The sequence below is a fragment of the Variovorax sp. CF079 genome (assembly GCF_900101545.1).
In the GTDB taxonomy this organism is placed as follows: domain Bacteria; phylum Pseudomonadota; class Gammaproteobacteria; order Burkholderiales; family Burkholderiaceae_C; genus Variovorax.
In genome coordinates this window covers 1-53,617 of record NZ_FMZU01000033.1, presented here as the reverse complement: position 1 = coordinate 53,617, position 53,617 = coordinate 1, and the positions used below count along the sequence as shown (strand labels likewise).

At 68.0% G+C, this 53,617-nt stretch carries 56 protein-coding genes and 2 pseudogenes (1 of these 58 cut by a window edge); 27 read left to right on the top strand and 31 right to left on the bottom strand.

Translation table 11 applies throughout. The annotated features are described in order from the left end of the window. The 7 genes from BLS74_RS31510 to BLS74_RS31480 form a co-directional block, all read left to right on the top strand. On the top strand, window positions 1-355 hold the end of the coding sequence (locus BLS74_RS31510; protein WP_093111614.1) for an ABC transporter ATP-binding protein. 431 nt of this gene lie to the left of the window's left edge; the window shows 355 of its 786 coding nt (coding positions 432-786); the start codon falls outside the window, past its left edge; the stop codon is at window positions 353-355. A 12-nt stretch (window positions 356-367) separates the two neighbouring features. Further along, entirely contained in the window at window positions 368-1,216 is an 849-nt protein-coding gene (locus tag BLS74_RS31505; protein WP_093111612.1) for an ABC transporter permease, read from the top strand. A 216-nt stretch (window positions 1,217-1,432) separates the two neighbouring features. After that, window positions 1,433-2,812 (top strand): FAD-dependent oxidoreductase, encoded by a 1,380-nt coding sequence (locus tag BLS74_RS31500; protein WP_093111610.1) that lies wholly within the window; start codon window positions 1,433-1,435, stop codon window positions 2,810-2,812. Continuing rightward, entirely contained in the window at window positions 2,812-3,975 is a 1,164-nt protein-coding gene (locus BLS74_RS31495) for a CaiB/BaiF CoA transferase family protein (protein WP_093111608.1), read from the top strand. The genes BLS74_RS31500 and BLS74_RS31495 overlap by 1 nt, the downstream gene beginning before the upstream one ends. After that, on the top strand, window positions 3,972-4,748 hold the full coding sequence (locus BLS74_RS31490) for an enoyl-CoA hydratase-related protein (RefSeq protein WP_093111606.1): 777 nt from the start codon (window positions 3,972-3,974) through the stop codon (window positions 4,746-4,748). Before BLS74_RS31495 ends, BLS74_RS31490 begins: the two co-directional genes overlap by 4 nt. A gap of 12 nt (window positions 4,749-4,760) precedes the next feature. Further along, the gene (gene fdxA, locus BLS74_RS31485) at window positions 4,761-5,087 is read left to right on the top strand and encodes a ferredoxin (protein WP_093111604.1); all 327 of its coding nucleotides are present in this window, start codon (window positions 4,761-4,763) and stop codon (window positions 5,085-5,087) included. Window positions 5,088-5,114: 27 nt separating this feature from the next. After that, on the top strand, window positions 5,115-6,029 hold the full coding sequence (locus BLS74_RS31480) for a LysR family transcriptional regulator (protein ID WP_093111602.1): 915 nt from the start codon (window positions 5,115-5,117) through the stop codon (window positions 6,027-6,029). 7 nt (window positions 6,030-6,036) lie between these two features. On the opposite strand, the gene BLS74_RS31475 is transcribed toward BLS74_RS31480, so the two are convergent. The 3 genes from BLS74_RS31475 to BLS74_RS31465 all read right to left on the bottom strand — a co-directional run bounded on the left by BLS74_RS31475 (window position 6,037) and on the right by BLS74_RS31465 (window position 8,125). Further along, on the bottom strand, window positions 6,037-7,224 hold the full coding sequence (locus BLS74_RS31475; protein WP_093111600.1) for a YncE family protein: 1,188 nt from the start codon (window positions 7,222-7,224) through the stop codon (window positions 6,037-6,039). A gap of 101 nt (window positions 7,225-7,325) precedes the next feature. Further along, window positions 7,326-7,625 (bottom strand): alpha/beta fold hydrolase, encoded by a 300-nt coding sequence (locus tag BLS74_RS31470; RefSeq protein ID WP_348272452.1) that lies wholly within the window; start codon window positions 7,623-7,625, stop codon window positions 7,326-7,328. Between the two features lie 80 nt (window positions 7,626-7,705). Then, on the bottom strand, window positions 7,706-8,125 hold the full coding sequence (locus BLS74_RS31465) for a nuclear transport factor 2 family protein (protein ID WP_093111598.1): 420 nt from the start codon (window positions 8,123-8,125) through the stop codon (window positions 7,706-7,708). A 32-nt stretch (window positions 8,126-8,157) separates the two neighbouring features. Between BLS74_RS31465 and BLS74_RS34155 the strand changes: the two genes are divergently transcribed. The 3 genes from BLS74_RS34155 (at window position 8,158) to BLS74_RS31455 (ending at window position 9,010) form a co-directional block, all read left to right on the top strand. Continuing rightward, window positions 8,158-8,382 carry a hypothetical protein gene (locus BLS74_RS34155; RefSeq protein WP_139191795.1) on the top strand — a complete coding sequence of 75 codons (225 nt, stop codon included), beginning with the start codon at window positions 8,158-8,160 and terminating at the stop codon, window positions 8,380-8,382. A 70-nt stretch (window positions 8,383-8,452) separates the two neighbouring features. After that, the gene (locus tag BLS74_RS31460) at window positions 8,453-8,725 is read left to right on the top strand and encodes a hypothetical protein (protein ID WP_139191794.1); all 273 of its coding nucleotides are present in this window, start codon (window positions 8,453-8,455) and stop codon (window positions 8,723-8,725) included. A gap of 12 nt (window positions 8,726-8,737) precedes the next feature. Then, window positions 8,738-9,010, top strand: a complete 273-nt coding sequence (locus tag BLS74_RS31455) for a hypothetical protein (protein ID WP_093111594.1) — start codon at window positions 8,738-8,740, stop codon at window positions 9,008-9,010. Here BLS74_RS31455 and BLS74_RS31450 read toward each other — a convergent pair. Genes BLS74_RS31450 through BLS74_RS31415 form a run of 8 tightly spaced genes read right to left on the bottom strand, consistent with a single transcriptional unit; the run spans window position 8,973 to window position 18,047 of the window. Further along, window positions 8,973-9,791: a M55 family metallopeptidase gene (locus tag BLS74_RS31450; protein WP_093111592.1), complete on the bottom strand. Its 819-nt coding sequence runs from the start codon at window positions 9,789-9,791 to the stop codon at window positions 8,973-8,975. The two genes, BLS74_RS31455 and BLS74_RS31450, sit on opposite strands and share 38 nt — an antisense overlap. Then, on the bottom strand, window positions 9,788-10,807 hold the full coding sequence (locus BLS74_RS31445) for a DmpA family aminopeptidase (protein WP_093111590.1): 1,020 nt from the start codon (window positions 10,805-10,807) through the stop codon (window positions 9,788-9,790). The genes BLS74_RS31450 and BLS74_RS31445 overlap by 4 nt, the downstream gene beginning before the upstream one ends. A 3-nt stretch (window positions 10,808-10,810) precedes the next feature. Further along, entirely contained in the window at window positions 10,811-11,680 is an 870-nt protein-coding gene (gene gsiD / locus BLS74_RS31440) for a glutathione ABC transporter permease GsiD (RefSeq protein ID WP_244504109.1), read from the bottom strand. A gap of 13 nt (window positions 11,681-11,693) precedes the next feature. After that, the gene (gene gsiC / locus BLS74_RS31435) at window positions 11,694-12,614 is read right to left on the bottom strand and encodes a glutathione ABC transporter permease GsiC (protein WP_093111586.1); all 921 of its coding nucleotides are present in this window, start codon (window positions 12,612-12,614) and stop codon (window positions 11,694-11,696) included. Between the two features lie 19 nt (window positions 12,615-12,633). After that, complete coding sequence (gsiB, locus tag BLS74_RS31430) at window positions 12,634-14,181, bottom strand: glutathione ABC transporter substrate-binding protein GsiB (protein ID WP_093111584.1); 1,548 nt, start codon at window positions 14,179-14,181, stop codon at window positions 12,634-12,636. Window positions 14,182-14,218: 37 nt separating this feature from the next. Beyond that, entirely contained in the window at window positions 14,219-16,114 is a 1,896-nt protein-coding gene (locus tag BLS74_RS31425) for a dipeptide ABC transporter ATP-binding protein (RefSeq protein ID WP_093111582.1), read from the bottom strand. 11 nt (window positions 16,115-16,125) lie between these two features. Further along, on the bottom strand, window positions 16,126-17,094 hold the full coding sequence (locus tag BLS74_RS31420) for an isoaspartyl peptidase/L-asparaginase family protein (RefSeq protein ID WP_093111580.1): 969 nt from the start codon (window positions 17,092-17,094) through the stop codon (window positions 16,126-16,128). Next, complete coding sequence (locus BLS74_RS31415; RefSeq protein WP_093111578.1) at window positions 17,091-18,047, bottom strand: MurR/RpiR family transcriptional regulator; 957 nt, start codon at window positions 18,045-18,047, stop codon at window positions 17,091-17,093. The genes BLS74_RS31420 and BLS74_RS31415 overlap by 4 nt, the downstream gene beginning before the upstream one ends. A gap of 88 nt (window positions 18,048-18,135) precedes the next feature. Between BLS74_RS31415 and BLS74_RS31410 the strand changes: the two genes are divergently transcribed. Continuing rightward, window positions 18,136-18,429 carry a helix-turn-helix domain-containing protein gene (locus BLS74_RS31410; protein WP_093111576.1) on the top strand — a complete coding sequence of 98 codons (294 nt, stop codon included), beginning with the start codon at window positions 18,136-18,138 and terminating at the stop codon, window positions 18,427-18,429. Between the two features lie 32 nt (window positions 18,430-18,461). On the opposite strand, the gene pyk is transcribed toward BLS74_RS31410, so the two are convergent. The 6 genes from pyk to BLS74_RS31380 are packed head-to-tail and all read right to left on the bottom strand — an operon-like array spanning window position 18,462 to window position 24,884. Beyond that, window positions 18,462-19,877 carry a pyruvate kinase gene (pyk, locus tag BLS74_RS31405; protein WP_093111574.1) on the bottom strand — a complete coding sequence of 472 codons (1,416 nt, stop codon included), beginning with the start codon at window positions 19,875-19,877 and terminating at the stop codon, window positions 18,462-18,464. 47 nt (window positions 19,878-19,924) lie between these two features. After that, complete coding sequence (gene otnI, locus BLS74_RS31400) at window positions 19,925-20,707, bottom strand: 2-oxo-tetronate isomerase (RefSeq protein WP_093111571.1); 783 nt, start codon at window positions 20,705-20,707, stop codon at window positions 19,925-19,927. Between the two features lie 20 nt (window positions 20,708-20,727). Then, complete coding sequence (locus tag BLS74_RS31395; protein ID WP_093111569.1) at window positions 20,728-21,375, bottom strand: class II aldolase/adducin family protein; 648 nt, start codon at window positions 21,373-21,375, stop codon at window positions 20,728-20,730. Beyond that, complete coding sequence (gene otnK, locus BLS74_RS31390; RefSeq protein ID WP_244504108.1) at window positions 21,372-22,685, bottom strand: 3-oxo-tetronate kinase; 1,314 nt, start codon at window positions 22,683-22,685, stop codon at window positions 21,372-21,374. Before otnK ends, BLS74_RS31395 begins: the two co-directional genes overlap by 4 nt. Continuing rightward, a complete protein-coding gene (gene ltnD, locus BLS74_RS31385) occupies window positions 22,682-23,572 on the bottom strand; it encodes an L-threonate dehydrogenase (RefSeq protein WP_093111567.1) in 891 nt (296 codons plus the stop codon). The genes otnK and ltnD overlap by 4 nt, the downstream gene beginning before the upstream one ends. Before the next feature lie 10 nt (window positions 23,573-23,582). Next, the gene (locus BLS74_RS31380) at window positions 23,583-24,884 is read right to left on the bottom strand and encodes an MFS transporter (RefSeq protein WP_244504111.1); all 1,302 of its coding nucleotides are present in this window, start codon (window positions 24,882-24,884) and stop codon (window positions 23,583-23,585) included. A 307-nt stretch (window positions 24,885-25,191) separates the two neighbouring features. On the opposite strand from BLS74_RS31380, the gene BLS74_RS31375 reads away from it, so the two are divergent. Continuing rightward, a complete protein-coding gene (locus BLS74_RS31375) occupies window positions 25,192-26,208 on the top strand; it encodes a LacI family DNA-binding transcriptional regulator (protein WP_093111565.1) in 1,017 nt (338 codons plus the stop codon). 22 nt (window positions 26,209-26,230) lie between these two features. Here BLS74_RS31375 and BLS74_RS31370 read toward each other — a convergent pair whose 3' ends face one another. Next, the gene (locus BLS74_RS31370; protein ID WP_093111563.1) at window positions 26,231-27,514 is read right to left on the bottom strand and encodes a c-type cytochrome; all 1,284 of its coding nucleotides are present in this window, start codon (window positions 27,512-27,514) and stop codon (window positions 26,231-26,233) included. 34 nt (window positions 27,515-27,548) lie between these two features. Next, window positions 27,549-28,253 (bottom strand): RNA polymerase sigma factor, encoded by a 705-nt coding sequence (locus tag BLS74_RS31365; RefSeq protein WP_093111561.1) that lies wholly within the window; start codon window positions 28,251-28,253, stop codon window positions 27,549-27,551. On the opposite strand from BLS74_RS31365, the gene BLS74_RS31360 reads away from it, so the two are divergent. Next, window positions 28,140-29,177 carry a class I SAM-dependent methyltransferase gene (locus BLS74_RS31360; protein ID WP_244504107.1) on the top strand — a complete coding sequence of 346 codons (1,038 nt, stop codon included), beginning with the start codon at window positions 28,140-28,142 and terminating at the stop codon, window positions 29,175-29,177. The genes BLS74_RS31365 and BLS74_RS31360 overlap by 114 nt on opposite strands. A gap of 20 nt (window positions 29,178-29,197) precedes the next feature. Here the strand turns inward: BLS74_RS31360 and BLS74_RS31355 are convergent, their stop codons facing one another. Then, window positions 29,198-30,247, bottom strand: a complete 1,050-nt coding sequence (locus BLS74_RS31355; RefSeq protein ID WP_170855785.1) for a glycosyltransferase family 2 protein — start codon at window positions 30,245-30,247, stop codon at window positions 29,198-29,200. A 176-nt stretch (window positions 30,248-30,423) separates the two neighbouring features. Next, entirely contained in the window at window positions 30,424-31,209 is a 786-nt protein-coding gene (locus BLS74_RS31350) for an IclR family transcriptional regulator domain-containing protein (protein WP_093111557.1), read from the bottom strand. Window positions 31,210-31,314: 105 nt separating this feature from the next. Here BLS74_RS31350 and BLS74_RS31345 point away from each other — a divergent pair, with 105 nt between their 5' ends. The 4 genes from BLS74_RS31345 (at window position 31,315) to BLS74_RS31330 (ending at window position 34,993) form a co-directional block, all read left to right on the top strand. After that, window positions 31,315-32,016 carry a 3-oxoacid CoA-transferase subunit A gene (locus tag BLS74_RS31345; protein WP_093111555.1) on the top strand — a complete coding sequence of 234 codons (702 nt, stop codon included), beginning with the start codon at window positions 31,315-31,317 and terminating at the stop codon, window positions 32,014-32,016. A gap of 2 nt (window positions 32,017-32,018) precedes the next feature. After that, a complete protein-coding gene (locus BLS74_RS31340) occupies window positions 32,019-32,663 on the top strand; it encodes a 3-oxoacid CoA-transferase subunit B (RefSeq protein WP_093111553.1) in 645 nt (214 codons plus the stop codon). A gap of 25 nt (window positions 32,664-32,688) precedes the next feature. After that, entirely contained in the window at window positions 32,689-33,894 is a 1,206-nt protein-coding gene (gene pcaF / locus BLS74_RS31335; RefSeq protein WP_093111551.1) for a 3-oxoadipyl-CoA thiolase, read from the top strand. A 139-nt stretch (window positions 33,895-34,033) separates the two neighbouring features. After that, a complete protein-coding gene (locus BLS74_RS31330; protein WP_093111633.1) occupies window positions 34,034-34,993 on the top strand; it encodes a Bug family tripartite tricarboxylate transporter substrate binding protein in 960 nt (319 codons plus the stop codon). Here BLS74_RS31330 and BLS74_RS31325 read toward each other — a convergent pair. Both BLS74_RS31325 and rtcR read right to left on the bottom strand, forming a co-directional pair. After that, window positions 34,990-35,931 carry a bifunctional Delta(1)-pyrroline-2-carboxylate/Delta(1)-piperideine-2-carboxylate reductase gene (locus BLS74_RS31325; protein WP_093111549.1) on the bottom strand — a complete coding sequence of 314 codons (942 nt, stop codon included), beginning with the start codon at window positions 35,929-35,931 and terminating at the stop codon, window positions 34,990-34,992. The genes BLS74_RS31330 and BLS74_RS31325 overlap by 4 nt on opposite strands. Window positions 35,932-35,944: 13 nt before the next feature. After that, a complete protein-coding gene (rtcR, locus tag BLS74_RS31320; RefSeq protein ID WP_093111547.1) occupies window positions 35,945-37,546 on the bottom strand; it encodes an RNA repair transcriptional activator RtcR in 1,602 nt (533 codons plus the stop codon). Window positions 37,547-37,763: 217 nt separating this feature from the next. Between rtcR and BLS74_RS31315 the strand changes: the two genes are divergently transcribed. The 3 genes from BLS74_RS31315 to rtcA are packed head-to-tail and all read left to right on the top strand — an operon-like array spanning window position 37,764 to window position 40,728. After that, complete coding sequence (locus BLS74_RS31315) at window positions 37,764-38,987, top strand: RtcB family protein (RefSeq protein ID WP_093111545.1); 1,224 nt, start codon at window positions 37,764-37,766, stop codon at window positions 38,985-38,987. Between the two features lie 18 nt (window positions 38,988-39,005). Further along, window positions 39,006-39,653: a zinc-ribbon domain containing protein gene (locus BLS74_RS31310; protein ID WP_093111543.1), complete on the top strand. Its 648-nt coding sequence runs from the start codon at window positions 39,006-39,008 to the stop codon at window positions 39,651-39,653. Window positions 39,654-39,690: 37 nt separating this feature from the next. Then, entirely contained in the window at window positions 39,691-40,728 is a 1,038-nt protein-coding gene (rtcA, locus tag BLS74_RS31305; protein ID WP_093111632.1) for an RNA 3'-terminal phosphate cyclase, read from the top strand. A 10-nt stretch (window positions 40,729-40,738) separates the two neighbouring features. On the opposite strand, the gene BLS74_RS31300 is transcribed toward rtcA, so the two are convergent. Next, complete coding sequence (locus BLS74_RS31300) at window positions 40,739-41,188, bottom strand: MarR family winged helix-turn-helix transcriptional regulator (protein ID WP_093111542.1); 450 nt, start codon at window positions 41,186-41,188, stop codon at window positions 40,739-40,741. A gap of 73 nt (window positions 41,189-41,261) precedes the next feature. On the opposite strand from BLS74_RS31300, the gene BLS74_RS31295 reads away from it, so the two are divergent. From BLS74_RS31295 to BLS74_RS31285, 3 genes and pseudogenes are all read left to right on the top strand, one after another. Next, the gene (locus BLS74_RS31295) at window positions 41,262-42,251 is read left to right on the top strand and encodes a Bug family tripartite tricarboxylate transporter substrate binding protein (RefSeq protein ID WP_093111540.1); all 990 of its coding nucleotides are present in this window, start codon (window positions 41,262-41,264) and stop codon (window positions 42,249-42,251) included. A gap of 7 nt (window positions 42,252-42,258) precedes the next feature. Next, window positions 42,259-43,230 (top strand): amidohydrolase family protein, encoded by a 972-nt coding sequence (locus BLS74_RS31290; RefSeq protein WP_093111538.1) that lies wholly within the window; start codon window positions 42,259-42,261, stop codon window positions 43,228-43,230. Next, window positions 43,227-44,433, top strand: a pseudogene (locus BLS74_RS31285) (3-hydroxybenzoate 6-monooxygenase). Before BLS74_RS31290 ends, BLS74_RS31285 begins: the two are co-directional and overlap by 4 nt. A gap of 7 nt (window positions 44,434-44,440) precedes the next feature. Here BLS74_RS31285 and BLS74_RS31280 read toward each other — a convergent pair. Both BLS74_RS31280 and BLS74_RS31275 read right to left on the bottom strand, forming a co-directional pair. After that, window positions 44,441-44,902 carry a hypothetical protein gene (locus BLS74_RS31280; RefSeq protein ID WP_093111536.1) on the bottom strand — a complete coding sequence of 154 codons (462 nt, stop codon included), beginning with the start codon at window positions 44,900-44,902 and terminating at the stop codon, window positions 44,441-44,443. A gap of 109 nt (window positions 44,903-45,011) precedes the next feature. Continuing rightward, entirely contained in the window at window positions 45,012-46,652 is a 1,641-nt protein-coding gene (locus tag BLS74_RS31275; RefSeq protein ID WP_093111534.1) for an adenylate/guanylate cyclase domain-containing protein, read from the bottom strand. A gap of 52 nt (window positions 46,653-46,704) precedes the next feature. Between BLS74_RS31275 and BLS74_RS31270 the strand changes: the two genes are divergently transcribed. Beyond that, window positions 46,705-47,418: a Crp/Fnr family transcriptional regulator gene (locus tag BLS74_RS31270; RefSeq protein ID WP_093111532.1), complete on the top strand. Its 714-nt coding sequence runs from the start codon at window positions 46,705-46,707 to the stop codon at window positions 47,416-47,418. A gap of 9 nt (window positions 47,419-47,427) precedes the next feature. On the opposite strand, the gene BLS74_RS31265 is transcribed toward BLS74_RS31270, so the two are convergent. Beyond that, window positions 47,428-47,874: a DoxX family protein gene (locus BLS74_RS31265; protein ID WP_093111530.1), complete on the bottom strand. Its 447-nt coding sequence runs from the start codon at window positions 47,872-47,874 to the stop codon at window positions 47,428-47,430. A gap of 164 nt (window positions 47,875-48,038) precedes the next feature. Between BLS74_RS31265 and BLS74_RS31260 the strand changes: the two genes are divergently transcribed. The 3 genes from BLS74_RS31260 (at window position 48,039) to BLS74_RS31250 (ending at window position 49,497) form a co-directional block, all read left to right on the top strand. Next, window positions 48,039-48,797, top strand: a complete 759-nt coding sequence (locus BLS74_RS31260; RefSeq protein ID WP_093111528.1) for a sulfite exporter TauE/SafE family protein — start codon at window positions 48,039-48,041, stop codon at window positions 48,795-48,797. A gap of 84 nt (window positions 48,798-48,881) precedes the next feature. Next, a complete protein-coding gene (locus tag BLS74_RS31255) occupies window positions 48,882-49,100 on the top strand; it encodes a hypothetical protein (protein WP_093111630.1) in 219 nt (72 codons plus the stop codon). Between the two features lie 28 nt (window positions 49,101-49,128). After that, window positions 49,129-49,497: a hypothetical protein gene (locus BLS74_RS31250; protein WP_093111526.1), complete on the top strand. Its 369-nt coding sequence runs from the start codon at window positions 49,129-49,131 to the stop codon at window positions 49,495-49,497. Here the strand turns inward: BLS74_RS31250 and BLS74_RS31245 are convergent. The 4 genes and pseudogenes from BLS74_RS31245 to BLS74_RS35405 form a co-directional block, all read right to left on the bottom strand. Further along, window positions 49,494-49,976 (bottom strand): MarR family winged helix-turn-helix transcriptional regulator, encoded by a 483-nt coding sequence (locus BLS74_RS31245; RefSeq protein ID WP_093111524.1) that lies wholly within the window; start codon window positions 49,974-49,976, stop codon window positions 49,494-49,496. The two genes, BLS74_RS31250 and BLS74_RS31245, sit on opposite strands and share 4 nt — an antisense overlap. Before the next feature lie 49 nt (window positions 49,977-50,025). Continuing rightward, window positions 50,026-51,747, bottom strand: a complete 1,722-nt coding sequence (locus tag BLS74_RS31240) for an acyl-CoA dehydrogenase family protein (RefSeq protein WP_093111628.1) — start codon at window positions 51,745-51,747, stop codon at window positions 50,026-50,028. Then, window positions 51,747-53,447 (bottom strand): tannase/feruloyl esterase family alpha/beta hydrolase, encoded by a 1,701-nt coding sequence (locus BLS74_RS31235; RefSeq protein WP_093111522.1) that lies wholly within the window; start codon window positions 53,445-53,447, stop codon window positions 51,747-51,749. The genes BLS74_RS31240 and BLS74_RS31235 overlap by 1 nt, the downstream gene beginning before the upstream one ends. A gap of 2 nt (window positions 53,448-53,449) precedes the next feature. After that, window positions 53,450-53,617, bottom strand: a pseudogene (locus tag BLS74_RS35405) (twin-arginine translocation pathway signal protein); the annotation flags it as partial.

The window sequence follows — 53,617 nt, the reverse complement described above, 5'->3', positions numbered from 1 at the left end:
GCTGTCGGGCGGCCAGCGCCAGCGCGTGTCGATTGCGCGCGCACTGGCCAGCGACCCGAAGATCCTGCTGATGGACGAGCCCTTCGGCGCGCTCGACGAGATCACGCGCGACCGGCTCAACGAGGAGATCCGGCGCGTCTGGAAGGAAACCGGCGTGACGATCCTGTTCGTCACCCACAGCATCCATGAGGCCGCCTATCTGGGCCAGCGCGTGCTGATGCTGGCCGCCAATCCGGGCCGCGTGCGCGAGATCGTGCCGGTCGAGCTGCCCGAAGACCGGACGCTGGACATCCGCGAGACCCCCGAGTTCGTGCGCCTCACCGCGCACTTGCGGCGCGTGCTGGAAACCTGCTGACGGGAGGCCCCCATGACCACCAGTTCCATCGATACGCCGGTGACCGGCCTGGCTCAAGTTCCCGCCGACCCCGAGTACCTCGCCTGGGCCGCAGCGCGCCAGCGGCGCGTCTGGCGCCGCCGCATCCTGCCGGCGCTCGGCATCGTCGGCCTCGTCGTGCTGTGGTGGGCCGTCATCGCGATCTTCGACGTCAAGCCCTTCATCGCGCCCACGCCATGGGCAGTGCTCGAAACGCTCTACGCCAAGCGCGCCGTGCTGCTCGACAACCTGATCCCCACCGCGATGGAGGCGGCCGGCGGCTTCCTGCTGGGCAACCTCGCCGCGATCGCGATCGCGACGGTCTTCGTGCACAACAAGACGCTGCAGGACATCTTCTTCCCGGTGGTGCTGATGTTTAACGCCGTGCCGCTGGTGGCCAAGGCCCCGGTGCTGGTGCTGATCATGGGCAACGGCATGGAGCCGAAGATCACCATCGCGGCGCTGGTGTGTTTCTTCCCGACGCTGGTGAACATGGTGCGCGGCCTCGAATCGGTGAACCCGCAGGCCATGGAGCTGATGCGCGTGCTGTCGGCCAGCAAGACGGAGATCTTCTTCCGCCTGCGGCTCCTGAACGCGCTGCCCTATCTGTTCTCGGCCCTGCGCATCGCGGCATCGATGTGCGTGATCGGCGCGGTGGTCGGCGAATGGGTGGGCGCCACGGTCGGCATCGGCGCCATGATTCTTCAGGCCACTTTCAACTTCGACTCTCCGCTGCTGTACGCCGCGATCGTCATGAGCGCGAGCCTCTCGGGCCTGTTCTTCCTGCTCGTGACCCTGGCCGAGCGCTGGATCATTCGCTGGCATCCGGAGAGCACGCACTAGGGCCTGTTAACACATGAATCACCCCCGCGTGGGGCCCCAGAGAGGGCCCAATCTGGGCGCCAAGCGGAACTGGGTTGCACACCCAGTGAGCATGGCAACGACGAGTGGGCCCTCTCTGGGGCTCCACCCGAAGGGCCGGGGGTGATTCATGTGTTAACAGGCCCTAACGCAGTGCGTCGCCTCGACATTTCAAACAGGACAAACAGGAGATTAGCTATGAGCCGTATCGGCGACTGGATGCAGGAGTCTGCGCACGACGTTCGTGTGGCAGCCGAATCGGATGTGGTGGTGGTGGGCGGCGGGCCGGCCGGCCAGGCCGCGGCCCTTGCCGCTGCGCGCAACGGTGCGAGCGTGACGCTGCTGGAGCGCTACAACCACCTCGGCGGCCTGGCCTCGGGCGGCATGGTGCTGGTGCTCGACGACATGTGGGACAACCACCAGAAGGAAATTTCGGTGCGCGGCATCTGCCTCGAGATGATCGATCGCATGGCCGCGCTCGGCCTGGCCGAATATCCGAAGCAGCAGGACTGGGGCAGCCTGCCCGACTCGGTGCGGCGCTGGAAGCGCTGGGGCACCTACGACTTCCACAGCAAGGAGAAGCCGCACCCGATCTGCTTCGCGGCGGCCTTCGACCCCGACGCGTGGAAACGCACCTCGCTCGAGATGGTGCAGCGGGCCGGCATCGAACTGCGCCTGCACTCGTGGTTCTCCCGTACCCTGGTGGAGGACGGCAAGGTCAAGGGCGTGGTCTGCGAGACCAAGGGCGGGCGCGAAGCGATCCTGGGCAAGGTGGTGATCGACACCACCGGCGACCTCGATGTCGCGGCATCGGCCGGCGCGCCCCACATCAGCGGCGCCTACATCGTGACCACGGTGTTCCGGCTCGGCGGCGTCGATACCGACGAGGCCGAGCGCTTCGAGAGCGAGGAGCCGCAGGCCTTCCAGGCGCTGGACCGCGAGGTCAAGCACATGCTGGGCGGCGCCTGGGAGAACTGGTGGCTCAAGACGCCGCTGCCGGGCATCGTCTGGTGCAACTGCCCGCACATGCCCGGACTCGACGGCCTGAAGGTGGCCGACCTGACGCGCGCCGAGGTCCAAGGCCGCAACACCATCCACAAGGTGATCGACTTCGTTCGCGCCCGGCTGCCCGGCTTCAAGAACTGCTACCTGGTCGATATGGCGCCGCAAACCGGCATCCGCCAGACCCGGCTGCTCGAAGGCGAGTACGTGATGACCAAGGAAGACCTGGCCCAGCGCACCCGCTTCGAAGACAGCGTGGCCCGCGGCCGCGACTACTACTACCCCTTGCGCACCCTCCTGCCGCGCAGCGTGGAGAACCTGCTGGTGGCCGGCCGCCACTACTCCGCGACCTCGGCGGCGCAGAAGATCTCGCGCGAGATCCCGCCCTGCATGGCGATGGGCGAGGCCACCGGCGTGGCCGCGGCACTGGCGCTCGACGCCGGCGTGTCCGTGCGCCACGTGGACGTCGCCAAGCTGCAGCGCACGCTGCGCGCCCAGGGCGCCGACCCCGGCGACCAGAAGGGCCCGAACACCGATGTGCCGGCGATCGCCCGCTCGTTTGCGGAGGCCGCGTGATGACGACCGCTAACCTGCCGCTGGCCGGCATCCGCGTGATCGACTTCACGCAGGTGATGATGGGCCCGGTCTGTACCCAGATGCTGGCCGACCACGGGGCCGACGTGATCAAGATCGAGCGCAAGGGCGCGGGCGACCTGAGCCGCTCGACCTTCGCGCCGGTCGCGGGGCACGACAACCCGATCTTCTGCAGCCTCAACCGCAACAAGCGCAGCGTCGAAATCGATCTGCGCGATGCGGCGCAGATGGACCTGGTCAAGGCATTGATCGCCGATGCCGACGTGGTCACCAACAACTTCCGCGCCGGCGTGATGGAGCGCCTCGGCCTCGGCTACGAGGACTGCAAGCGCCTCAACCCGCGCATCGTGTATGCGGTCGGCACCGGCTTCGGCGAATCCGGACCCTATGCGCACAAGGGAGGGCAGGACGTGCTCGCGCAAGCCTTGACCGGCGTGATGGCGCGCCGCGCCGATGCCTCGGTGCCGATCTCGATCTACCCGACCGCGTTGGCCGACTACACGGCCGGCATGCACATGGTGCAAGGCATCCTGTTCGCACTGCTGCAGCGCGAACGCACGGGCGAGGGCCAGAAGATTGCCGTCTCCCTCTACAACTCGATGTTGTCGATGCAGATGCAGGAGGCTGCGATGGTCATGATGGAGGACTCGGAGGTCAACTGGGCCGCGATGCCGCTGTCGGGCGTCTTCGACACGCAGACCGGTCCGCTGGTGCTGGTCGGCGCGTTCAAGGCGAATCCGTTGCGCGACATCTGCGCCGCGCTGGAGATCGACGATCTCTCCCAGGACGCGCGCTTCGCCAACCTGGCAGCGCAGTTCGCGCACAAGGCCGAGCTGCACGCGATCTTCCACGAACGCTTCGCGAGCAACACGCGCGAACACTGGCTGGGCCGCCTCGAGGCAGAGGACCTGCTCTCGGCGCCGGTGCGCGACATGCGCGAGGCGCTGGTCGACCCGCAGACCCTGCACAACAGAATGATCCTGGAGGGCGAGGATTCGTCGAAGCGCGAACTGAAGTTCATCGCCAGCCCGATCCAGATGTCCGGCGCGCAGACCGGCCTGCTGCGCGAGCCGCCGCGGCTTGGCCAGCACACCGAGGAAGTGCTCGCCGAAGCTCGCGCGCTGATCGAAGAGGCCGGCGCATGAGCGTCCTGTTCGAAGTCGCGCACCATGTCGCGACGGTCACCATCGACCGGCCCGAGGTGATGAACGCGGTGGACCTGCCCACCGAAGCCGAGCTGATCCGCATCTGGACCGAGATCGAGCGCCGCGACGACATCCGTGTCGTGGTGCTGACCGGCGCCGGCGAGCGCGCCTTCTGCGCCGGCGCGGACCTGAAGAACACTTCGAACCTCAAAGGCGTCGACTACTGGGCCGCGGCCCGGCCCGGCGGCTTCGGCGGCATCGCGCTGCGCGAGACGCTCGACGTGCCGGTGATCGCGCGCGTCAACGGTTTCGCCCTGGGCGGCGGCCTCGAGATGGTGCTGGGCTGCGACCTCGTGGTGGCCTGCGAGGAAGCCAGCTTCGGCCTGCCCGAGCCCCTGGTCGGGCGCCTTCCGCTGGACGGCGGCATGCTGCTGCTGCAGCGGCAGATCCCGTTTCGCCAGGCCATGGCCATGATGCTGACCGGGCAACGGATCCAGGCGCAGCGCGCGCTCGAGATCGGGCTCATCAACGAAGTCGTGCCGCGCGCCGGGCTCGACGCGGCGGTCGATCGCTGGGTGCAGCAGCTGCTCGCCTGTGCGCCGCTGTCGCTGCGGGCCGTCAAGCAGGTGGTGCGGCACACCGGCACGATGTCGCCGGCCCAGGCCCACGGCATGCGCTTGCCGGCGCTGGTGAAGGCGCTGCAGTCCGAAGATTCGAACGAAGGCGTGCTGGCCTTCCAGCAGAAGCGCAAGCCCCAATGGCAGGGCCGCTAGGCGAGTCGTCCCATGGCCCACGTCATCACCACCGCCTGCATCGACGTCAAGGACGGCGCCTGCGTGAAGTGCTGCCCCGTCGATTGCATCTACGAAGGCGAGCGCACTCTGTACATTCACCCGGATGAATGCATCGACTGCGGCGTTTGCGTGTCCGCCTGCCCGACGGAGGCGATCTACGAAGAGTTTCGGCTGCCGCCCGAACTGGGGCATTTCATTGCGATCAACCGCGAGTTCTTCGATGCCGAGGTCAGCGGCCTCGGCTCGCCCGGCGGCGCCGAGGCGCGGCGCGTGGCTTGCGACCATCCGCGCATCGCACAGGAAGCGCCGCGCGCCTGAGCAGCCAGGCTGCAGGAGAGCAGGCTGATGCATGCCATCGTCCTGAAGTACTTCATCGAGGTGGCGAGCTGCGGCTCGGTGCGCAAGGCCTCGGAGCGGCTGTACGTGGCGGCCAGCGCCGTCAACCGGCAGATCCACAAGCTCGAAGACGAGCTCGGCGTCGAGCTGTTCGACCGCCTGCCCAACGGGCTGCGCCTGAATCCGGCGGGCGAACGGCTGCTCAAGCATGCGCAGGAAACGCTGCACCAGTTCCAGGTGATGCGCACCGAGCTCGATGCGCTCAAGGGCGAGCGCACCGGCCATGTGAAGCTCGCCGCGATGGACTCGTTCTTCGAGGAGCTGCTGCCGGCTGCGGTCGAGGAGTTCCTGCAGATCTTCCCCGCGGTCACCTACACCATCACCGCGACGCAGCCGATGGAGGTGCCTCAGCTGGTGATGTCGGGCCAGGTCGACGTGGGTCTCACTTTCGTGAATCGCCTGCCCGGCGGCGTCGCGGCGGTGGCCCTGGCGAATCTTCCGATCGGGCTCGTGATGCCGCCGGGGCATCCGCTGGCGAAGCACGACAGCGTGTCGCTGAAGGATTGCGCGAACTTTCCGTTCTTGCGCTCGAGCTCGCACCCCGTGGTCAGCGCTTCGCTCTCGCCCGAGTTCACCGCCTTCTGGGACGACATGGAGCCGGCCGCAACCTGCAATTCGACGCCCCTGCTCAAGCGGCTGATCATGGGCGGCAAAGGCATATCCTGCTTCTCGAAGATTGCCTTCATCGAGGAGCTCAAGCGCGGGGATCTGCTCTGGCGGCCTTTCGCGCTGCCGGCGCTGAACCAGATGCAGGTGGGCATCGTGGTGCCGTCGCAGCGCATCCTGCCCCACGTCACGCAGAACTTCGTCGGCCGCATGGCGCGGCGCCTGGCGCAGCTGGAGAGCATCGCCGCCGCGCTCTAGGGCTGCTTCAGTGCGTGACGCGGCCCCGCATGGCTGCCGGATGCCCCGCCAGCCCGAAGGATTTGCCCGTAGGCACCAGCGTGTCGCCGTCGACGCGCAGGATCGTGATGTCCTGGTCGATGAAGTTGCCGACATAGAGGTACTTGCCGTCGGCGCTGAACACCGCGCCTTCGGGCAGGCCGCGCACCTCGACCTCGTTGGTGCGCGTGACCTTCCGGCCGTCGATCCGCAAGCCCACCACCGAGCCGTTGCGGTTGTAGAAGTAGGCGTTCTTCGCCGAGTTGCTGCCGCGCAGCAGCACCGCCACGGCGAACTTGCCGGTCGGGCTCACGGCCAGGCCTTCGGGGCCGTCGCCGACCACCACCTTGTCGATCACGCGCGGCGGTTTGGCTTCGAGGTCGATCACGCTCACCGTGTCGATCTGGCCGTCGGAAGCGCCGGAATTGCCGTTGTCGGCCGTGAGCGCGAGCTTGCCGTCGGGCGTCACGTCCAGGTTGTAGGGCCAGAGGCCGGCCGCGAAATCGAGCTTGTTGTACGTGACCTTCTCGCCCTCGACCTCGAGCATCGCGACCTTGTGGTTAGGGAACTTGCTGGCGAGTGCGCGCCGGCCGTCGGGCGTGAAGCGCACGTGCGAGACCGACTCGCCCATGGCCACGGTGTCGATCAGCGTCACCTTCTGGCCTGCGATGCGCAGCACGCTGACCGAGTTGTCGGCGCGGTTGGCCACCAGCGCCAGCGTGCCCGCGCGGTTGATCGACAGGCCCGAGGGCTGCCTGCCGATGGCGAGCGTGTCGATCAGCTTCGGCGGCGTGGCGGCGAGGTCGATCACGAAAAGCCGGTTGTCCGGCACCTGGCGGCGCACGCCGTTCTCCTCGACCACGTTGAGCGAGTTGGCGACCAGCGCGAGCTTCTCGTCGGCCGTGATCGCGAGGTTGGTCGGCGGGCCTGCGATGGTGTTGTCCATCGGCAGCGTGACCACGTTGCGCGGCGCGAGCGGGTCGGTGCCGATGTCGATCACCTGCACGCTGTCGCGGCCATGGGCGGCAAGCACCACGGCGCCGGCGTCGCTCCACGACTGCTTCTCGTCGTTGGCGACCAGGAGGAGCTGGCGTTGTCCTGCTGTGGGTGTCATGCCGGCGCAGCCTGAGAGGGCGGCCAGGGCGAGCGTGCCGAGAGCGAGGAAGCGAAGGCGCATGGTGTTGTCTCCGTTGTTGTTTTCGACGGGGCCCGTCGGGCGGCCATCGTAGCCGGCGAAGCGCCGCGCAGGCTCAGGGAATACCAGCCGCCGCCGCGCCTTCAGGCCGCGACCGTTTCGTCGAGGAAACGCCGGATGGCTTCGGCGATCTCGTACCCATGGGTTTCAAGCGCGAAGTGGCCGGTATCCAGGAGCTGCACCCGCGCGTTCGGGTTGTCGCGCGGAAAGGCCTCGGCGCCCGCCGGCAGGAAGAAGGGATCGTTTCGCCCCCACACCGCGAGCAGGGGCGGCCGATGCGCGCGGAAGTACTGGTGGAACTCGTGGATCGAAACCTCTGCGGCGCTCGCCGGCGAGATGAGGGCGGGAGCTGCCGCGTGAACGATTCGGTGGCGGCCTACCATGCGGCGCGGCGTTGCGCGTTTGGTTCTTGCCGCGGCTAGCGTTCGCTGTCTATCGCACGCCGCATGACGGGTGCGTCCGTTTACGTCGTCGCCGCGAGCGCGGCGGCGGTGTCGTAGAACTCCATGAAATCCACGATCTTGCCGTCGCGCATCCGGATCACGTCCGCCTTGGGCGTCTTCACCGTCTTGCCGGTTCCGCGATGTTTCCACTCGCAGCTGCCCAGCATCACGACGCGGTCGCCCTGGGCAAGGAATTCATCAGCCGTGTAGTCGAGCATCTCCCAGCTCCTGCTCAATTCCAGGAAATAGCGCTGCACTTCAGATTTCGAACAGCAGCCCTGGGTGTAGCTCGCGCCTGCGGCGGTGGCGCCGAGCGAGCACCAGTGGACATCCTCGGCCATCAGGTCCATCCAGTGCTGGGCGCTGTCGCCCCTTGAGTCGTTCCAGCGAAGGTATCCGTCGCGGAGGACCGCCACGTTTTTCTCTTCCAAAACGGTCATGAAAGCCTCCTGGTCCACAGCGGACGCTCATCTTGCACAAGTTCGATGACGACGGCAATCTGCCATTGGACAAGCTTGCCTGCGCCGGCCAGATCATGCTGCTGGTGCGCTGTGTTCTGCCTCTCGGCCTTCCTCATCCGGGTGGCGCGCAAGCCGACGCGCAAAGAAGTGGATCTTCCCCAAGCCGGCCATTGGGGCCTTTCCGTGGCTTATTGCACGCTTCGGCCGATCGCTTGCGCGAATCGGCTGAAGCGTGAAATCCATCGCTTCCGCCTATGCCTTTGCGCGCATCCAATGGGCTCCCTGGTCTTCAACAAAAGGGCCGCCATGTTCTCCAAGCTGTTGAGCTCATCCCGACGCGTCTGGCACCGGACTTCGCCCGTGCGCCGACGACAGGCGGTCGTGGCGCAGGCGCACGGCCAGACCATGCTGCTCGACTGCCAGTGGCAAGAAGGCTGGTGGTCGGGCGTGGTCAAGATTCGCGAAGCTTCGGAAGAACGCGTCGTGCATGTCTGCATCGAGCTGCGGGCCACCGCCGACGATGCGCTGAACGACGCCGAGCACGACGCGCAGCGCCTGGCGCTGATGTTCGCGCAGTAGGAGGAGACCGCCATGCACCCCGACGCCATCGAACTGATCGTGGACGAGCCCGTCGCCGGCCACTTCTACTGGATCCTGCAGAAGCACGCCGAACTCGACGGCAAGCCGATCGCCATCGAATCCGCGCAAGGCCCGATGCCGAGCTACAGCGCCGCCATGATGGCCGGCATCGAAGCGCTGCAGCGGCGGGCCGACAGCCGCGGCGAGGGCGCTGCCTGCCCCGTCGTCACCGTGTACGTCGATCCGTTCAGCGCAGCATCGCCGACATCGCCGAGCAGCAGTTGAGCATGCGCACCGCGGCCTCGATCGAGGGCGCGGAAAAGCGCAGCTCGGTCGCGGCGACGCGCTCGAACTCGGGCCACTGGCAGAACAGGTCGGCCAGCGCGGGCGCTTGGGTGTGCAGCGTGACCGAGAGCGGTTTCTGCATGACGAATGTCCGTGCGCCGTCACGGGCCGCAAGAGCCGCTTCCACGCCAATGCGGATCGCCGCACACGCCTGCGCCGGCGACAGTGACACCCCGCTGGTCTGGCCTGTCGCACGCTTGGTCTGCACGAAGGTGGCGTGCGGGAACAGCGGCCGGTTCTCCGCGATGAAGACGTCGTCGCCGCTGGCCATCAGCACCGGCGCGCCGTACTCGCCCGCCAGCGCACCGTAGAGCGCGGCCTCGCCCACGGCCTGGCCGTTGATCTCGACGCCGGCGAAGGCGAAGCTGTTGATGGTGTGCGCAAGGATGCCCAGGCCCTGGGCGCGCGAGTGGTAGCCGACCATGCACACGCCGTCCATGCCGAGTTCGACGCCGCTCACCATGCTCAGGTAGCGCGGCTTGCCCTGGATCACCTGGGCGCGCGCGTCGAGCAGCTCGGGCAGCATGTTGCGGAAGTCGCCATGCGAGTCGTTGACCCAGACCTCGCTCGCACCGCCGTCGAAGGCGCCGGCGATGGCCGCGTTCGCCTCCTCGGTCATGAGCCGGCGGGCGCGCTCGTATTCGGGATTGCCGGCACGCACCTGCTGGGAATGGAAGACGCCGGCCACGCCTTCGATGTCGACGGAGATCAGGATTTTCATGTTGGAGCAAGTTCGCGCAGCAGCGCGCTGAGCGCCGGCCGCACATGGCCGTCGCGTCCGGTGACGGGATCCGCATGCCACAGCGCATTCAGGATGGCCTGCTCCGTGCTGTCGGCCGCGGCCTGGAACAGGTCGTCGAGCAGGCCGTCGTGCAGGAGCGCGACGGCCGGCATCGGCGCTTCGCGCCGCTGCGGCAGCGTGTAGGCGGTCGAGAAGGCGAGCGCGATGTCGCCGCTGCCGTGGCCGAAGACCGAGCCGGTGCGCGCGAGGCCGGCGCCGGCGCGCAGCGCCAGCCGGCGCAGCTGGCGTGCGTCGAGCGGTGCGTCGGTGGCGATCAGCATGATGATCGAGCCCTTCTCCATATCGGCCTGCTGCGCCGTTGCGAGCCGTCTGCCGACCGGCTGGCCGGCGATGAGGAGGTTGGGCAGCAGGCCGAAGTTGGCGAGCACCAGCGCGCCCACCGTGTGCGTTCCGGCGCGCCGCGATGCGCTGCCGATGCCGCCCTTGAGCGAGAAAGAGGACATGCCGCGCCCGGCGCCGACCGAGCCCTGCGCCACGTCCTCGCCGGCCGAGGCGCAGGCCTGCAGGTAATGGCCCTCGTTGACTGCCATGCGCTGGATGTCGTTGAGGAAGCCGTCGTTGCACTCGAACACCAGCGGGTTCACCGTCGGCAGGCTGCGCCCGCATTCGGGATTTGCGGCGACGCACTGGCGGATCTGCGCCGCCGCCACGGCCGGCACCGAGAAAGTGTTGGTCAGCGCGATCGGCGTCTCCAGCACGCCGAGCTCCTCGACCTGCAGCAGGCCGACGCTCTTGCCGAAGCCGTTGAGCACCGCAAAACCCGCGGGCACGCGCTGCAGGTAGGGATCGCCGGCATGGGGTCGAACCACGGTCACGCCGGTCTGCACCTCGCCCTCGGCCAGCGTGGCATGGCCGACCGTGACGCCGGCGACGTCCGTGATGGCGTCGCGCGGGCCCGAAGGCAGCGTGCCGATGCGCGGGACCGCGGGGCTCATCTTCTAGAGCCGGTCGATTTTCGGATCGAGGGCATCGCGCAGACCATCGCCCAGCAGGTTGAAAGCCAGCACCGTGAAGAAGATCGCCAGCGACGGGAACAGCGCGACGTGCGGCGCGTTGACCATGTCGGCGCGCGCCTCGTTGAGCATCGCGCCCCACTCGGGCATCGGCGGCTGCGCGCCCATGCCGAGGAAGCTGAGGCTCGCGGCCGTGATGATCGAGGTGCCCAGGCGCATCGTGAAGTAGACGACGATGGACGAGATCGTGCCCGGAAGGATGTGGCGCAGCAGGATGGTGCGGTCGTTGGCGCCGATGCTGCGCGTGGCCTCGATGTAGGTCAGGTTCTTCAGCACCAGCGTGTTGCCGCGCACCAGCCGCGCGAAGGCCGGCACGCTGAACACCGACACCGCGACCACCACGTTGGTCATGCTGCTGCCCAGGATGGCGACCACGCCCAGCGCCAGCAGGATGCCGGGAAAGGCGAAGAGCACGTCGGAGATGCGCATCACGATGCGGTCCCACCAGCCGCCGTAGTAGCCGGCGAGCAGGCCCAGCACGGTCCCCACGATGGCGCCCAGCACCACCGAGAGGAAGCCGGCGGCCAGCGAGATGCGCGCACCCATCAGGATGCGGCTGAAGATGTCGCGCCCGAGCGGGTCGACGCCGAACCAGTGCGCCGCCGAAGGGCCCGCATTGATCTTGTCGTAGTCGAAGAAGTTCTCGGCGTCGTAGGGCACGATCCACGGCGCGAGGATCGCGACCGCCACCAGCAGCAGCACGAAGACCAGCGCGGCCAGCGCCACGTGCTGCATGCGGAACTTGCGCCAGAACTCGGTCCACGGCGTGCGCACCTTGCCTTCGGTGGCGAGCATCCGGACCGGCGCGTCACTTGTAGCGGATGGTGGGGTTGATATAGCCATAGAGCACGTCGACCACGAGATTGATCAGGATGAATTCGAGCGAGAAGAGCAGCACCAGCGTCTGGATGATGGGGTAGTCGCGCATGTCGACCGCGTCGACCAGCAGGCGCCCGAGGCCGGGCCAGTTGAACACCGCCTCGACCACGATCGAGCCGCCGAGCAGGAAGCCGAACTGCAGCCCCATCATCGTGACCACCGGGATCAGCGCGTTGCGCAGGCAGTGTTTCAGGATGACCCACTTCTCCGACACGCCCTTGGCGCGCGCGGTGCGAATGAAGTCTTCCTGGATCACCTCGATGAAGGAGGCCCGCGTGAAGCGCGCCATCACCGCGGCCACGGCGGCGCCCAGCGTCAGCGAGGGCAGGATGTAGTGCCGCCACGACTCGGCGCCCACCGTGGGCAGCCAGCCGAGCTGGACCGAGAAGATCTGCATCAGGAGCATGCCGAGCGCGAAGGCCGGGAACGAGATGCCTGAGACCGCCAGCGTCATGCCGAGCCGGTCGGGCCACTGGTTGCGGAACACCGCCGACGTGATGCCGATGGCCATGCCGAAGACCACGGCCCAGGCCATGCTGCTGATCGTGAGCAGCAGCGTCGGCATGAAGCGCTCGGCGATCTCGGTCGACACCGGCCGCTTGGAACGCAGCGAATGGCCGAAGTCGCCCTGCAGCATGTTGCCGAAGAAGTTCAGGAACTGCTGCGGCAGCGGCTTGTCGAGGCCGAGGTCCGCGCGCACCAGCGCCACGGTCTCGGGGCTGGCGTCCGGCCCGGCCGCCAGCCGCGCCGGATCGCCGGGCAGCATGTGCACGAACAGGAACACCAGCACCGCGACGATCAGCAGCGTCGGCAGCAGACCCAGCAGGCGCTTGAGGACGTACTGGGTCATGGGCGATTCCGCGCCGCGATCACTTCAGCTCGACTTCGTCGAAGTTGAAGCTGCCGTCCGGGATCACGTAGAAGCCGGCCAGGTTGCGCGCGCGCACCGACAGCAGCTGCTCGGTCACCAGGAAGGCCCAGGGCGCGTCCTTCCAGATGCGCTGCTGCGCGTCGGCGTAGATCTTGGCCTTGGCGGCAGGGTCGGTGGTCACCAGCGCCTTCTTGATGTCGGCATCGACCTCGGGGTTCTTGTAGTAGGCGGTGTTGAAGAGCTTGGGCGGGAAGGACTCGGAGGCCAGCAGCGGACGCATCGCCCAGTCGGCCTCGCCGGTCGACGAGGACCAGCCCACGTAGTACATGCGCACCGGCGCGGTGGCCGGGTCCTGCGCGCTCTCGACGCGTTCGACGCGCTGGCCGGCCTCGAGCGCCAGCACCTGCACCTTGATGCCGACCTGCGCCAGCTGCTGCTGTACGAACTGGATGACCTTCTGTGCCGTCGTGTAGTTGTAGGCCGACCAGAGCGTGCTCTCGAAGCCGTTCGGGTAGCCGGCTTCCTTCAGCAGCTCGCGCGCCTTGGCCGGGTTGTAGGGCCAGGGGCCGAGCTTGGCCGCGCCCTCGATGCCCTTGGGCAGCACGCCTTCGGCCGGAATCGCATAGCCCGAGAACGCCACCTTGACCAGCGCTTCCTTGTTGATCGCGTAGTTGACGGCCTCGCGCACCTTCGGGTTGTCGAAGGGTTTCTGCTGCGTGTTCATCGAGATGTAGCGATGGATGATCGAGGGCGAGCTGCTCACCTCGAGGCTGGGCTTTTCCTTCAGCGTCGCGGCCGCTTCGGGCGGCATCGGGAAAGCGAAGTGCGCTTCGTTGGTCTGCATCATCGCGGCGCGCGTGTTGTTGTCGACCACCGGGCGGAAGGTGATGCTGTCGACCTTCGGGTAGCCCTTCTTCCAGTAGCCGTCGAACTTGGCGACCTTCAGGTAGTCGGTGGCCTTCCATTCGACGAACTTGAAGGGGCCGGTGCCGACCGGGTTCTGCGCGATGCCCTTGTTGCCGTACTTGGCCAGCGCGGCCGGCGAGATGATCACGCCCGAGGGGTGCGCGAGCGTGTTGATGAAGGGCGAGAAGGGCTCGCTGAGCGTGAAGCGCACCGTGGTCGCGTCGACCGCCTCGGTCTTGGCGATGTTCTTGTAGAGGTTGTAGCGCTTGAGCTTGTTGTCCGGGTTGGTCACGCGGTCGAAGGTGGCCTTCACGGCCTCGGCATTGAAGGGCGTGCCGTCGTGGAACTGCACGCCCGTGCGCAGCTTGACGGTGTAGACCAGGCCGTCCTTGCTGACGGTGTGGCCCGTGGCCAGCACCGGCCCCATCTTCATGTCCTTGTCGAAGCCGTAGAGGCCCTGGTAGAAGGACTTCGCGACGGCTTGCGACAGCGTGTCGTTGGCGTCGTAGGGGTCGGTGGTCGTGAAGCCGGACTGCACCGCGACGACGATGTCCTTGGCGGCGTGCGCCGACAGCGCGAAGCCGGCCAGGCCGGCGATGGTCAGCGCGGCGGCGATGCGGGAGAGGCGTTGCTTGTTCATGGTGGAACTCCTTCTTTGAAGTCGGTGACGTTGAAAATCAGTTGATCGGGTGCTGCGCGACGAAATGGCCGGGGCCTACCTCGACGAGCGGCTTGACGCCGGGCTCGTAGCCCACGGGGTGCATGGGGCTGGGAATCTCGCCCTGCAGCAGCGGCCGGTCGCGGTTGCGGCGCGCGGGATCGGCGACCGGCACGGCCGCCATCAGCTTGCGCGTGTAGGCGTGCTGCGGATTCTCGAAGATCGCGCGCCTGGGGCCGATCTCGACGATCTGGCCCAGGTACATCACGGCCACGCGGTGGCTGATGCGCTCGACCACGGCCATGTCGTGCGAGATGAACAGGAAGGCGATGCCCAGCTCGCGCTGCAGATCCAGCATCAGGTTGACGATCTGCGCCTGGATCGACACGTCCAGCGCCGACACCGACTCGTCGGCCACCACCACCTTGGGGTTGAGCGCGAGCGCGCGCGCAATGGCGATGCGCTGGCGCTGGCCGCCGGAGAATTCGTGTGGGTAGCGCTGCGCGTAGTCGGCCGGCAGGCCGACCTTCTCGAGCAGCCAGCGCACGCGCTGCTGCGCCTTGGCGCCGCACGCGATCTTGTGCACCAGGAGCGGCTCCATGATCGAGAAGCCCACCGTCAGGCGTGGGTCGAGCGAGGCGAAGGGGTCCTGGAAGATGAACTGGATGTTGCGCCTGAGCGCCTGCAGCTCGCCGGTGGGCAGCGTGAGGACGTTGCGGCCGTCGAACTCGATCGCTCCGCCCTGGCTCTCGACCAGGCGCAGCAGCGAACGGCCGGTGGTGGACTTGCCGCAGCCCGATTCGCCGACCAGCGCCAGGGTCTCGCCGGCACGCAGATCGAAGCTGATCTGTTCCACGGCATGCACCACGCGCGTCACGCGGCTGAAGAGGCCGCTTTTCAACTCGAAGCGGGTCACCAGGTCTTTCACGCGCAGGATCGGTGGCTGGTCGCTCTGCACGGTGTCCTGCGGGCTCGCATCGCTCACGCTCACGCGGGCGCCCACGGCGTCGACCTGCAGCAGCTCGAAGCGCCGGGGCAGGGCGGTGCCGCGCATCGCGCCCAGGTGCGGCACGGCCGAGAGCAGCGCACGCGTGTAGGCATGCTGCGGCGCCGCGAACAACTGCTCGGAGGGCCCGGCCTCGACCTTGTCGCCCTGGTACATCACCAGCACGCGATCGGCCACCTCGGCGACCACGCCCATGTCGTGCGTGATGAACACCACGCCCATCTGCATCTCGGTCTGCAGCTCGCGGATGAGCTGGAGGATCTGCGCCTGGATCGTCACGTCGAGCGCGGTGGTCGGCTCGTCGGCGATCAGGAGCGAGGGCCGGCACGACAGCGCCATCGCGATCATCACGCGCTGTCGCATGCCGCCCGAGAGCTGGTGCGGGTAGCGCGCGAGCACGCTGCGTGCTTCGGGAATGCGCACCAGCTCCAGCATGCGCAGCGCCTCGGCGGCTGCTGCGGCGCGGTCCTTGCCCTGGTGGATGGCGATGGCCTCGGCGATCTGGTCGCCGGCGGTGAACACCGGGTTCAGCGAGGTCATCGGCTCCTGGAAGATCATCGCGATGTCGGCGCCGCGGATGCCGCGCATCGTCGCGTCGGAGGCCCGCGCCAGGTCGAGCACCCGGCCGTCGCGGCGCCGGAAGGCCATGCGGCCTTGTGCAATGCGGCCGCCGCCGTATTCCACCAGACGCATCAGCGACAGCGAGGTGACGGACTTGCCCGAGCCCGACTCGCCGACGATGGCCAGCGTCTCGCCGCGGTCGACGTGGAAGGACAGCTCGCGCACCGCGTCCACGGTGCGCTCGGAACTCGCGAAGCGCACGGTGAGCGCGTCGACGGCGAGCACGCGCTGGCCGGGCAGCTCCAGTGCGACGGATGTCGCGGTTGGCGCGGAGAGGACAGTGGACATGGTGGCAGCGTTTATCGATGGATGGCAGTGTGCGGCGCCTCGGCGCCGCGCGCATGGCCCCGGTACATGCCCTCGGTGTTGAAGGGCAGGCAGACGTTGCCGGCGCGGTCGATGGCGATCAGGCCGCCGCTGCCGCCGATGGCAGGTACGGCCTGCATGATCACGGCGTGCGCGGCCTGCGCCAGCGACTGGCCGGCGTAGCGCATGCGCGCGCAGACGTCGTAGGCCGCGGCCGTGCGGATGAACATCTCGCCGCTGCCGGTGCAGGACACGGCGGCGCGCTTGTCGTCGGCATAGGTGCCGGCGCCGATCAGCGGCGAGTCGCCGATGCGGCCGACGCGCTTGTTGGTCATGCCGCCGGTGGAGGTGGCGGCCGCCAGATGGCTGCGCCGGTCGAGCGCGACGGCGCCGACGGTGCCGAACTTGTTGGTCTCGTCCAGCGGCGCGGTGGACAGCGCCGCTGCGCGTGCCGCGCCGTCGTGGTCGAGCGCGACGCGGCCTTCGGCGCGCGCGCGCCGCAGCTGCTCGCGGCGCGCCTCGGTGGAGAAGTACTCCGGTTCGACCATTTCCAGCCCGCGCCCGCGCGCGAAGGCCTCGGCGCCGGCACCGGCCAGCAGCACGTGGGCGCCGTCGTCCATCACCGCGCGCGCGGCGTGCACCGGGTGGCGGACGCGGCTGACGCCGGCGACGGCGCCGGCGCGCAGCTCGGCGCCGTCCATCACGGCCGCGTCGAGCTCGTGCGTCTCGGCGCTGGTGAAGACCGCACCGTGGCCGGCGTTGAACAGCGGGCAGTCCTCCAGCATCTCGACCGCCAGGCACACCGCGTCCAGCGCGCTGGCGCCGCGCAGCAGCAGCGCCTGGCCGGCGAGCACGATGGTGCGCAGCGCGTCGTGGTAGGCCGCGGCCGCGCTCGCGTCCAGCGCCGCCGCGCTGATGGTGCCCGCGCCGCCGTGGATGGCAATGACCGGTGTGGTTCTCATCGTGCCTTCTTCTTTCTGTTCGGCGCGCGCGGCGCCGGCGCCTGTTGGTTCTTTTCGGCGTTGGCGGCCCGCAAGTCCTGCGCGCCATGCAGCCAGGGCATGACCGAGTGGACGATCTTGCCGGCGGCCTGGAAAGCGCCCGGCGCGCGCAAGGCCACCGCGCTGGTCAGCGCCTCGATCAGCGCCAGCACGCTGGTCTCGCAGTTGGGGCGGTAGCGGGTCTCGGTCTGCGCATAGAGCACCACGTCGGCCAGCGGCGCCAGCGGCGAGCTGGGTCGGTCGGTCAGGGCCAGGACGCCCGCGCCCTGGGCGCGGGCGATGCCGGTCAGCGCCATGGTGTCGGTCAGGTAGCGCGGGAAGCTCAGCGCCACCAGCAGGTCGCGCGGCCCGCCGCGCGACAGGGCGCGCGCGCCGTGCGTGACGCCGCTCACCGAGGGCAGCAGGCGCACGTCGGCGCAGTAGGTGTCCAGGCCATGCTGCAGCAGCCCGGACAGCCAGGCGCTGGCGCCGAAGCCGACGACGTAGATGGTGCGCGCGTCGAGGATGCGCGCCACCGCCGCCTCGCAGGAGGCCGGGTCCAGCGCCTGGCGAGTGGCCTCGATGTTGCCCCGGCTCTCTTCCAGCGCGGCGGCAAAGACCTCGGCCACCGTCGAGGGCTGCGCCAGGCTGCCGCGCAGCCGTTCCACCGGCGCCAGCAGGGGCTCGAAGCCGCGGACCAGTTCGGCGCGGAAGTTCGCATAGCCGTCGAAGCCCAGGGCGCGCGCGAAGCGGTTGGCGGTGGCCACCGACACGCCGGCGGCCGTCGCCAGTTCGTCGATCGGCAGCGTCGCGACCTGCAAGGGGCGCTCCAGCACGTAGTCGGCCACCTGCCGGTGCGAGCGCGTCAGCTGCGGCAGGGCCTGCGCGATGCGCTGCGCCACGGTGGTTGCAGAAGTCGCGGAAGAGGTAAGCATTCGGTTCGGGCTCGCCCCTTCAAGGTGCGAAATATGAAAAGAAAATTACAAAGTGGTGCGAGAAAAGAAAATTTTCGATCATCGGCCGATGTTTAGCAAGTCATGGGCCAGTGGGTTTTCACCAAGGGACCTGTCACGCCTGTCATTCGAGGCGGGCGTGGCAATCCGAGTCGTGCGCGAAAGCAGCGAGTGCTCCGGCGACACCGTCAAGGCGGTGGCCCGGCGCGCGGGCTTCGGTAGCGCTGCTGCGTTCTCACGCGCGTACTCTCGTACGTATGGCTCCGCGCCCGCGGCGGCGAGATCAAGCGCAGTGCCAGTTGACGTGATGCGTGGCGGGCATCACGCAGCACGGCAAGCGCGTGGGCTTCTACTCGACGGTTGAGGCCTTGATGTCCTTGATTCTGGCCATGGATTTCAAGCCTTCGCGATGTGCAGGAAGTTGGTGGTTCCGACGACGCCGAATGGCATGCCGGCTGCGATCGCGACGTAGTCGCCCGAGACGGCATAGCCTTCCCGGCGCGCCAGCCCACAGGCGCTGTCGATCATGTCGGGCACGTCCTGGATGACTGCATCGGAATGCACCGAGTGCACCCCCCAGGTCAACGCGAGCCGCCGAGCGATGCCCAGGTCAGGTGTGATGCTCAGCACGGGCGCGACGGGCCGCTCGCGTGCTGCGCGCAGGCTTGTCGCTCCGGATCGCGTGTAAGTCACGATGGTGGACAACGGGAGCAAACTTGCAGTAACGCGCAGCGACAGGCACACGGCGTCTGCCACTGACGCAAGTGGCTCTTTCCGCGACGCATCCATGCCCGAGCGGTAGTAGGGATCGGATTCGACCTCGGCAATGATCCGGTCCATCATCGCAACCGCCTCCCGTGGATAGGCACCGGAAGCGGACTCCGCGGAGAGCATCACGGCGTCCGCGCCGTCGTACACCGCGGTCGCAACGTCGGAGGCCTCGGCCCTGGTGGGAACCGGTGCGGTGATCATCGATTCGAGCATCTGGGTGGCGACGATCACCGGCTTGCCCGCGTCGCGGCAGGCACGCACGATCCGCTTCTGGATCCGCGGTACCTGCTCGGCCGGCAGTTCGACGCCCATGTCGCCGCGGGCGACCATCACCGCGTCAGTCAGGGCGATGATCGCGTCGAGGCATTCGATGGCGGCGGGCTTTTCCAGTTTCGAAAGGACACCGGTTCGACCTTTGACGATCGCATGCACTTCCTCGAGATCCTCCGGTCGCTGGACGAACGACAACGCGACCCAGTCCACTCCCAGCGTCAGGCCGAAGGTCAGGTCGGTACGGTCCTTGGCCGTGAGGGCTGAGATCGGCAGCAGGACCGATGGAACGTTGACGCCTTTGCGTTCCGACAAGCGTCCACCGTTGACCACACGGGTCTGTGCGAAATCGTGACCGCAAGCTTCGACGATCAGACATATCTTCCCGTCGTCGAGCAGCAGGTCCGTGCCCGGCTTGAGGGCGGCAAAAATCTCTGGGTGCGGCATGGGTGCCCGTGAGGCGTTGCCTGGAGTCGGATCGAGGTCGAGGCGGAAAGCCTCTCCTGTCTTCAGCTCGATCGGGCCGTCTGCGAACGTCCCGATGCGCAGCTTTGGTCCCTGCAGATCGAGCAGGATCGAGATCGGGCGCCCGGCGTCGTGCTCGACCTCGCGGATCATCTTGACGCGCTCGGCATGCTGCGCGTGGGTTCCGTGACTGAAGTTGAGCCGAAAAACATCGGCACCGGCGTCGAACAGCGCTCGGATGGTGACAATGTCGGCACTTGCAGGCCCAAGGGTGGCGACGATCTTGGCGTGGCGTGAACGCTTCATGACAGGTTCCGGATCAAAGAATGAAATCAGTGCTGATGAACGTCGACTCACGTCAGCCGTCTGAACCACTCCAGGCCGGAGGATGTCGCTCCTTTCGGGCGGTACTCGCAGCCTATCCAGCCATCAAAGCCCAATTCATCGATCAAGTTGAATAGGTAGTCGTGATTGAGTTCACCGACGTCGGGTTCATTCCGAAGCGGTACTCCAGCGATCTGCAGGTGGCCCACATGGCCGGAAGGCAGATACTTGCGCAGCTTCATCGACACATCGCCCTCGACGATCTGGCAGTGGTAGAGGTCCATCTGGACTTTCAGATTCCGTGCGCCGACCTCGGCCACGACCGCGTGCGCCTCATCCTGCCGATTGAGGAAGAATCCGGGAATGTCGCGCGTGTTGATCGGCTCGATCAGTATGTCGACGCCGCGAGCGGCCGCCTGTTCTGCGGCCCAGGCCAGGTTGGCGGTGTAGGTGCGGCGCAGCGTGGTGCGATCCGCGTCCGCCGCCGCAAGCCCTGCCATCGCATGCACGCGCGGGCATTTCAATGTCTCGGCGTAGTCCAGCGCTGTCAGGACACCGCGACGGAATTCCTGTTCGCGCCCGGGCAGACACGCAATGCCGCGTTCGCCCGCATCCCAATCGCCGGGTGGAGCGTTGAACAGTACTTGTTGCAGGCCATGGTCGCTCAGACGCTGCGCGAGAACGGCGCTGTCGTAGGCGAATGGAAACAGGTATTCGACGGCCTTGAAGCCGTCATCGGCCGAGGCGGCGAAGCGGTCGAGAAAGTCATGCTCAGGGTAGAGCATGGTCAGATTGGCGGCAAAGCGGGGCATAGAGCTTCCTTCGTGGGGTGTTACCAGCGCGCGCCGAAGTGGGTGCGCAACTCGTCGATACGTTCAGGTGAGAGCGGCTGAGGCCTTGCCGTCAGCCAAAGCCGCGCGGTCTCCTCCAGCTCTTCGAGCACAGCGCAGGCTTGCGCGGGCGAGCCGTGCCATACGTTGGGACCGAGCCGGTCGAGCATCACGGCGCGGATGGGCGTGCCCGCTTCTCGCATCGTCACGATGCGGCGTGCCACTTCGTCGCCTGCGGCGGGATCGCCGGGCCGGTGGTATGGGATCAGCGGAACGTGACCGACCTTCATCACGTAGTACGGTGTGATCGGAGGAACGATGTCGTGCGCGTTCCACACGCCAGCGAGCGAGAGCGCGACCAGGTGGGTGGAATGCGTGTGGATCACGCAGCGCGCGTGCGGGTCGGCCGCATAGATGCGTCGGTGCAGGGCGAGCGTCTTGGATGCGGGGTCGCCGCCGGTTTGAACGCCGTCGATGTCCACCTCGGCCAGGTGCACCGGTTCGAGCTGCCCGAGGCATGCATCGGTGGGCGTGATCAGAAAGCCATTGTCGGTGCGCACGCTGATGTTGCCGGCCGTGCCATGCACATAGCGGCGGTCGAACAGCGACGCGCCAACCCGGCAGATTTCCTCTCGCACGTCGCTTGTCATGCCGCCAGCTGATCGAAAGCCTTCGTGAAGAAGTCGGTCGTTCCGAAGTTGCCGGACTTCAGTGCCATATGCAGCGTCTCGCCGGCACACGCCGGGGAGTGCACGGCCGTCCACGGCACGCCCGGGTCGATCTGGGGGCCGATGCCCATCTGACGCACATTGAGCTCGCGCACCACCGCACCCGAGGTCTCGCCGCCGGCTACGACCAGTTGCCGCACGCCGCGCTCGACCAGTCCGAGCGCGATGCTTGACAGTGCCTCCTCGACCAATTCGCCGGCACGTGCGACGCCGAGTTGCGCCTGGACGTCCTTGACTGAAGCCGACTCGGCGGTGGCGTACACCAGCACCGGCCCATCGAGTACGTGCTCGCCGGCCCAGGCCAAGGCCTCGCCCACCACGTCGTCGCCGGCAGCGATCGCCAGCGGGTCGACCGCAAAGCTTGCCCGCCCGCTGCGCTTGAAGTGCAGTACCTGCACGTTCGTCGCCTGCGAGCAACTCCCCGACACGATCGCCCGAAGGCCCGAAGCGGGCGGCAGCCTGTCGGCCCTCGCGGCTGCCGCACCGGGTTCGTTGAACTGCCAGTTCTGCGGCAGGCCGATCGCCAGGCCGGATCCGGCGGTCACCAGGGGCATGTCTTGCACCGCCGCGCCGATCTGTATCAGGTCCTCGTTGGAGACCGCGTCGACCACGGCGATCCGGACGCCTTCGGCCTTCAGCGCCGCAAAGCGCTCGCGAATGGCACGCGCACCCTGCGCGACCACGTCATAGGTCACCAGCCCGACCTTGTGCTTCGTCTGAAGCTGAAGCACGCGCACGAGATTGGCGTCCGTCATCGGCGTCAGCGGATGGTTGCGCATGCCGCTGTCGCTGAGCAACTGCTCGCCGACGAACAGGTGGCCGTTGAAGATCGTGCGCTGGTTCTCCGGAAACGCCGGGCAGGCGATGGTGAATTCGCCGTTCGGCAGATCGGACAGCGCGTCGAGCAGCGCATCGGTGACGGGACCGATGTTGCCCTCGGGCGTCGAGTCGAACGTCGAGCAGTACTTGAAGTACACCTGCTGCACGCCCTGGGCGCGCAGCCAGCGCAGCGCATCGAGCGACTGGGCCACGGCGTCGGCCGGCGCGATGGTGCGCGATTTGAGCGCCACCACGATGGCATCGGCATCGATCGCGGCAGATTCGTCCTCGGGTATCCCGATGGTCTGCACGGTGCGCATGCCGCTGCGCACGAGGTTGTTGGCGAGGTCGGTCGCGCCCGTGAAGTCGTCAGCGATGCAACCGAGCAGAGGCTTCGCGACCATGGCGCTCATCGTCCAGCCTTCGGCAGTTCGATGCCGGGGAAGATCTTGATGACCGCCGAGTCGTCTTCCTTCGCGAAACCGGCGGTCGAGGCCTGCATGAACATCTGGTGGGCGGTGCTCGCCAGCGGCAAGGGGAACTTGCTGGCCCGTGCGGTGTCGAGCACCAGCCCGAGATCCTTGACGAAGATGTCCACCGCCGAGAGGGGTGTGTAGTCGGCCTTCAGCACGTGGGCCATGCGGTTCTCGAACATCCAGCTGTTGCCGGCACTGTTCGTGATGACCTCGTACAGCGAGGCGGCGTCGACCCCTTCGCGCAAGCCGAGCGCCATGGCTTCGGCGGCGGCTGCGATGTGCACGCCGGCGAGCAGTTGGTTGATGATTTTCACCTTGCTGCCGTTGCCGGCGCGGTCGCCGAGCCTGTAGACCTTGGCCGCCATCGCTTCCAGCAGTCCCTCGCAGCGCTCGAACGCGGCGGGCTTGCCGGCCGTCATCATCGTCATGTCGCCCGAAGCGGCCTTGGCCGCCCCGCCCGAGATCGGTGCATCCAGGTACAGGATGCCGAGCGCTTCAAGCCGCGATTCCAGTGCGATCGACCAATTGGGGTCGACGGTGGAGCACATCACGAACACGCTGCCGCCGGCCAACTCGGAAGCGGCGCCGTGCGGGCCGAAGAGGATCTCCTCGGTTTGCTGCGCATTGACGACCACCGATATGACCACATGGCAGGACTTGCCTACCTCGGCGGGTGAGGCGCAGGCGACGCCGCCGTCCTTCGCGAAGGCTTCTGCCGCGCCGGGGCGCGCATCACACACGTGCACGGCGTGGCCTGCGCGGCGCAGCGACTTTGCCATTCCGGAACCCATGGCGCCGAGGCCGATGACTCCAATGTTGCTCATCAGGCTCTCCTCAGCGATTGACCAGGCGCGCAGGCGTTCTCAGCACCGCGAAGGCGCCGACCACCAGCGTGCCGGCCAGGACGTACATCCCGCTTTGCGTGCTTTGCGTCGCATCCTTCAAGTAGCCGACCAAGTAGGGACTGACGAACCCGGCCAGGTTGCCCACCGAGTTGATCGCCGCGATACCGACCGCGGCGGCGGCTCCCGACAGGAACGAAGTCGGCAGCGACCAGAAAAGCGGCGCGCACGTCAGCACTCCGGCAGCGGCCAGGGAGAGGGCCGCAACGGAGACGACGGTGTTGTGGGCGAACGAAGCCGCAACGATGAAGCCGACCGCACCGAAGATCGCGGGAACAACCAGGTGCCAGCGGCGCTCGCGATGCGCGTCGGCGCTGCGTCCGATGAGGTTCATGGCCACGATGGCGCAGCCGAACGGAATGGCGCTGAAGAGGCCGATGTTGAGGTTGCCGGTCACGCCGGTCGCCTTGATCAGGGTCGGCATCCAGAATGTCAGGCCGTACTGCCCCATCACGAAGCAGAAGTAGATCAAGCACATCAGCCAGACGCGTCGGTCACCGAAGATCGCGCCGATCGAATGCTTGCTTTGCGTGCCCTTCTGGTCGGCGACGATTTCGCGTTCGAGCAGTTGCTTTTCCTGCTCGGTGAGCCATTTCGCCTGGCGGATGTTGTTGTCGAGGAACATCAGCACGACCAGGCCCATCACCAGCGCGGGCAGGGCCTCGATGATGAACATCCATTGCCAGCCCTGCATTCCGCCGGTGCCCTGGAAGAGGTCCATGATCCAGCCCGACAGCGGATTGCCGAAAATGCCCGCGACCGGAATCGCCGACATGAACATGGCGATGATCTTGGCCCGGCGATGGGCCGGGTACCAGTACGTCATGTACAGGATCACCCCGGGGTAGAAACCTGCTTCGGCAAGCCCCAGCAGGAAGCGCATGACGTAGAACGTCGTCGGCGTCTGGACCCAGATGAACGCGGCCGACAGCAGGCCCCAGGTGATCATGATCCGGGCGATCCATACGCGGGCGCCTACGCGGTGCAGCAGGATGTTGCTGGGCACTTCGAAGAGGAAGTAGCCGACGAAGAAGACGCCCGCGCCGAGGCCGAACACGGTCTCGCTGAAGCCCAGGTCTTGCGACATCTGCAGTTTGGCGAAGCCGACGTTGACGCGGTCGAGATAGGCGACCACGTAGCACAGCATGAGCAACGGAACGATGCGCCAGAACACCTTCGCATAGGTTCGATCGGTTTCGGCGACGACGGGCCCCTCATGGGGCGATGTGGCAATGGTGGTCACGGGTGTCTCCTGGTGGTGTGGTGAATCGGTTGTCCACGGGCAGCGGTCCAGCGCAGCGAATGCGGGAGACCTCGAAGCTGGGCCATTCCGGTTGTTCGCGCTAACAATTGAATTTTTGCTCGACTGTTAGCGCAAACAATTCAGTATTTACCCTGCCCATTGCGGGACCCACGGCGATGCGGCCTGCAGTCCCAGGCATCGAGCGTGGCCGCTATGCTTGGCTACTCGGCGGGCTTCGCGGCGAACGTTGACGCCGCCGGGTCCGGGCCTGAGCAAATGAGAGGGGATTCAATACCCGATGGATGAACGACAGGAATCTTCTGGCGACGTGACGTTGTCCGAGGTCGCGCGCCTGGCCGGGGTGAGCGGCATGACCGTGTCACGGGTGCTGCACGACCATGTGAACGTCTCCGAGGAGACCCGCGCCAAGGTGCAGGCGGCGGTGGCGGCACTCGGCTACGTGCCGAATCGCCTCGCTGGCGCCCTCGCCACCGCAAGGACGCGATTGATGGTGGTGATCATTCCATCGCTGGGCAACATCGTGTTCCCGGAGGTCCTGCGCGGAGCGAACGAGCGTTTCGAGGCGGCCGGCTACCAGGCCGTGATCGGCGTGTCGGATTACGACCTCGCGAAGGAAGAGCAGCTCATCGCCGCAATGCAGTCATGGCGGCCGTCGGGCTGGATCCTCGCCGGGCTCGAACACACGCCGCGCGCCCGTCAGATGTTGCGCGAGGTCCGCAGTCCCGTGGTCGAGGTGATGGATATCGATGGCGAGCCGATCGACATGGCGGTGGGATTCTCGAACGTCGCAGCAGGGCGGGACATCGGCAAGTTTCTGGCCGACAGCGGCCGACGCCGCATCGGATACGTCGGCGGCAATCTTGAGCGCGACCTTCGTGCTGGCAAGCGCCTGGAAGGCTTCGTGCAGGCCCTGTCCGAGCGCGGCATCGCGTTGCAGGGTCGGTTCACCGCCGACCAGCCGTCGTCCTTGCTGCTGGGCCGCTCCGGTCTGGCGCAACTGCTTGCCCGGCACCCGGATCTCGATGCCGTCTATTTTTCCAACGACGACATGGCCGTGGGCGGCCTCATGCATTGCATGGCTGCCGGTATATCGGTGCCCGACCAACTGGCCCTGGCGGGATTCAACGGACTGGAAATCGGTGAAGCGGTGCCGCTACGCTTGACGACGATCAAATCGCCGCGCTACCGCATCGGTCAGCTCGCCGCCGACCACATCCTCGCCAGGCTTGCCGGCCAAACGCCCCCGCTGCGGGAGGACATTGGCCTCGAGTTCATCGCCGGGCAGACAGCGTAGAGACATCACCTCCCGCTGCGCCTCACTGCGACTTCAGGTACTGGGCGAGATCTGCAATCTCCTGCGGGGTGAGGCCCAGCGATCGCCTGGTGTTGTAGGTGGCTGCGACCTCCTCGAGCGTGGCGGCTGACCCGTCATGGAAGTAGGGCGCATGCTGCCAAATGCCTCGCAGGGGCGAGGTGCGGTACATCCTGGTCGCCGAACGGGAAGCGTAGCTCGGCGTTTCCGGTTCCGCCATCGAGTCGCTGGGGGCATGCAGCGTCGAGTTGGCATCCGTGAAGAGGGCGCCGCTGTGGCAGTTCACACACTTTCCTGCGCCGTCGAAGACCACCTTGCCCCGCGCGGCTGCAGCGGCGTCGAAACTGCCCGCCGGCGCAGCGGGGGCCTTCAACGACAACTGATACGCCTGCAACGCGGGCAACTTGTTCGTCACCAGGTCTGCGGTGCCGTTGGTGATGTTCAGGTTCAGGCGCGGCTCGGAGAAACTTCCCTGGCCGCCCATCTGGGTCACGACCACATACCGGTTCCAGTAGGCGATTTCGGCGCCGTCGCCGGTGAAAGTCACGCTGTGAATGCCCTCCAGCCCATAGGCCGGCGGGATAACCACCGGCTTGTTGAGGCCATCGATGTTGAACCGTGGGTCGTACTTGCCCTTGCCCCAGGAGAGATAGACGGCTTTCTTGGCCGCGTCCACCGACGGGGAAAGCGCGATGATGACGCCGGGATTCAGGTCCCGATTGGGCCAGCCATCGAGCCGCTTGCCGATGCCCGGCGCGAAAGAATCGTCGACGGTCGAGTGGCAGAGGGCGCAGGTGACGCCGACGCGGGTCAGCGCATCCTTGCCGCCGACCGTCTCCACAGTGCCCTTGAGGCCGACCACAGCGTCCAGCTTCAGCAAGGCGACGGTCGTGGCGGGACTCTTGAGATCGACACTTCCATCCTGGATGCCCTTCGCCACGGCCGGCGGCAGCGCCTCGGCGTCGACCTTCAGCCCGACCGCCAGCGCGGTCACGGGGCTGACTGCGGTACTGATGACCTCATGCATCCGCAGCGTGCCGGTCCAGTGGGCTTCGTCGCCGAAAGTGTCGAAGCGGAAGATCTGCTTGCCCTGTGCGACGAGAGCGGCTTGCTCGGCTGCCGGACCTCCGGCGCCACCCGTACCGACGCCGTCTCCACCCCCGCCACCGCCGCACGCGACAGTCAGCGCGGCTGCGACCGCAGTCGTGGTCGCGATCAGCACGGTTCGTGCGCCGACCTGGGTTCCAACGCCGCTCGCTTCCAGCCATTCACGACGTGACGTGGTCATGTGGAGCTCCTTTCGCAGCACCCGTGTGGGGGATTCAGCGCGCAACGCCGGCTTGGCCGATGCCAGCCATGACGCGCGCGATGATGGCGTCGCAGCGAATGCCATCGAAAGCGAACGCATCGCTCAGCGCGACATCGACTTCGCGCGACAGCGACTCGCGCAGCAGCCCGCGGGCGCGAAAGAAGCGGCTGCGCACAGTCGCTTCCGGAATCGCCAGCGCAGCCGCCACTTCCTCGTTGCTCATGTCTTCCACGGCACGCAGCACGAACACGGTGCGAAACGCTTCGGGCAAGGCATCGATGCCGGACTCGATCAGGCGGCGCATCTCCCCGCGCATCGCCACGCGCTCAGGCTGTTCGTCGGCGTCCGCGTGCATCCACGTTTCTCCTTGCGCTTCGCACAGATCCGTGGCGGCGTCGAGCGGGACCACCTGGGCACCGGCGCTGCGGCGCAGCCGCCCCAGCGCCTCGTTCACCACGATGCGCACCAGCCAGGTGGACAGGCGCGCCTCGGCACGGAAGCCGGAGAGTGAACGCCAGGCACGCAAATAGGCCTCCTGCAGCGCATCCTGCGTCTCTTCGTCGTTCTTCAGGATGCTGCGGCCGGTGCGAAACAGCAGGCGGTTGTGCCTGCGCATGATCTGCTGGAAGGCATCGATGTCGCCACGCGCAGCGCGAGCGGCCAGTTCGGCATCGGAGGCGGAGGTCGGTGCAGCGGTGCTGAATGGAAGTGGTGGCATGTCGGACCCCCGTGCCCATTGGATGGGGCAGGGGATCGTGCTGTTCCCGCATGCCGCCTTTGCCGGAACAGGTCCAGCGAGGCGGACAATCCCTTTCTTGCGACATCTCCTGGAGGAGCACACCTATGGCGGATCGAAAGGACACGTGGGCAGCCGGCGATCTCTACGAGCCCTACGTGGGGCGCTGGAGCCGAAAGGTCGCGGCCGAACTGCTGGCTTGGCTTCGGGTGCCGCCGCAGTCGGCATGGCTGGACGTCGGCTGCGGCACCGGGGCCCTCACGCAGACCATCCTGGAACCACGCGCAGCCGGCCTCGGTGCTCAGCATCGATGCCTCTGAAGGCTTCGTCGACCATGCGCGCAGCCATATTCCGGATCCGCGCGCGTCCTTCGAGGTCGGCGATGCGCAGAAGCTGCCGGTCGAGGCGGGGCGTTTCGATGCGGCCGTCGCCGCGCTGGTGCTTAACTTCGTTCCGGAGCCCGGGCGCGCGGTCGCCGGGATGGCACGTGCGGTCAAGCCCGGAGGGACGGTGGCCGCGTACGTGTGGGACTACGCCGGCCGGATGGAACTCATGCGCCACTTCTGGGACGCCGCCGTCGAGCTGAATCCAGCGGCCGCTGAACTCGACGAAGGGCGGCGATTTCCGCTCTGCCAGCCGGCGCCGCTCGAGGCGCTGTTCGTCCAGGCGGGATTGCGTGCCGTCGAAGTGCGTCCCCTCGACGTCGCGACGCCGTTTCGCGACTTCGACGACTACTGGACGCCGTTTCTGGGCGGACAAGGACCTGCGCCCGGTTATGCGATGTCCTTGAACGAGGCGGATCGGTCGAGGCTGCGCGAACGCATTCGCGCCGCATTGCCGCGCCGGCCCGATGGCGCGATCGCGCTGAGCGCGCGCGCCTGGGCCGTGCGCGGGTTCGCCGCTTAGGGCCTGTTCGCAGGCCCTAATCAAGCGCGGCGCAGGAATTTTCTCAACATCAGTTTGGCGGGGCTGCTGCCGAAGATCAGCCGCGAATACGAGACGAACAGGTCCTTGGGAAGCAGCACGCTGCCGTAGTAATAGATGCGGTACTGGCGTGGCCCCCGGCGGGTGTCCGGGTGGCGCAGCACCATCCACAGCAGCCCGAGGTCCTTGCCGGCCCCGGACAGCCAGCGTTCGAGGAAGGTGAGCCAGAGATAGCCCCCTTGGTCGTCCAGCGGCCGCCACAAGGAAGCCGAGCCGGGCCTGATCTTCTCGAGCTGGCTGCGCAGCCAGGCATCGAAACGGCGGGCACGTTGCAGCGTCTTCCTGATCTGCTCCAGCGAGACCATCGACCCCGACGAAATGGACGTGAGGTGGATGCGATAGCGTGTCAGCGGTTCGGGAATCCAGGCGGTCGGGCTGAGCAGCGTGGCGGCAGTGCAAAGCTGCAGGTCCTGGTACATCAGCCGATCGGAGTCCAGCGGGCCGATGGCGGCCAGGACCTCGCGCCTGAAGGCCAGCGCCGAGGTCAACGCGAGCACCGGGGTCGAGGCGGCCTTCAATGCCTCGGAAGCGAGCCAGCCCTCGGGCCCTTTGCCGCCGGGATAGTAGGGCGCGAGGCCCAGACGGGGCTGCACCTCGGAGAAGCGCATCATGCTGTGGTGGACCCAGCCGGGGCGATGTCCGTTCACGCGCCCGCGCAAGGCGGCGAGCACCTTTTCGATGCGCTCCGGCACGATGGCGTCGTCGGCATCGAGCAGGAGCACCACGTCCCCGGAGCATGCGGCGAGCGCGGCATTCGTCGCCGAGCAGATTCCACCGTTTGGCTGATGGATCGCCCGGATCTGGGGCAGGCGCGCCGCATAGCCGTCCAGCACCTCCGCGGTGTCGTCGGTCGAGCCGTCGTTCACCACCACGATTTCGTCAGCGGGGATGGTCTGGGCGAGACAGCTCTCCAGGCACTCGGCCAGGAAGCGGCCGTAGTTGAAGCAGATGATGGCAATGCTCACCCTCGGCACGGGCGGCAGCTCGGGCATCGCAAGCGGCTCGAGCGCAATTTGGACCGGTGCTGCGGACATGGTCTTGCCAGCTTTCCATGGACATGTGTCGGGATGGCGACGAGGCGCACCCCTCCTGCTGTAGGCGCGCGCCGAATTTTGCCAGCGAGGCAAGATGCGCGCCATAGCTTTTCATGCATCGGGAGCCGCCGGCCTCAAAGCAGCCGCGAAACCTCCGCCGCCGCGGCCAGCAGCGCGGGCAGCATGGTCTCCTGCATCACCTTCGCGCTGGTGCGGTTGGCCTGGCCGCTGATGTTGAGCGCGGCCACCATGCGGCCGGCGCGGTCGACGATCGGCGCGGCGATCGAGATCAGGCCTTCTTCCAGTTCCTGGTTGACCAGGCACCAGCGCTGGCGCCGCGCCTGCACGACCTTGGCAAAGAGGGCGTCGATGTCGGTCAGGGTGTGGCGCGTCAAGGCTTCGAGCGTCGAGGCTTCGAGCCGCGCGCGCACCGCTTCATCGTCCAGGTCGGCGAGCAGCAGGCGGCCCATCGAGGTGCAGTACGCGGGCAGGCGCGAGCCCACGCCGAGGCTGATTCGCATGATCTTGTGCGTCGGCACGCGCATCACGTAGACGATGTCGGTGGCGTCGAGCACGGCCGCCGAGCACGACTCCTGTACCTGCTGCACCAGCGCCTCCATCACCGGCTCGGCACGGTTCCAGATCGGCATCGACGAGAGGTAGGCGAAGCCCAGGTCGAGGATGCGCGGCGTCAGCGCGAAGAGCTTGCCGTCGGAATCGACGTAGCCCAGCGTCTGCAGCGTGAGCAGGATGCGGCGAGCGCCGGCGCGCGTGAGGCCGGCCGCGGCCGCCACCTCGCTCAAGGTCTGGCGCGGTGCGCTCGCGCTGAAGGAGCGGATCACCTGCAATCCGCGCGCGAAGGACTGCACGTAGCTGTCGCCCGGTGTGGGTGCGGTGGGCTGCTTCTTGTGGGTTGCCATAGCGGTGGATCTTCCTTAAAATTCATTATACGAACACTTGTTCGGTATGCGAACAAAATCGCAACCTGGGTGTTTCGCTTTTTCCCACCCCCGGAGACAGATTCCATGATCAACAAGATCGCGCGCTCGGTCGCCGATGCCATGGCCGGCGTCCCCGACGGCGCCACGGTGCTCATCGGCGGCTTCGGCACCGCCGGCATTCCCGGCGAGCTCATCGACGGCCTGATCGAGCAGGGCGCCACGGACCTCACCGTCGTCAACAACAACGCAGGCAACGGCGATACCGGCCTGGCCGCGCTGCTGAAGGCCGGGCGCGTGCGCAAGATCATCTGCAGCTTTCCGCGCCAGGCCGACAGTTACGTCTTCGACGAGCTCTACCGCTCCGGCAAGCTCGAACTGGAACTGGTGCCGCAGGGCAACCTGGCCGAGCGCATCCGTGCGGCCGGTGCCGGCATCGGCGCCTTCTTCTGCCCCACCGGCTTCGGCACCCAGCTGTCCGGCGATCGAGAGACACGCGAGATCGACGGCAAGCAATACGTGCTGGAGTACCCGATCCGCGGCGATGTCGCGCTGATCAAGGCCGAGCAGGGTGACCGCTGGGGCAACCTCACTTACCGCAAGGCGGCGCGCAACTTCGGGCCGGTGATGGCCATGGCGTCCGACCGCACCATCGCCACCGTGCACGAGATCGTCGAACTCGGCGAGATGGACCCCGAGGCCATCGTCACGCCGGGCATATTCGTCCACCAGATCGTCAAGATCGAGCGCGTCGCCACGCAAGCCGGCGGCTTCAAGAAGGCAGCCTGACCATGAGCAACTACCAACGCCGCACCAAGGACCAGCTCGCCGCCCGCGTCGCGCAGGACATCTTCGACGGCGCCGTCGTCAACCTCGGCATCGGCCAGCCGACCCTGGTCGCCAACCACCTGCCGGCCGGCCGCGAGGTCATCCTGCACAGCGAGAACGGCATCCTCGGCATGGGCCCGGCGCCGGCCGAAGGCCAGGAGGACTATGACCTGATCAACGCCGGCAAGCAGCCGGTCACGCTGCTGTCCGGCGGCGCGTATTTCCACCATGCCGACAGCTTCGCGATGATGCGCGGCGGCCACCTCGACATCTGCGTGCTGGGCGCCTTCCAGGTCTCGGCCACCGGCGACCTCGCGAACTGGAGCACCGGCGAGGAAGGCGCCATCCCCGCGGTCGGCGGCGCGATGGACCTGGCCATCGGCGCCAAGCAGACCTGGGTGATGATGGATTTGCTGACCAAGAAGGGCGAGAGCAAGGTCGTCGCCCAATGCACCTATCCGCTGACCGGCATCGGCTGCGTGAAGCGCGTGTATTCCGACCTTGCCACCCTCGAATGCACGCCCTCGGGCTTGAAGCTGATCGACAAGGTCGAAGGCCTCGAGCATGCCGAGCTCGAAAAGCTGGTCGGCCTGCCGATCACCATCTGACGACAACTTCGACGAGAGACACACCATGACGAATCAAGCCTTCATCTGCGACGCCGTTCGCACCCCCTTCGGCCGCTACGGCGGCGCCTTGTCGAGCGTGCGCGCCGACGACCTCGGCGCGGTGCCGCTCAGGGCGCTGATGGAACGCAACAAGGACGTCGACTGGCAGGCCGTCAGCGACGTGCTCTACGGCTGCGCCAACCAGGCCGGCGAAGACAACCGCAACGTCGCGCGCATGTCGGCGCTGCTCGCGGGCCTGCCGCAGCAAGTCGGCGGCGGCACCATCAACCGCCTGTGCGGCTCGGGCCTGGACGCGGTCGGCACCGCGGCGCGCGCCATCAAGGCCGGCGAGACTGGCCTGATGATCGCGGGCGGCGTCGAGAGCATGAGCCGCGCGCCCTTCGTGATGCCGAAGGCCGAAAGCGCCTTCAGCCGCGCCAACGCGGTCTACGACACCACCATCGGCTGGCGCTTCGTCAACAAGCTCATGAAGGCGCAGTACGGCATCGACTCGATGCCCGAGACGGCCGAGAACGTGGCGACCGACTACAAGATCGAGCGCGAGGCGCAGGACCGCATGGCGCTGGCCTCGCAGCAGCGCGCCGTGGCGGCGCAGAAGTCGGGCTTCTTCGATGCCGAGATCGTGCCGGTCAGCGTGCCTCAGAAGAAGGGCGACGCGATCGTGGTCGACAAGGACGAGCATCCGCGCGACACCAGCCTCGAGGCGCTGGCCAAGCTGAAGGGCGTGGTGCGGCCGGACGGCACCGTGACCGCCGGCAATGCCAGCGGCGTGAACGACGGCGCCGCGGCCTTGCTCCTGGCCGACGAGGCGCATGCGGCCAAGTACGGCCTCACGCCGCGCGCCCGCGTGGTCGGCATGGCCACGGCCGGCGTGCCGCCGCGCGTGATGGGCATCGGCCCGGCGCCCGCCACCGAGAAGGTGCTGAAGCTCACCGGCCTCACGCTCGACCAGATCGACGTGATCGAACTCAACGAAGCCTTCGCCGCGCAAGGCTTGGCGGTGCTGCGCCTCTTGGGCCTGAAGGACGACGACGCGCGCGTCAACATCAACGGCGGCGCGATCGCGCTCGGCCATCCGCTGGGCGCCAGCGGCGCGCGCCTCGCGACCACCGCGGTGAATCAGCTCCACAAGCAGGGCGGCCGCTATGCGCTGTGCACCATGTGCATCGGCGTGGGGCAGGGCATCGCCGTGATCCTGGAACGCGTCTGATCGGACTCGCCCGAAGCGACCAGCTGCCGGGCCTACTGCGGCAGCGGGCGACCGGTGCGCGCGCTGGTCCCGCCGCTTGAATCCGCGCCTGAATTTCTTTCTACAACTCCGGAGACTTCCCATGTTTTTCAGATCCTTGATGGCGGTCGCGGCCCTGGCTGCCGCCAGCCTGATGCCCGCGACCGCCAGCGCGCAGCAGTTCCCCACCAAGCCGGTGCGCATCATCACGCCCTTCCCGGTGGGCGGCGGACCGGACGGCGTGGCGCGCCTGGTGGCCGACAAGCTCTCGCGCGCCTGGGGCCAGCCGGTGGTGGTCGAGAACCGGCCCGGCGGCAATGGCTTCATCGCCATCGATGCCTGGAAGCGCGGCGCCAAGGACGGGCACGACCTGCTGGTGCTCGACAACGTGCACCTCGCGGCCTATCCGGCGCTGTTCAAGAAGCTGCCCTACGACCCGAACAAGGACTTCGACGCGCTGCTGCCGCTGTTCAAGGCCTACTTCTTCTTCACCGTGCCGGCCGACAGCAAATACAAGACGGTGGGCGACCTGATCGCCGACGCCAAGGCCAACCCGGGCAAGCTCAACTACGGCTCCTGGTCGGTGGGCAACCCGGTGCATCTGGGCTCGGAACTCTTCGAATCGGCCACCGGCACGCAGATGGAGCACGTGATCTACAAGGAGACCACGCAGCTCTACACCTCGGTCTCGACCGGCGAGCTGGCCTTCGCGCTCGGCACCAGCGCCACCGCCGGTCCGCTGCAGCGTGCCGGCAAGCTGCGCCTCCTGGCGGCGGCGGCGCCCAAGCGCGTCGCAGCCTTCCCCGAGGTGCCGACGGTCGGTGAGTCTGGCGGCCCGCAGGGCTTCGAGGTCACCGGCTGGAACGCGATTGCGGTGCCGCAGGGCCTGCCGGCTGCCGTGACCGACAAGATCAAGCGCGACATCGAGAAGGGGCTGGCCGAGGCCGACGTGCAGGAGAAGTTCAAGAGCTTCGGCTACGAACCCTTCCCGACCACGCGCGAGCAGTTCAACCAGTTCGTGCAGAGCGAGACCAGGCGCTTCGGCGACGTGATCAAGAAGGCGAACGTCTCGCTGGACTAAGGCTCTTGCTGAGCGGCCTGCCACACCAGCGTGGCGGCCGCGAGGTCTTCGAGCGCGCTGCCGACGGCCTTGAAGACGGTGCGCTCGCTGTCGTCGGCGCGTCCGCAGTGCGTGCCGCGGCACAGATCGGCGAGCGTGGCCTGCACGTCATCGCGCGAAAGCGTGCCGGCCGCGATCGCATCGAGCAGGTCGCCGGCCTTCTGCAACGCTTCGTCGGTGTCGACGAAGGTCCGCGCACCGGCGAAGCAGGCTGGGTCGGCCTCGCGCATCTGCGGCGCGAAGCTGCCGATCAGGTCCAGGTGCGAGCCCGGCGCCAGCCACCCGCCTTGAACGAGCGGCGTGGTGGCGAGCGTCGCGCAGCTCACGATGTCGGCGTTGCGCGCGGCGGCCTCGAGATCGGTCACGGCTTGCGCGTTCCAGCCTTCGCTGCGCCATTGCGCCGCCAGCGCCTGCGCGCCCTCGGGCCGGTGGTTCCACACCCGCACTTCGTCGATCGCCCGCACGGTGGCAAGCGCGGCCGGCAGCAGGCGCGCGACGCGGCCGGTGCCGAGCACGAGCAGGCGCCGCGCATCCGAACGCGCGAGGAAGGAAGCGCCGAGCGCCGAAGCCGCCGCTGTGCGGTGGGCGGTGATCTCGTTGCCGTCCATCAGCGCGAGCGGCACGCCGGTGTGTGCGTCGTAGAGCACGTAGGTCGCGTGCAGGCCGGGCAGGCCGTGCGCACTGTTGCCGGGAAAGATGTTGATGGTCTTGATGCCGAGGAAGCCCGCATCGCTCCAGGCCGGCATGATCAGCACCGTGCCGCGGTCGGCGCCGGCTTCGATGGCATGCACATGGCGCGGCGGCACCTTGGCCTCGCCGGCGAAGGCATCGCGCAAGGCGGGCACCAGGCGGGCCAACTGCAGTGCGCTGCGGGTGCTGTGCTCGTCGAAATGTTTCATGGCGTGGTCGGCCTCAGGCAGAAACCAGCTGGCTCCATTGGAGTCCGTATTTGGCGAGGTACTTGCGCAGGCGGTCGGCGTCGTTGACCACCGTGCGCTGGCCGCGCGAAGCCTGGAACAGCTGGCGCCCGGCATCCGAGAGCGTACGCGCGTCGCGGCAGACGCGCGCCACCGCTTCGAGCTGAAGCCGATCGAACAGGTCCAGCTCCGCCTCGCGCTCGGCGCCGAGCAGGGCGCCGAGGTCGATCGCATCCTGCCCACCCGAGGGTGCGGCGCGCTTCCAGAGCCAGCGCAGGCGTGCGATCTCGGCCTGCACCAGCTCGCCGGTGATGCGCCCGCCGTCGGCCAGCGTTGCGAGCCGCGTCACGCTGGCCGAGAGATCGCGGAAGTTCCCGCTCCAGAGCGCCTCGTCGCTGCGCGCGAAGCGCAGGTAGGCGGCGCGCGCCTCGGCATTGAAGCGTGCCACGCGGTGGTTCTCGGCGGCATAGAGCGCGAGCAGATGGTCGATGTTGGGCTCGATGTCTTCCGGCCGTCGGGCGAGGCCCGGCAGGTCGTAGGTCCAGAGGTTGATGCGCGCGAACAGGTCTTCGCGAAAGCGCCCGCCGGCCACGTCGGCGCGCAGATCGCGGTTGGTGCCGGCGATCAGCTGGAAGTCGCTTTCCACTTCGCGGTCCGAGCCCATCGGGAAGAAGCGCTTCTCCTCGATCGCCTTCAGCAGCATCGCCTGTTCGTCTGCGCCGAGTTCGCCGATCTCGTCGAGAAAGAGAACGCCCTGGTGCGCGCTTCGCAGCAGGCCGGCGCGCTCCGCCGCCGCGCCGGTGAAGGCGCCCTTCTTGTGGCCGAACAGCGTGGATGCCGCGCCGTCGCCGCGCAGGGTGGCGCAGTTCACCTCGACGAAGGCGCCGGTTGCCTGATGGCGCGTCTTCTTGAGCTCGAACATGCGACGCGCGAGGAAGGACTTGCCCGCGCCCGTGGGACCGACGAGCAGGATCGGCGCGCGCGAGCGCACGGCGACGCGCTCGATCTCGTCGATCAGTGCATTGAAGCGCGGGTTGAGCGTCGCGATGCCGCTCTTGAGGAAGGCGACCGCATCGCGCTGCTCGGCTTCGAAGCGCCGCGCGATCGCGTCGTAGCGCGAGAGGTCGAGGTCGATCAGCGTGCAGTCGCCCGGGTCGCCGGCGCGCTGCCGCTTGGGCGGCGCGGTCTGCGCGAGCACGCCCGGGATGGCGCGCGACTCCGCCAGCAGGAACATGCAGATCTGCGCCACGTGCGTGCCGGTCGTGATGTGCGTCCAGTACTGCTCGCGCTCGGCGTCGAAGGGATAGGCGCGCGCCCAGTCGTAGAGGCGGGTGTAGACCTCGCCGAAATCCCAGGGATCGGTGATGTCGAGCTCGACCAATCTCACTTCGGTCTCGGGCGAGACGATTGCGATGTCGGCCTGGACTCTTTCTGCGAGCGCCTTGTGCCGCAGCGTATGGATCAGCTCCATGCGCGCGATCACCATGTCCTCGTGCTGCGTCAGCGAGACGGTGGGGCGCCATTTCTCCCAACGCCCGGCGCCCTGTCCGGCGTCGAGCTGGGTGCCGAGGAAGCCGATGACGACGATGGGTTTCATGGAGATAAAAAACTAGCGAGCATTCTAGTATCTGGCAGCCTGCCTTCGACGGTGTCCCTTAGGACGCCAAAGAAAAATCCTTTTCCATCAACGACTTGGTCTTTGCTGGCATTGCCTGCTCCGCATTGGCACACTCTTCGCGAACAAGACGGCAAGCGCCGTTGTGGCGTGAGTCGGGGAGGGTGCAATCGGCACCCTCCCGAGCGGGAGAAAAGTCATGGAACAGAACTACGAACTGCACGAAGTCGAGAACGGCGTCCCGGTGAAGATGTGGACCCGCGGCGTGCCGGTCGAAGACGAAGCGCAAAAGCAACTGGAGAACGCGGCGCGCCTGCCGATCGTGTTCAGGCACATCGCGGCCATGCCCGACGTGCACTACGGCATCGGCGCGACCGTGGGCTCGGTGATCCCGACCTTCAGGGCGATCATTCCGGCCGCGGTCGGCGTGGACATCGGCTGCGGAATGATGGCCTGCAAGACCACGCTGCAAGCGAACGACCTACCCGACAACCTGGGGCCGCTGCGTGCCGCGATCGAGAAGGCCGTGCCGCATGGGTCCAACCCGAAGCGCCAGGGCCGCGACAAGGGCGCGTGGGAAACCCCGCCCGACGAAACCGACGCCGCGTGGGCGAGGCTCGTTCATGAGTTCGACGCGATCTGCGAGGACTACCCGCGCCTGAAGAACACCAACAACCACAAGCACCTGGGAACGCTGGGCACCGGCAACCATTTCATCGAGGTCTGCCTCGACCAGGCGGGCGCCGTGTGGTTCATGCTGCACTCGGGTTCGCGCGGCGTGGGCAATGCGATCGGCACGCACTTCATCGAGCTCGCGAAGAAGGATGCCGAGCAGCACCAGCGCAACCTGCCCGACCAGGACCTGGCGTACTTCGAGGAAGGCGCCAAGTACTTCGGGGACTACGTGCGCGCGGTGGGCTGGGCCCAGAAGTTCGCGCGTGCCAATCGCGAAGTGATGATGCAGCGCGTGGTCGCGGCCGCGCGCAAGGTCGTCGCCAAGCCTTTCGAGGCGCATGTGGAAGCGGTGAACTGCCACCACAACTACGTGAGCCGCGAAACGCACTTCGGCCAGGACGTGCTCGTGACCCGCAAGGGCGCCGTGAGCGCGAAGGCGGGCGAACTCGGCATCATCCCGGGCAGCATGGGCGCCAAGAGCTACATCGTGCGCGGCAAGGGCAACCCCGAGAGCTTCATGAGCTGCAGCCACGGCGCCGGCCGCAAGATGAGCCGCACCAAGGCGAAGAAGCTCTACACCGTGGCCGACCAGATCGCCGCCACCGCCGGCGTGGAATGCCGCAAGGACGCCGACGTGATCGACGAGATCCCGATGGCCTACAAGGACATCGACGCCGTGATGGAGGCGCAGAAGGACCTGGTGGAGGTGGTGTACACGCTCAAGCAGGTGGTGTGTGTGAAGGGGTAGCCCAGACGGGATCGACGAATGAAAAGCAACAAGCAGCGCCGCGCCGAGATCAAGGGGCGGCGCCTCGAACGTGCTGGGAAACTTGCTGCGCTGCTGAGCGGGCAGGACGCACGGCATCTGGTCGCCGGTGCGCGGCTTGCCGGCATGGAGCTGGCCGACCAGGACGTGCTGGCGCGCTACAACAACACCTATGGGCTGTTGCCCACCTTCTATGTTGACCTGGCCTTCACCTGCCGCGACTGCGGCATCGAGGAGGTCTGGACCGCCAAGCAGCAGAAGTGGTGGTACGAAGTGATCCACGGCCATATCGACAGCACGGCGGTGCGTTGCCGTGCGTGCCGCCGCGCGTATCGCGAGCAGCGACAGCCCGCGAACGCCGGCGAGGGCGCCAACCTGCTGCGCGAACGGACGCAGCGGCTGCGCACGCTGGGTGCGGCGAACCCGAATGCCGAGGCGCTGGCCGAGATCGACGCGGCCCTTGAAAGCAAATGGTGGAGTCTGCGGGTTGTCGCCATCGAGACCATGGGACGCTGGGGCGGGGCACTACAGGTCGAGCGGCTCGAGGCGCTTGTGGCGGGCCGCGCGGGCCATGGGTATTGGAGCTGGGAGCGTGTTGCGGGCGATGCCGCTGCCAAGGCCCTGGCGCGCGGAAAGCAAGTGACGTGATGCGCGTTCGAACAACAGGATGATGAGGACAGAAGAAGTGATCGAACTCGACGGCTCTGAAGGCGAGGGCGGCGGCCAGATCCTGCGCACCGGCCTCGCGCTCGCGATGGTCACGGGCCAGCCGCTGGCGATCGATCGCATTCGCGCCAGGCGGCCCAAGCCGGGGCTAATGCGCCAGCACCTGGCCTGCGTGCTGGCGGCCGTGGAACTGAGCGGCGCGCAGATCGAGGGCGCCGAGCTCGGTTCGCAGCGGCTGCGCTTCGTGCCCGGCCCCGTGCGCGCCGGCGACTACCGCTTTGCGGTCGCCAGCGCGGGCAGTTGCATGCTGGTGCTCCAGACGGTGCTGCCCGCGCTGCTGCTGGCCGATGCGCCGAGCCGCGTCTCGCTCGCCGGCGGCACGCACAACCCGATGGCGCCGCCCTTCCATTTTCTCGACCTGGCCTTTGCACCGCTGGTGCGCCGCCTGGGCGCGGACCTGCAGCTGGTGCTGCAGCGCTGCGGCTTCTATCCGGCCGGGGGCGGTGCGGTCGAAGCGACCATCGTGCCCTGCGCCGGACCGCTCAGGCCCTTCGATCTGCTGGCGCGCGGTGCGCTGCAGGCGGCACATGGCGAGTGCCTGGCGCCGGGGCTTGCGCGCCATGTCGCGGTGCGCGAGCTCGGCACGCTCGGCAGCGCGATGGGCTGGTCCGTCGAGCAGCTGCGCCACGGTGTGGTGCGGCTGAACGAAGGGCCCGGCAATGCGCTCATGGCCGTCTTCGCCTACGAGCACGTCACCGAGGTCTTCACGGCCTTCGGCGAGAAGACGCTTTCCGCCGAGCAGGTGGCGCATCGGCTGGTGAAGGAGGTGCGCGCCTTTCAGAAAAGCGGGGCTGCAGTCGGGTCGCACCTGGCGGACCAGCTCGCGCTGCTTCTTGCGCTCGCGGTGTGGCAGCGCAAGGAAGCCGCGGCCTTCAGCTGCAGCGAAGTGACGCAGCACACGCGCACCAACTGCGCGGTGATCGAGCGCTTCCTGCCTGTGCGCTTCGCGATCTCGCAGGGCGCCGAAGCTGCCATGGTGCAGGTGGCGCCGGCCTGAGCGTCCTGCTCTATGCCAGCGGCGTCGCGTTGGCGTAGATGCGCAGCAGCATCTCGCGCAGCAGCTTCACCTCGCTCGCGCTGAAGTCCGAGAGCGCGATGGCTTCGTAGTGCTTGGCGAGCGGAATGATCTCGTGCGTGAGCTCGAGGCCGAGCGTCGTGAGCGCGAGGCGTATCGCGCGGCCGTCCGTACCGCACTTCTCGCGCCGCACGAGTCCCAGCGTCGCCAGCCGGTCGACGATGCGCGAGAGCGCCGACAGGTCGTTCGAGGAATGCAGCGCGAGCTCGGAAAGCGTCTGGTCCGGCGTGTGCTGCAGCGAGGCGCACACGCGCCATTCGACGAGGCTCAGGCCGTAGGGCTTGAGCGCCTTGGAGAAGGCATTGCCCATGCGCGCGCCGGCGCGTGCCAACAGGAAGGGAATCGCCTTCTCGAGATCGTGCTCCTGGACTAGGGTTTTCATGAACAAATACTTGCTGATTCAAGTATAGAGTGCGCCCAATTGCTTGAATATTCAAGTAACTAAAGAGGCAATCATGAACCTTTTCCGCTCCCGCTGCACGGCTCTTCTGCTCGCGCTTTCGGCCGGCGCCGCCGCGCCGCTTGCCCATGCGCAGGGCGCTGCGGCCAAGTGGCCGGCCCAGCCGGTGCGCTTCGTCGTTCCCTTCCCGGCGGGCTCGGCGCCCGACGTGCTGATCCGGCATGTGAGCGTCAAGCTCGGCGAGAAGTGGGGGCAGGGCGTGATCGTCGACAACAAGCCGGGCGGCAGCGGCGTGATCGGCATGAACGCCATCCTCGCCGCGCCCGCGGACGGCGCCACCTTCGGCTTCGTGCAGGGCTCGGCGATCTCGGTCGCGCCGAGCACCATCAAGGGCGTGAACTACGACTTCAACCGCGACTTCGTGCCGGTCACGCTGGCCGCGGTCGCGCCTTTCATGCTGGCGGTGCCGGGCGATTCGCCCTACAAGACGCTGGCCGATTTCATCGCTGCTGCCAAGGCGAAGCCGCAGAGCATCGAGGTGGCCGACAACGGCCGTGGCACGTTGCCGCATCTTGCATCAGCGCTGCTCGGGCTGCAGTCGGGCGCGCAGTTCCTCGAGGTGCACTACCCCGGCGGCGCGCAGGCGATGCAGGCCATGCTGGGCGGCCAGACCAAGATGATGGTCGAGACCTACAACGTGGTGGCGGGCAACGTGCAGGCTGGCAAGTTGCGCATCCTCGCGAGCATGGGCGACCGCGCCGAGCCCGGGCTCGAACAGTTTCCGCTGGCCAGCAGAACGGTGCCCGGCGCGGTGGCGCACGGCTGGTTCGCGGTGATCGCGAAGAAGGGCGTGGACCCGGCCGTCCTCGCCAGGCTCAACAAGGACATGGGCGAGGCGCTGCTCCTGCCCGACGTGGTGGCCAAGTCGCGCGAGCTCGGCACCTACCCGCGCCCGGGCACGTCCGAGCAGCTGGCCCAGTACATCGCCGATGACCGCAAGACCTGGCAGGGCGTGCTCGACAAGCTCAACATCAAGCCGGAGTGAACAGCGGATGAAGAACAAGATCGCGCTCGAGGAGCATTTCGCCATCGAGCTCACCATCGGCGACTCGGAGGTCTATGCGCGGCCGGAGGTCTGGGCCGGCCTGAAGAGCAATCTGCTCGACTTCGAGCAGCAGCGCATCGAGCAGATGGATGCCTGGGGTACCGAATACGCAATCCTCTCGCTCAACTCGCCGGCGGTGCAGGCCATTCCCGATCCACGCCGTGCCGTCGAAGTGGCGCGGCGCGCGAACGAGGTGCTGGCCGAGCAGGCGGCGCGCCGGCCGACACGCTTCGGCGGCTTCGCGGCGCTGCCGATGCAGGACCCTGAAGCGGCAGCGCGCGAGCTCGAACGCTGCGTGAAGGAGTTCGGCTTCCACGGCTTCCTGGTCAACGGCTTCTCGCAGGTCGGCGACGAACGCACCGTCGTCTACTACGACGCGCCTCGGTTCGCCGACTTCTGGGCCGCGGCCGCGGCGCTCGGCAAGCCCTTCTACATGCACCCGCGCGACCCGCTGCCGGCACGCGAGCCGATCTACGACGGCGCGCACTGGCTCACGGGGCCGACCTGGGCCTTTGCCGTGGAGACCAGCATCCACGCGCTGCGGCTGTTGTCGAGCGGCCTCTTCGACCGGCATCCCGGGTTGCAGATGATCCTCGGCCACTTCGGCGAAGGCATCCCCTTCAACATCTGGCGCGTCGACCACATCTTGCGCAAGGGACGGCGCGGCATGCCGTGCGAGAAGCAGATTGGTGACTACCTGCGCAGCAATGTGCACATCACGACCAGCGGCAACTTCCGCACGCCCACCTTGCTCTCGACGATGCTGGAAGTGGGCAGCGACCGCATCATGTACTCGGTGGACTACCCCTTCGAGAAGCACGAGGATGCGGCGAGCTGGTTTGACCATTGCGAGATCAGCGACAACGACCGGCTGAAGATCGGCCGGGACAACGCGCGCGAGCTTTTCAAACTGCCATGAAAACAGCACTCGACAGCCGACCCGTGCTGATCGCCGGCGGCGGCATCGGCGGCCTGGCGGCGGCGCTCGCGCTGGTGCGCGAGGGCTACAACGTGAAGGTGATCGGGCAGTCCGCCCACATCGGCGAGTTCGGCGCCGGCATCCAGCTCAGCCCCAATGCCTTTGCGGCCTGCGATGCGCTGGGCGTCGGCGCGAACCTGCGCGCCCGGGCCGTCTACACCGACGAGATGGTGATGTTCGATGCCATCGATGCGAAGCGCGTGATCGGCATCGCGCTCGATGCGCGCTTCAGGGAGCGCTTCGGCAACCCGTACACGGTGATCCATCGCGCCGACATCCACGGCGCGCTGCTCGAAGGGGTGCAGGCCACCACCGAAGGCATCGAGTTCCTCACGTCGACCAAGGTGGTGCACATCGAGCAGAGCGACGACGGCGTCACGCTGATCGACGCGCAGGGCGGCCGCCAGGCCAGGCCGTGATCGGCTGCGACGGCGTGCGTTCGGCGGTGCGCCAGCAGTACGTGGACGACGGCATCCACGTCTCGGGCCACGTGGTGTTCCGCGCGGTGATCGACACGGCCGAGTTCCCCGAGGCGCTGCGCTACACAGCGCCCTGCATCTGGGTCGGGCCCAACTGCCACCTGGTGCACTACCCGCTCAAGGGCGGCGACAAGTTCAACCTGGCGGTCACCTTCCACAGCGACCGGCCCGAGGAGTGGGGCTCGATGGACGGCGACCCGTCCGAAGTGCAGCGCTACTTCCGCCCCACCTGCGAAGCGGTGCAGCAGATCCTGCGCATTCCGAAAGCCTGGAAGCGCTACTCCACAGCCGACCGCGATCCGATCGAGCGCTGGACCTTCGGCCACGCGACCTTGCTCGGCGATGCCGCGCATCCGATGGTTCATATCAGTACCTGGCGCAGGGCGCCTGCATGGCCTGCGAGGATGCCGTCACGCTGGCGCTCGCGCTGCGGCGCGAAGGCGGCGACTGGGGCCGCGCGCTGGTGCTCTACGAACGCTCGCGCGTCGCGCGCACGGCACGCGTGGTGCTGTCGGCGCGCGAGATGGGCCGCATCTACCACGCCAAGGGCGTCGAGCGTCTGGTGCGCAACGAGATGTGGAAGGGCCGGCCGCAGGAGCGCTTCTACGACGCGCTCGAGTGGCTCTACGGCTGGACGGCCGGCACCTGCCTGGCGGACGATTGACGCTCGCTCACTCGGCCGCTGGGCCGTTCTTCCGACGCGCGCTCGCCACCGCGCTGCCGCGAATGCCTTCGATGCGCTGCACCTCGGCCATGTAGGCATCGCTGTTGCGCGCCTGCCGGTAGGCGGCCATGCGGCGCGCGTACTCGGGGCCGGCCGCGTCGGGGCTGTCGATGCGTGCATAGTCGCCCAGGCCGGCCTTGTTGTAGAGGCTCAGGTCGGCCAGCACTTCGGCCCGGCTCATCGCGCCGACGGCGACGGCGGCGGTGGCCGGCGTGCCGACCCACTGTTCCTGCGGCGTCCGCGCCACGCTCATCGAGCGCTGCAGCTCGGCCGTGACCTCGCTGCGGCTCATCGTGCTGCCGGTGGTCGCGATCGGCGCGCCGACCCAGGCTTCGGCCGGCACGGTCTGGGCCGACGCGGCGCCGGCGAGAAGAAGGGCGGAGATGCCCAGGAGTTGCTTGGCTTGCATGATCGAGAGTCCTTTCACTGCTGCAGGTGGGCTGCGGGGATTGCTGCCACCATGGAATGCAGTGTGGATTCCGGCTGCGTTTCGGGCTGTGCGTTTGCGCACGCTTTATTCAAGGTGCGGGTCGTGGCACGTGCAGCACCGCGAGCGGCTCCGAGCGGCCGCGCACCGTCATCATCTCCGGCTCGCCCAGCGTGTCGGCGATGCCGGCCTGCTCGGCCGCGAAGACGGAGATCACGAGCCGGGTCTCGGCCACCTTGGACTGGTCCTGCAATCGGCTCGCCGTGTTGACCACTTCGCCGACCGCGGTGAAGGTGGTGGTTTCCAGATAGCCCACCTCGCCCACGGCCGCGCGGCCCGCGTGCAGGCCCATGCCGAAATCGAGGCGCTGGCCGAACTGCGATTCGAAGCCGGCGCTCCATGCGTCCATGCGTTCGCCGATCAGCTCGGCCGCGCGCATGGCCTGGCGGCATGCGGTCGGCAGGTCGACATCCAGTCCGAAGATCGCCATCACGCTGTCGCCGATGAACTGGTTCGGCACGCCGCCGCTCTCGCGCACCGCGGCGCCGACGATCGCGAAATAGCGGTCGAGCACATACACCAGGTCGAAGGGCCATTGCCGCTCCGACAGGCCCGACCATCGGCGCAGATCGACGAAGAGGATGGCGACGTCGTGCTCCCGGCCCAGGCGGCCGGGCTGGGCGCCGGCGCCGGCGCGGGGCGCGAACAGGGGCGTCACCGCCAGATCGCCGTGCGGGCGAAGCTGGCATGCCAGCCGCACGTCATCCGGCGCGCGCACCCGCTCCAGCGTGCGGCGCTCGTCGTGGCCCGGCGCTTCGGCATGCGCGGCCGGCCCGAGCACGCGCACGCGGCAGGTGGAGCAGCGCGCGCGTCCGCCGCAGACCGACAGGTGGGCGATGCCGTGCGCGCGGCTGGCTTCGAGCACGCTCCAGCCGAGCGGGACGCGGACCGTGCGGTCCGGGTAGCGCAGCTCGATCGATGCCTTGCGCGGCCGCCGTTCGTACCAGGCGCGCAGCTGGCGCGCAGCGAGCAGGGCCAGCAGCGCCAGCGCATAGAACCACTTGACGTCCTGCTCCGTCGCGTCGAGCGCTGCTCTCTGCACTGCCGTCGGCATCTGGGCCGGCAGCGTGCCGGTCCATTGCAGTTCGCGGCCCATCGCGAAGAAGCCGAGGGCAGCGAGCACCGGCAGCAGCACGGCCGCGGCAAAGAGCAGATGGAAATGCCGCCGGTAGGCCGGGCGGACGCGCAGCGCCAAGTGCAGCCCGAGGCAGCCGTGCGTCCACGCGGCCAGCATCATGGCCAGCTGGAAGCTCGCAGCGCCCGGACTCCAGAGGCCGCGGATCACGCGGGCGTAGGAAGCGTCGATCGCGAAGGCCTCGTAGGCCCAGCGCATCGCCGTCAGATGCGCGGCCAGCAGCAGCGGCAGCGCGAAACCGAGCAGCAGCCGCACGGCCTCCATGGGCGGCATGCGCAGGCTGCGCCGTTCCCACAGTGCCACCGCGGCCAGCACCACGTGCACCGCCGCCGCACCGTACAGCAGCACGCTGCCCGCGACGCCGTGCCAGAAGGTAGAGATGGCCTGCAGCGCAGCTTCGGCGGTCGCCAGCGAAACGAGGCCCAGCGCATGGTTGCTCAGGTGCGCCGCCACGTAGCCCATCAGGACCACGCCGCTCGCCCATCGGAGATTGCGCCGCGAGGGAAAGCGCAAGCGGGTCGGGGAACGGCTGTCCATGGTCGGGCTCCAAGCGGCACCCGAGCATAATGCCCGCCCCGGCCGACCCTGCATGACCCCTTCCCCTCACCGCTCCAGCCTCGCGCTGCGGAAGATCCCGCTGCTCGAAGGCCTGTCCGACCGGCGCCTCGAGCTGCTCGCCCAGGCCTGCCGCTGGCACAGCGTGGCGGCGCGCAAGCCGCTCCTGTTGCGCACGCAGGACGATGGCGAGGTCTACTTCCTGGTGTCGGGGCGTGCCCGCATCACGACCTACTCGGCCAATGGGCGGCAGGTCACTTTCCGCGACTGCGGCGAAGGCGAGCACTTCGGCGATATCGCCGCTATCGACGGCGGACCGCGCTCGGCCGATGTGCTGACGCTGGAGCCCTGTGTCGTCGCCAGCCTCGACCGGACAGCCTTCATGAGGCTGCTGCGCGAGGAGCCGCTGGTAGCCGAGCGCGTGATGCGCCGACTGACTCAGCTGGTGCGGCAGCTGTCCGAGCGCGTCATCGACCTCAGCACGCTCGGCGTGCAGAACCGCCTGCATGCCGAGCTGCTGCGCATGGCGCACGCGGCCGGCATCGCCGGCAACCGGGCGCGCCTGGAGCCGGCGCCGCGCCACGCCGAGCTGGCCAGCCAGATCAGCACCAACCGCGAACAGGTCACGCGCGAGCTCAATGTGCTGGTGCGCGAGGGCCTGCTGGCGAAAGAAGGCCGGGCCCTGATCGTGACCGATGCCGAGCGCCTGGCCCGCATGGTGGCCGAGGTGCGCGGCGAGCCTGGCTGATCGATCGTCTCAGTTGAAGCGACCGGCTGCGCCGCCCACGCTCAAGCGGCCCGCGCCCAGCAGCGCGACGGCCAGGGCGCCGGCCAGGTAGAGGCCCTGCAGTTCGAGCGCCCAGCCGCCGCCCTGCTTGGCCAGCGCGAACAGGCCGCTCATGTGCACCAGGCCGATCGCGACCACCATGTTGAAAGCGACGATGCCGGCCGCGGCGCGCGTCCAGAAGCCGGCGAGCATCAGGAGCGGCGCCAGCACCTCGCCCACATAGACTCCGTAGCCGATGCCGCCGGGCAGGCCGGCGCGTTCCAGCGCGCCGATGACGAAGCCCGGTCCGCTCGTGAGCTTGTTGATGCCGTGCAGCAGCACGAGCAGCGCGATCGATGCGCGCAGCAGGAACTTGCCCGCGTCCTCGCGCAGCGCGCCGATGGAGGTTGGCGCGGCCATCAGGGCCTGGGTATTCATTCAGCGATCCTTTGATGAGACGTAAAGACCGTCGAGTCTGCGGATGCCGGCAGCGCGAGTCGGTGCGTTTACGCACATTTTTTGGAGGAAGGCGGCGGCCGCCGCATCCTGCTACGCTCGGCGCACCCGCCTGCACGGCGCGGCCGCTCGCCTTTCTCTTTCCCATGGCTCTCCCCATCATCACCGACCCGCATTTCTATGCGGTCGCCGTTCCTGCCGTGCTGATGCTCGGCGTCAGCAAGAGCGGTTTCGGCGCCGGCTTCGGTTCGCTGGCGGTGCCCCTCCTGGCCCTGGCCGTCACGGTGCCGCAGGCGGCAGCGATCCTGATGCCGGTGCTGCTGCTGATGGACCTGCTGGGGCTCGCCGCCTTCCGCCGCGACTTCGACCGCTCGCTGCTGCGCTTCCTGATTCCCTTCGGCCTCGTGGGCACGGTGGTCGGCACCTTGCTGTTCCGCGTGCTGCCGGCGCACACGGTGGCCGGCATCGTCGGCATCTTCACGCTGCTCTTCCTGGCGCAGCGCCTGCTGTTCCCGCCGCGCTCGGACGATCCGCCGCCGTCGAAGACGGCCGGCGCGGTGCTGACGGCCATCGGCGGCTTCACCAGCTTCATCGCTCATGCGGGCGGACCGCCGGTCAATGCCTATGTGCTTCCATTGCGGCTCACGCCGGTGGCCTATACCGCGACGCTGGCCTATTTCTTCTTCGTGGTGAATCTGAGCAAGTGGATTCCCTACGCGTGGCTCGGCCTGCTCGACTGGCGCAACATGGCGACTTCGCTGGTGCTGCTGCCGCTCGCGCCGTTCGGCGTGTGGCTCGGCGTCCGGATCGCACGCCGCATCGATGCCGTCTGGTTTTACCGTTTCGTCTACCTCGGCATGCTGTTGACCGGACTCAAATTGAGCTGGGACGGATTCCTCTCGTGACACGTATTTGACATATGCCCGCGCGGCCGTGTAATGCAAAGCTCTACGATTGCCGCGGTCCCTTGGCGTGTGCAGAATTTCGGGATGTCCGAACAGATGACGACGCCCGCCAAGCTCGAAGATTCCGAGCTGCAAAGCCTTGCTGCCGAGTGGCGCATCCGCGCCATGCAGGGAGACCAGCTTGCGCATCGCATGGCCCAGGCGCTCGAAGCCGAGCAGCGTCGCCGCATTCGCGACACCGGCCTGCAGCCGCTGCCGCCGGCCCGTTCTTCCGCCGCCGCGCCGTGGTGGAAGTTCTGGTAATCGACGCCAACGTTTTTCTTGACTCGCCATGGACTTTGCGATCGTCCTCGCCTTGCTCAGCCTCTTTGGCGCGACCCTTCTTTCCAACCTTCTGGCGCGCCGGCGCGAAAAAGCCCTGGAGTTCGATCCCTTGACGAGCGAGGCGCGCGAACTGCTGCTGCGGGAACGCGCCGCGCCCGTTCCGCTGTGCCCCACGCTCTCGCCCGAACACTGGGCGCGTATCGAAGCCGCGCAACCTTCATGGCGGCGGCAGGTGTTCGAGGCGGCGCGGGCGCGCTACTTCGAGGCGCGCAACGCTTTTTCCCGCAACGACATCGACGGCGAGCTCTACTACCCGAATCCCGCTGTGGTCGCCGGTGCGGCGCACCAGGTGCTGGTGCTCACGGAACGCTTCTAGTGGTAGATCTTCTGCAATAAGCGGATCAGCGTCTCGCGCTCGCGCGTCGTGAGGCGCGCGCTGGCATCCGCCTCCAGTTCGACCACCGTCCGCTCCGCGTCGCGCACCAGGGAAACGCCCGCCGGCGTCAGATGCAGGCCGATCGCGCGGCCATCGTGCGGATGGGGGCGCCGCTCGATCAGGCCGCGGCTGTCCATCGCCGAGATCAGGCTCACCAGGTTCGGCGGCAGGATGTCGAGCGTGGCGCACAGCTGGCGCGAGGTGGCGCCCGGGTTGTGTGCGAGCAGCGAGAGCACCGAGAAGTCCACCTGCTTGAGACCGTAGGCCGCCATGCGCTCCGCGAACACCGTGCTCACGGCCAGCCAGGCGCGCCGCGCGTTGTAGCCGACCAGGGCTTCGAGCACGCGGGTATCGAGTTGGTCGGCGCGCGGTGGCGCAACGGCGACGGCGGAAGCGGATTTCTTGCGGGAGACTGCCATGGTCGGAGGGTAACTGGCTTGGGCGGGTCGCGCATCTGGCGAGCGTCGCTCAGGTGCCAGCTTGCGTGACGGCCTCGCAGGCGCGCTTGACGATGCCCAGGCGCATCTCGAATTCGGGCAGCACCCAGCGGCGGAACGCCGCGGCGGGCTTCGACCAGCGTAGCTCGCCTGGCGCTGCCCGCTCGACGCGCGCCCAGGCCCAGGCCAGCATGGCCAGCATCACGACCCGCAGGTAGTCGTCGGCCACTTCATAGGGCAGCGCGGCATCGGTGCCGGCTGCCATGACGACCGTGGTGCCGAGGTAGCGCAGCTGCGCGAGCCGGCGCTGCACCTCGGCCTCGATCTCGCGCGAGGCATCGAGCTCGTCGCGCAGTTCGATCAGGAGCGCCGACATGCCGGCGCCGCCGTCGGGCAGCACTTTGCGCACCAGCAGGTCGATGGCCTGGATCTCGTTGGTGCCCTCGTAGATCATGGTCACGCGCGCATCGCGCAGCACCTGCTCGATGCCCCACTCGCGCACATAGCCATGGCCGCCGAAGACCTGCAGGCATTCGCTGGCGCCCTGAAAAGCCTGCTGCGTGCAGGCTGCCTTGAGCACCGGCGTGACCAGCGCGCACCAGCGTTGCGCCCGTTCCCGCGCCTTGGCATCGGCGTCGTGCCGGGCGATGTCGAGCTGCAGCGCGGTGCGGTAGGCGAGGAGCCGCGCGCCATCGATCCAGGCGCGCTGCGTGTCGAGGATGCGGCGCATCGCCGGATGCTCGGCGATCAGGTCGGCCGGCCCAGAGCCGCGGCTCGCAGGCGCCGGCCCGGGTGCGCGCATCTGGCGCCGCTCGTGCGCGTAGGCCTCGGCCTTCTGCCAGGCCGCGTCGAGCAGGCCGATGCCCTGCAGCGCCACATGCAGCCGCGCCGCGTTCATCATCACGAACATCGCGGCCAGCCCGCGGTTCGGCTCGCCGATCAGCCAGCCGGTGGCGTCGTCGAAGCGCATGACGCAGGTCGGACTGCCGTGCAGACCCATCTTTTCCTCGATGCGCTCGCAGTGCACCGCGTTGCGCGTGCCGTCGGGCAGCACCTTGGGCACCAGCACCAGCGACAAGCCCTTGGGCCCGGCCGGCGCATCCGGCAGCCGGCACAGCACCAGGTGCACGATGTTCTCCGTGAGATCGTGCTCGCCGCCCGAGATGAAGATCTTGCCGCCGGCCACGCGATGGCTGCCGTCGGGCTGCGCCACCGCGCGCGTGCGCACCTGGCCCAGATCGCTGCCGGCATGGGCCTCGGTCAGGCACATGGTTGCGAGCCATTCGCCGCTCGCGATCTTCGAGAGGTAGCGCTGTTTCAGTTCTTCGCTGCCGTGGTGCTTGAGGCATTCGTAGGCGCCATGCAGCAGGCCGGGCGCCATCGTGAGGCCGTGGTTGGCCGCGCTGAGCCATTCGAACAGGATCGCTTCGAGCACGGCGGGCAGGCCCTGGCCGCCGTCTTCGGGCGCGGCCGAGAGCGCGAGCCAACCGCCCTGGCTCAAGCTTCGGTAGGCCTCGCGAAAGCCGGGCGGGGTGTGCACCTCCCCATCGACGAAACGGCAGCCCGCTTCGTCGCCCGTGCGGTTGACCGGCGCGATGACCTCGGCGACGAACTTGCCGGCTTCGTCGAGCACCTGCGCCTGCAATGCGTCGTCGAACTCGGCAAAGGGCGCGAGTGCGCGCAGGCGCGGGGTCGCGCCGAGCACGGCTTCCAGCAGGAAGCGGACTTCATCGGGGCGGGGCTGGTAGGTCATCATCGGCAGGCGAAGCTGGCCGCGCTTTCGGGATCGCCGCCGGTGTAGGCCGCGACACGCGGATAGGGGCACAGCGGCCGGGTGCGGCGGGCCGACCAGTCGGCAGGCAGCTCGGCGTTGACCGCGTTGGCGCCCGGGCCGCGCGCGGCGGCGATCACCGATTGCGGCGCCTGGCCCTGCTCGACCCAGCCCACGAGCGCGCTCAGCATGTCGAACTGGTCGGTGGCCGGGCCGCCAGAGCAATGGTTCATGCCCGGCACCGGAAAGTAGCGCGCGAAGGACGAGGCATCGCCCCGGTTGGCGGCCTGCAGGCGCTCGTACCAGGCGGCGGTGTCGTCCGACGAGAACACCGGATCGCTGGTGCCGTGGTAGACGACCATCCTGGCGCCGCGGTCGCGCAGCGCGCTCAGGTTCGCGGCATCCGGCGGCGCCATGAAGGCCATGGCCGAGTCGCGGTAGATGCCACTGGTGGCCTCGATCAGCGGCGCGTCGCGGTCCATGTCGAAGCCCAGCGCGAAGGGCAGGCCGCCCGGCCGGTCGGCCAGCGGCGGCGTGCTGAAGATCAAGGCCACCGCGCCGGCATCGCGCGTCGGCGGGCTCGCGAATTTCCACTCGCGCCAGTTGCTGCCGGCGATGCCGGCGTCGAAGGGGAAGCTGCTGTAGATCGTCCGGCCGCTGCTGTTGCGGGCGCCGGCGAAGACGTTGGCGAGCGCGCTCTTCTGGGCTGGGGCGAGGCAGCTGCTGTCGCGCGCGCCGGTGCAGGTGGGCACGTCGGCGTCGAGCCGGAAGCGCGCCTGGCAGGCCTTCACGTCCGAAACGATGCCGTCCGCCAGCCCGTCGAGGGCATCGCAGCGCGCCAGCACGCGCCGGGCCACCAGCTGCATCTCCGCGGGCGTGAAGGCGCTCTGGAGATCGGGCTGTCCGGCCGGCGTGGAGGCGCTCGCCGCCTTGGCGTATTGCTGGGCGCCGTAGAGCTGCGCCACGGCCGCCTTCGGCAGGTTGAAACCGGGGTTGCCGGCCAGGATGCCGTCGTACTGGCCGGGCGACCGGGCCGCCGCCACCATCGCATGCCGGCCGCCGTTGGAGCAGCCGCCGATGTACGAACGGTCCGGGCCGCGGCCGTAGGCCTGCGCGATCAGGTACTTGGCCATCGGCGTGAGTTGCGCGACCGCGTTGTAGCCGTAGTCCAGGCGCGCCTGCGGATCGATGCCGAAGCGCGGCCCCAGCGAACCCGCGTGGCCGGCATCGGAACTGATGACGGCGAAGCCCATCTGCAAGGCGCTGCCGACCGGCCCACCGCCGCCGATGCCGCCCACGGCCGGTACCACCGCGCCGTCGAGCCCGCCGTTGGCCTGGTAGAAGAAGCGGCCGTTCCACGCCAGCGGCAGCCGCATCTCGAAGCCGATGGCGTAGCTGTTGCCGTCGACTGTGCTCACGCGTTCGTTCATGCGGCCTTGCACCAGGCAATGGGCCGGCGCTGCAAGGCGCGTATTGCCGACGGCGACGGTGCCGGCGGGTACTTCGACGGCGCTCGTGTAGACCGTATCCGGGCGCGCGGCCTTCGCCGCGAGGTCGGTGCACGACAGCAGCGGCCCCGGGCGGGCGGCGCCGAGCCTGGGGGCGTGGGCACCGGGGCCTGCCGAGGTGCAGGCGACGAGCACCGCGACCGCGCCCAGCGCGGTCCAGCAGGCCGTTTTCATCGTCAGGACTCTGCGGTGAAGCCGACCTTCTTGACCAGCGGACCCCAGCGCTCGAACTCGGCGCTTTGCGAGCGCGCCATCTCCTCGACGGTGGAGCCCTGGGCGATCAGGCCGACCACCGCCAGGCTGTCGATGACGGACTTGTCCTTGATCGCGGCGTTGATGGACGC

What these genes read in the sequence shown, in the direction of transcription:
- BLS74_RS31505 (WP_093111612.1), top strand. Translation starts at nt 368, where the DNA reads ATGACCACCAGTTCCATCGATACGCCGGTGACCGGCCTGGCTCAAGTT.
- BLS74_RS31500 (WP_093111610.1), top strand. Translation starts at nt 1,433, where the DNA reads ATGAGCCGTATCGGCGACTGGATGCAGGAGTCTGCGCACGACGTTCGT.
- BLS74_RS31495 (WP_093111608.1), top strand. Translation starts at nt 2,812, where the DNA reads ATGACGACCGCTAACCTGCCGCTGGCCGGCATCCGCGTGATCGACTTC.
- BLS74_RS31490 (WP_093111606.1), top strand. Translation starts at nt 3,972, where the DNA reads ATGAGCGTCCTGTTCGAAGTCGCGCACCATGTCGCGACGGTCACCATC.
- fdxA (WP_093111604.1), top strand. Translation starts at nt 4,761, where the DNA reads ATGGCCCACGTCATCACCACCGCCTGCATCGACGTCAAGGACGGCGCC.
- BLS74_RS31480 (WP_093111602.1), top strand. Translation starts at nt 5,115, where the DNA reads ATGCATGCCATCGTCCTGAAGTACTTCATCGAGGTGGCGAGCTGCGGC.
- BLS74_RS31475 (WP_093111600.1), bottom strand. Translation starts at nt 7,224, where the DNA reads ATGCGCCTTCGCTTCCTCGCTCTCGGCACGCTCGCCCTGGCCGCCCTC.
- BLS74_RS31470 (WP_348272452.1), bottom strand. Translation starts at nt 7,625, where the DNA reads ATGGTAGGCCGCCACCGAATCGTTCACGCGGCAGCTCCCGCCCTCATC.
- BLS74_RS31465 (WP_093111598.1), bottom strand. Translation starts at nt 8,125, where the DNA reads ATGACCGTTTTGGAAGAGAAAAACGTGGCGGTCCTCCGCGACGGATAC.
- BLS74_RS31460 (WP_139191794.1), top strand. Translation starts at nt 8,453, where the DNA reads ATGTTCTCCAAGCTGTTGAGCTCATCCCGACGCGTCTGGCACCGGACT.
- BLS74_RS31455 (WP_093111594.1), top strand. Translation starts at nt 8,738, where the DNA reads ATGCACCCCGACGCCATCGAACTGATCGTGGACGAGCCCGTCGCCGGC.
- BLS74_RS31450 (WP_093111592.1), bottom strand. Translation starts at nt 9,791, where the DNA reads ATGAAAATCCTGATCTCCGTCGACATCGAAGGCGTGGCCGGCGTCTTC.
- BLS74_RS31445 (WP_093111590.1), bottom strand. Translation starts at nt 10,807, where the DNA reads ATGAGCCCCGCGGTCCCGCGCATCGGCACGCTGCCTTCGGGCCCGCGC.
- gsiD (WP_244504109.1), bottom strand. Translation starts at nt 11,680, where the DNA reads ATGCTCGCCACCGAAGGCAAGGTGCGCACGCCGTGGACCGAGTTCTGG.
- gsiC (WP_093111586.1), bottom strand. Translation starts at nt 12,614, where the DNA reads ATGACCCAGTACGTCCTCAAGCGCCTGCTGGGTCTGCTGCCGACGCTG.
- gsiB (WP_093111584.1), bottom strand. Translation starts at nt 14,181, where the DNA reads ATGAACAAGCAACGCCTCTCCCGCATCGCCGCCGCGCTGACCATCGCC.
- BLS74_RS31425 (WP_093111582.1), bottom strand. Translation starts at nt 16,114, where the DNA reads ATGTCCACTGTCCTCTCCGCGCCAACCGCGACATCCGTCGCACTGGAG.
- BLS74_RS31420 (WP_093111580.1), bottom strand. Translation starts at nt 17,094, where the DNA reads ATGAGAACCACACCGGTCATTGCCATCCACGGCGGCGCGGGCACCATC.
- BLS74_RS31415 (WP_093111578.1), bottom strand. Translation starts at nt 18,047, where the DNA reads ATGCTTACCTCTTCCGCGACTTCTGCAACCACCGTGGCGCAGCGCATC.
- BLS74_RS31410 (WP_093111576.1), top strand. Translation starts at nt 18,136, where the DNA reads ATGTTTAGCAAGTCATGGGCCAGTGGGTTTTCACCAAGGGACCTGTCA.
- pyk (WP_093111574.1), bottom strand. Translation starts at nt 19,877, where the DNA reads ATGAAGCGTTCACGCCACGCCAAGATCGTCGCCACCCTTGGGCCTGCA.
- otnI (WP_093111571.1), bottom strand. Translation starts at nt 20,707, where the DNA reads ATGCCCCGCTTTGCCGCCAATCTGACCATGCTCTACCCTGAGCATGAC.
- BLS74_RS31395 (WP_093111569.1), bottom strand. Translation starts at nt 21,375, where the DNA reads ATGACAAGCGACGTGCGAGAGGAAATCTGCCGGGTTGGCGCGTCGCTG.
- otnK (WP_244504108.1), bottom strand. Translation starts at nt 22,685, where the DNA reads ATGAGCGCCATGGTCGCGAAGCCTCTGCTCGGTTGCATCGCTGACGAC.
- ltnD (WP_093111567.1), bottom strand. Translation starts at nt 23,572, where the DNA reads ATGAGCAACATTGGAGTCATCGGCCTCGGCGCCATGGGTTCCGGAATG.
- BLS74_RS31375 (WP_093111565.1), top strand. Translation starts at nt 25,192, where the DNA reads ATGGATGAACGACAGGAATCTTCTGGCGACGTGACGTTGTCCGAGGTC.
- BLS74_RS31370 (WP_093111563.1), bottom strand. Translation starts at nt 27,514, where the DNA reads ATGACCACGTCACGTCGTGAATGGCTGGAAGCGAGCGGCGTTGGAACC.
- BLS74_RS31365 (WP_093111561.1), bottom strand. Translation starts at nt 28,253, where the DNA reads ATGCCACCACTTCCATTCAGCACCGCTGCACCGACCTCCGCCTCCGAT.
- BLS74_RS31355 (WP_170855785.1), bottom strand. Translation starts at nt 30,247, where the DNA reads ATGCCCGAGCTGCCGCCCGTGCCGAGGGTGAGCATTGCCATCATCTGC.
- BLS74_RS31350 (WP_093111557.1), bottom strand. Translation starts at nt 31,209, where the DNA reads ATGGCAACCCACAAGAAGCAGCCCACCGCACCCACACCGGGCGACAGC.
- BLS74_RS31345 (WP_093111555.1), top strand. Translation starts at nt 31,315, where the DNA reads ATGATCAACAAGATCGCGCGCTCGGTCGCCGATGCCATGGCCGGCGTC.
- BLS74_RS31340 (WP_093111553.1), top strand. Translation starts at nt 32,019, where the DNA reads ATGAGCAACTACCAACGCCGCACCAAGGACCAGCTCGCCGCCCGCGTC.
- pcaF (WP_093111551.1), top strand. Translation starts at nt 32,689, where the DNA reads ATGACGAATCAAGCCTTCATCTGCGACGCCGTTCGCACCCCCTTCGGC.
- BLS74_RS31330 (WP_093111633.1), top strand. Translation starts at nt 34,034, where the DNA reads ATGGCGGTCGCGGCCCTGGCTGCCGCCAGCCTGATGCCCGCGACCGCC.
- BLS74_RS31325 (WP_093111549.1), bottom strand. Translation starts at nt 35,931, where the DNA reads ATGAAACATTTCGACGAGCACAGCACCCGCAGCGCACTGCAGTTGGCC.
- rtcR (WP_093111547.1), bottom strand. Translation starts at nt 37,546, where the DNA reads ATGAAACCCATCGTCGTCATCGGCTTCCTCGGCACCCAGCTCGACGCC.
- BLS74_RS31315 (WP_093111545.1), top strand. Translation starts at nt 37,764, where the DNA reads ATGGAACAGAACTACGAACTGCACGAAGTCGAGAACGGCGTCCCGGTG.
- BLS74_RS31310 (WP_093111543.1), top strand. Translation starts at nt 39,006, where the DNA reads ATGAAAAGCAACAAGCAGCGCCGCGCCGAGATCAAGGGGCGGCGCCTC.
- BLS74_RS31300 (WP_093111542.1), bottom strand. Translation starts at nt 41,188, where the DNA reads ATGAAAACCCTAGTCCAGGAGCACGATCTCGAGAAGGCGATTCCCTTC.
- BLS74_RS31295 (WP_093111540.1), top strand. Translation starts at nt 41,262, where the DNA reads ATGAACCTTTTCCGCTCCCGCTGCACGGCTCTTCTGCTCGCGCTTTCG.
- BLS74_RS31290 (WP_093111538.1), top strand. Translation starts at nt 42,259, where the DNA reads ATGAAGAACAAGATCGCGCTCGAGGAGCATTTCGCCATCGAGCTCACC.
- BLS74_RS31280 (WP_093111536.1), bottom strand. Translation starts at nt 44,902, where the DNA reads ATGCAAGCCAAGCAACTCCTGGGCATCTCCGCCCTTCTTCTCGCCGGC.
- BLS74_RS31275 (WP_093111534.1), bottom strand. Translation starts at nt 46,652, where the DNA reads ATGGACAGCCGTTCCCCGACCCGCTTGCGCTTTCCCTCGCGGCGCAAT.
- BLS74_RS31270 (WP_093111532.1), top strand. Translation starts at nt 46,705, where the DNA reads ATGACCCCTTCCCCTCACCGCTCCAGCCTCGCGCTGCGGAAGATCCCG.
- BLS74_RS31265 (WP_093111530.1), bottom strand. Translation starts at nt 47,874, where the DNA reads ATGAATACCCAGGCCCTGATGGCCGCGCCAACCTCCATCGGCGCGCTG.
- BLS74_RS31260 (WP_093111528.1), top strand. Translation starts at nt 48,039, where the DNA reads ATGGCTCTCCCCATCATCACCGACCCGCATTTCTATGCGGTCGCCGTT.
- BLS74_RS31255 (WP_093111630.1), top strand. Translation starts at nt 48,882, where the DNA reads ATGTCCGAACAGATGACGACGCCCGCCAAGCTCGAAGATTCCGAGCTG.
- BLS74_RS31250 (WP_093111526.1), top strand. Translation starts at nt 49,129, where the DNA reads ATGGACTTTGCGATCGTCCTCGCCTTGCTCAGCCTCTTTGGCGCGACC.
- BLS74_RS31245 (WP_093111524.1), bottom strand. Translation starts at nt 49,976, where the DNA reads ATGGCAGTCTCCCGCAAGAAATCCGCTTCCGCCGTCGCCGTTGCGCCA.
- BLS74_RS31240 (WP_093111628.1), bottom strand. Translation starts at nt 51,747, where the DNA reads ATGACCTACCAGCCCCGCCCCGATGAAGTCCGCTTCCTGCTGGAAGCC.
- BLS74_RS31235 (WP_093111522.1), bottom strand. Translation starts at nt 53,447, where the DNA reads ATGAAAACGGCCTGCTGGACCGCGCTGGGCGCGGTCGCGGTGCTCGTC.